The following is a 53,867-nucleotide window of genomic DNA, read 5'->3' as shown; positions in this document are numbered from 1 at the left end:
GCCCGGGCCAGCAGCGCCCCCACCGCGGCGGCGCTCGCGCCGACGATCCGCTCCAGGGTGTCGACGGAGGTGATGAGAACCAGCCACAGCAGGGCGAGGGCGGTCCACCAGGCCAGCAGCTCGGCCAGGGCGAGCAGGACGGTGCGCGGGGTGCCGCGCGGGGACGTGCGCCCGGTCATCGCCGTCTCCTCGGTCCGCTCGGCTGGGCGTTGTGCGGCGGTTCGTTCCGATACGCCGCTCGGGGCATCCAAGCACCGCCCGGCCCGCGAAGGGCGGGCGGCACGCGGGTCCGGGGGCCGGAGTGCCCCGGAGGCGTGAACGGAAACCGCCGACGCGCTCCGGCCGCCGTCCGGGCGACGGCATTCCGCGCCGGTTCAGGGGTAACCGCGCTGGGAAACGGGGACGTTGTCTATTCCAGGAGAGTGACCGAATGGCCCGGACCGCGCTACGCCTGCCCACCGCGCTGCGCACGCCCAAGAAGCGGGAGACGCCCGCCCGGACCCGCCCGGCGGCCGCACCGCACGCGCTCGCGCTTCCGCTGCGGCTGCTGGCGATGCTGGTCGCGTTCGCGTTCATGGTGGCGTTCGCGGTCGTACTGGCCCGGCTCACGCTGCAGCCGTCCCCGGCGTCGGTGTCGCTGACGCACAGCAATCTGCACCCCGGGCGGTCGCTGTCGGCCTACTTCGAGTACGCGCCGTGGCGGGACACGGTCAAGCAGATCGGCGGGAACGTGCTCCTCGGCGTGCCCTTCGGGGTGTTGGTCCCGGTCCTGGCGCCGCGCGCCCGGGGCATGCTCCAGGTGCTGGTGCTCACGGCCCTGGTGATGCTGGTGGTGGAACTGATCCAGGGCGCGCTGGTCACCGGGCGGGCCTTCGACATCGACGACGTCATCCTCAACACCACGGGCGCGCTGCTCGGTTGGCTGCTGCTGGGCCGGCGGCTCGGGCGGTCGGTGCACCGCCGGGTGAAGCCCGCGGAAACTGAGTGAGCGTCAGAAACTGGTCCGGACCAGAGTATTGACCCGTTCTTATCTCACGCCTTGAATCAAGAGGGCATCTCACCCCCCACTCCGAACGGAGAGACATGCCCTCCCCACGCCTGCTCCGCAGATGTCTGTTCGCCGTCCTGTCCGCCGCGCTGGTCGGCTCGGCCGCCGTCGGCCCGGCCCGCGCGCAGGGCGACGCCCCGGCCGGGGCGGCCGCCGCGGCCGTCTCCACCTTCTCCGACTCCTTCGACGGGGCCGCCGGCTCGGGCGTCGACTCCTCGAAGTGGACCCTGGAGACGGGTGACAACGTCAACAACCACGAGCGGCAGTACTACACCTCCGGTACCAGGAACGCGGCCCTGGACGGCCAGGGGCACCTGGTCATCACGGCCCGGAAGGAGAATCCGGCGGGCTACCAGTGCTGGTACGGCAGTTGCCAGTACACCTCGGCCCGGCTCAACACCTCGGGGAAGTTCAACGCGCAGTACGGCCATGTCGAGGCCCGGATGAAGATCCCGCGGGGGCAGGGCATGTGGCCCGCGTTCTGGATGCTCGGCACCCCGGTGAACTGGCCGGACTCGGGTGAGATCGACGTGATGGAGAACGTCGGCTTCGAGCCCTCCACCGTGCACGGCACCATCCACGGCCCCGGCTACTCCGGCTCGGGCGGCATCGGCGCCGGCTACACCCTGCCGGGCGGCCAGGCCTTCGCGGACGCCTTCCACACCTTCGCCGTCGACTGGGCGCCCGACTCGATCACCTGGTCCGTGGACGGCAACGTCTACCAGCGCCGCACGCCCGCCGACCTCGGCGGCAAGACCTGGGTGTTCAACAAGCCGTTCTTCCTGATCCTGAACCTGGCGGTCGGCGGCTACTGGCCGGGCGACCCGGACGGCTCCACCCAGTTCCCGGCGCAACTGGTGGTCGACTCGGTCTCGGTGACCACGAGCGACAGCGCCGCCGGGGTGGCGATCCGCGGCCTGGCGGGCAAGTGCGTGGACGTGGCCGCCGCGAACTCCGCCAACGGCACACCGGTCCAGCTCTACGACTGCAACGGCACGGCGGCCCAGCAGTGGACGGTGGGCGCGGACGGCACGATCCGGGCGCTCGGCAAGTGCCTCGACGTCACCAGCGGCGGCACCGCCGACGGCACGCCCGTCCAGCTCTGGGACTGCAACGGCACCGCCGCCCAGAAGTGGGCCCTCCCGGCGGCCCGCGACATCGTCAACCCGCAGGCGAACAAGTGCCTGGACGTGAGCGGGAACAACTCGGCCAACGGCACCCGGCTGCAGATCTGGACCTGCACGGGCGGCGCCAACCAGAAGTGGACCGTGGGCTGAGCACCGCGGTACCGGGGCCGTCGCGGGCACGCAAGCCCCGCGGCGGCCCGTCCGGGCCGCCGCGGGCGGTCGCCTTCAGTGGTGCAGGGTCCAGGTGTACTTGTCGCCGCCCACCCAGCGGATGGAGTCCGGGTCGTCCAGATCATGGATGGGCAGGCCGTGGGACGCGGCGGCCTCCAGTACGTCGGTGATGGTCCTGGCCTCACCGATGACCTCACCGTCGATCTCCATGATCCGGAACGGCGGCCCGCCGTGCTTGCCCGGGCACACACCGAGCACCAGGATCCGTGGGTGGGAGATGTGCGGAACTCCTTGTTCGGTCATGCAATAGAGCGTAGAACGGCTCGCGGGCCGACGGCTCATCCGTGTGCGCCGTCCAGGAGTCCGAGGACGGCCGCCTCGACGGCTCCCTGGGTGGCGGGGCGCCCGAAGTCCCCGTGCTCCCCCAGCCGGCCCAGCGCCGGGGCGATCGTCACGCCCCGCTCGAACAGCTCGAACACCTTCGGGTCGATGTAGGAGGCCCGGCATACCGCGGGCGTGTTGCCGAGGTAGTGGCTGACCTCGCGGACGGCGCGGGCCGTCTGCCGGCGCCGGGCGGCCTCGCTCCCGCGGGCGCCGCCGGCGGTGACGGCGACCGCGACGGCGGCGAGCACGGTGGCGTGCCAGGTGCGGAAGTCCTTCGCGGTCACGTCGATGCCGGAGAGCCTGCGCAGCGCCTCGTTCAGGTCGTCGCCGTGCAGGTCGTGCCAGACACCGTGGTCGCGGAAGGCGAGGAAGCGGTCCCCGCCGCCCGGCCGGCGCAGCAGCGCGCGGGCGACGGCGTGCGCCTCGTCGTCGACCAGGGCGCGGACCGTCTCGGTGCCGCCCTTGGCGGGGAAGCTGAAGGCGATCTCGCCGCGGCCGCAGCTCACGTGCTCGCGCAGCATGGTCGTCAGGCCGTAGGTCTCGCTGGTACGGGTGTGCCGGTCGCTGCCGATGCGGAAGAAGCCGAGGTCCAGCAGGCGGACGGCGCAGGCGGTGACCCGGGGCCGGCTCAGTCCGCGTCCGGCGAGGTCGGCGGAGACCCGGGCGCGCAGCTCCGGCAGGGCGCGCGCGACACCGCGTACGTGCTCGTGCTTGGCCTTGTCCTGCTGGGCCCGGAACTGCTCGTGGTACAGGTACTGGCGGCGTCCGGCGGCGTCGGTGCCCACCGCCTGGAGGTGGCCGTTGGGCCAGGGGCAGATCCACACGTCCCGCCAGGCCGGCGGGATGGCGAGGGCCCGGATCCGGGCCCGCTGGGCGGGGTCGGTCAGGGGCGCGCCGGACTCGTCCCGGTAGCGGAAGCCCCGGCCGGCGCGGATGCGGGTGAAGCCCGGCCGGTCCCAGGAACTGGTGCGCAGTCTCATGGTGCCGTCAGGGCCGTCGCCAGTCGTCGCCGGTCAGATGCGAGCCGGCCTGCGGGCCCATGCGCAGCATGCCGCCGTCGACGCTCCAGGAGGCGCCGGTGACGTAGGAGGCGTCCGGGCTCGCGAGGAACGCGATCACGGCGGCGACCTCGCGGGCGTCGCCGGGGCGTCCGAGGGGTACGCCGGGACGGCGCTCGGTGTGCACGTCGGTGTCCTCCTGTCCGGTCATCGGGGTGGCGATCTCGCCGGGCGCCACCGCGTTCACCGTGATGCCGTGCTCGGCCAGTTCCAGGGCCATCACCTGGGTGAGGAGCCCGAGCCCGCCCTTGGCCGCGCAGTACGGGGCCGCGCCCACCCGGGGCTGGTGCTCGTGGACGGAGGTGACGTTGACGATCCGGCCGCCGTCGCCCTGCGCGATCATGTGCCGGGCCGCCTTCTGCCCGCACAGGAAGGGCCCGACGAGGTCCACGTCGAGCACCCGGCGCACGTCCTCGAGGCCGAGGTCGAGGAAGGGCGTCATGGTGCCCGTGCCGGCGTTGTTGACCAGGACGTCGACGCGGCCGAGTTCGGCGCACAGCTCGTCCACGGTGTCCGCGGCGCCGGGCAGTTCGGTGAGGTCGAGCCGGGCCACGGCCGCCCGGCGGCCCCGCTCCCGGACCTCCCGCGCCGTCTCCTCGGCGCCCTTCTCGTCGCTGTGCCAGGTGATGCCGACGTCCAGCCCCGCCTCGGCCAGGCGTACGGCGGTGGCGCGGCCGATGCCGGAGTCGGAGCCCGTGATCACGGCCACTCGGGGGGTGTCGGCGGAAGCGGACATCGCAGGTCTCCTCGCAGGCGGGCACGTCGACGGGACTCCGCAGTACCCGGCGGCCGCACCGGCAAACCGCCGTAGGTCCCGGCGCCCGCGCCGCCCGGTGACGTGCGGGCGGGGCCGGTCCGGGGAACCCTGGAGGGGCTTCACCGACCTGGAGGTGCACGCATGGACCCCGTCGCGGCGCTGGACCGGATCGCCTTCCTGCTGGAGCGGTCGCTGGCTCCCACGTACCGGGTCAAGGCCTTCCGGACCGCCGCCCGGGTGCTGTCCGCGCTGCCCGGCGAGGAGGTCGCGGAGCGGGCGGCGGCCGGGACGCTGGAGGCGCTGAAGGGGGTCGGCCCGAAGACCGCGCAGGTGGTCCGGGAGGCGCTGGCCGGGGAGCAGCCCGGCTATCTGCGCAAGCTGGAGGACGAGGCCGCCGCGCCGGACGCGGGCGGCCCCGGGGCGGAGCTGCGGGCGCTGCTGCGCGGGGACTGCCACACCCACTCGGACTGGTCGGACGGCGGCAGCCCGATCGAGGAGATGGGGCTGACGGCGGCCCGGCTGGGCCACGAGTGGACGGTGCTGACCGACCACTCCCCCCGGCTGACCGTGGCCCGGGGCCTGTCGCCCGAACGGCTGCGCGAGCAGCTCGCGGTGGTGGCGGAGCTCAACGCGCGGTGGGCGCCGTTCCGGCTGCTCACCGGGATCGAGTGCGACATCCTCGAGGACGGCTCGCTCGACCAGGAGCCCGGGCTGCTGGAGCGACTGGACGTCGTGGTGGTGTCGGTGCACTCCAAACTGCGGATGGACGCCCGCTCGATGACCCGCCGGATGGTGGCCGCGGTCCGCGACCCGCACGCGGACGTGCTCGGTCACTGCACCGGGCGGCTGGTCACCGGGCGCGGCCGGCCCGAGTCGGAGTTCGACGCGGACGAGGTCTTCGCGGCCTGCGCCGAGTCCGGTACGGCCGTGGAGATCAACAGCCGGCCCGAGCGGCTGGACCCGCCCCGGCGGCTGCTGCGCCGTGCGGTGGCCGCGGGGACGCTGTTCGCGATCGACACCGACGCGCACGCCCCCGGACAGCTCGACTGGCAGATCCTCGGCTGCGCCCGCGCCGAGGAGTGCGGGGTGCCCGCCGGACGGGTGGTGAACACCTGGGCCGCCGACGAGCTGCTGGCCTGGACGCGTGAGGGCCGCGTACCGGCGCGCGTGGCGGGTCCCTGAGGTGGTACCCGGAAGGGGCCGAGAGAAAGGAACCCCCGGATGGACCGCGCCGCCGTGTTCGACGTCGACGGAACGCTCGCCGACACCAACCATCTGCATGTCGTGACCTGGTGGGAGGCTTTCCGGCAGGCGGGCCACGACGTGCCCATGCACGCCGTGCACCGGGCCGTGGGCCTCGGTTCCGACGATCTGGTCGCGCATCTGCTCGGCGACGGCCGGGACGAGGAGCAGGACGCCGCGCTGAGCGACGCGCACAAGGCCCTCTACGGCCAGTACTTCGAGCGGCTGCAGGCCCTGCCGAAGGCCGGTGAGCTGCTGCGGCGGCTGCACGCGGACGGCTGGCGGGTGGTGCTGGCCACCTCCGCGAGCGGCGCCGAGCTGGGTGCGCTGCGCCGGGCGATCGACGCGGACGAGGCCATCGTGGGCACGGCGAGCGCCGACGACGTGGCGGAAGGCAAACCGGCTCCGGAGCCGGTGGAGCGCGCGCTGGAGCTGGCCGGGGTGCCCGCGTCCGGGGCGGTGTTCGTCGGGGACACCGTGTGGGACATGCGGGCCGGCGCCAAGGCCGGGGTGCGCTGTGTGGGCCTGCTGTGCGGCGGGATCCCGCGGGCCGATCTGGAGGAGGCGGGGGCCGAGGCGGTGTACGACGATCCCGCGGACCTGCTCGCCCGGCTGGCCGACAGCCCGCTGGCCCGGATCGCGGCGGAGTGACGCAGGTCATGGTGGACCGCCGGAACACCACGGGGTGGTTGCCCGTTGAACCAGCCGTGGGTGCGGACGGGACAGTGTCCCCGGGCCTCACCTTTTGCCCACAGGGACGATCGTCCGGCTGAAGCCCTGTGGAGCGTCTCGCCGAGAGGCGACCGCCGTCCGCGCCCACCACAAGCCGCCCCGGCCGTGTCTCCCCCGTCACGGCCGGGGCTTTCTCGTGCCCCGCCGTGTGCGCGCCGGGCCGCCGGGTACCCGGCGGGTCCGCCGAAGTCTCCGCGGAAGGAGCCGAAGGTGACCAGCGCAGTGGGCAGCAGGGTCGTGGTGACGGGCGCCACCGGCAACGTCGGTACGAGCGTGGTGCGCGTCCTGTCCGACGATCCGGGGGTCAAGTCGGTCCGGGGCATCGCGCGCCGGACGCCGGCGTGGTCCCCGCCGAAGACGGAGTGGTCGGCGGTCGATCTCGCCTCCGAGACCGCCAATCTGGCCGAACGGTTCGAGGGCGCCGACGCCGTGATCCACCTGGCCTGGGCGTTCCAGCCGACGCACGATCCGGCGACCACCTGGCGGACCAACGTGCTGGGCGGCAACCGGGTGTTCGAGGCGGTCGCCGCGGCCCGGGTGCCGGTGCTGGTGCACGCCTCCTCCGTGGGGGCGTACTCGCCGGGCCCGAAGGACCACGCGGTGGACGAGTCCTGGCCGACGCACGGGTGGCCGGACGCCGCGTACTGCCGGGAGAAGGCGTACCTGGAGCGCACCCTCGACATCTTCGAGCGCGATCACCCCGAGGTGCGGGTGGTCCGGATGCGGCCGGGCTTCCTGTTCAAGCGCGAGTCGGCGAGCGAGCAGCGGCGGATCTTCGGCGGACGCTTCCTGCCGGGCCCGCTGGCCCGGCCCGAGATGCTGCCGTTCCTGCCGGACGTGCCGGGGCTGCGGATGCAGGTGCTGCACACGGACGACGCCGCCGAGGCCTACCGGCTCGCGGTGCACTCGGAGGCCGCGCGGGGCGCGTTCAACCTGGCCGCCGACCCGCCGGTGGACGCGGCCCTGCTGGGCGAGATGCTCGGCACCCGTCCGGTCCGGCTGCCCCGCACCGCCGCCCGGTCGGCGCTCGCCGCGGCCTGGGGGCTGCGGCTGGTCCCGGCCTCCCCGCACCTGTTCGACGCGGTCCTGCGGCTGCCGCTGATGGACTGCTCCCGGGCCCGCACCGAGCTGGGCTGGCGCCCCCGGCACACGGCCGAGGAGGTGCTGCGGGAGTTCCTGGACGGACTGCAGCAGGGCGGCGGCATGGAGACCGAGCCGCTGCGCGGACGGAAGGTCGGCTGAACCGCGGCCGGCGTGAGAGGGGAGGCAACCCATGACCGTACAGTCGGAGCCCGAGCCGGAGCCCGGGCGCGATGAGCATCCCGTTCCCAGGGACCCGCCCGACCAGCAGGCCGGCGCCGGCGCCGACCGGCTGGACGCCGGGCCGGAAACCCCGCCCGGCGAGGAGGGCACGGCCCCGGACGAGGGGACCCGGACGGACGACGGCATCGGGACCAGCGAGCGGCCCGAACCGGACGAGCCCGCGGACTGACGGCCTGGGCCGCGTCCGCGACGTCGCGTCGTTCGCCCGCAGGGCGGGCGTCGCGGCGTCCGGTGCGTGCTCCCGGTTCGCCGGCCGGATGCCCCCGTACCGGGTGCACTCGGGCCCTCGGCCGGTGCGGCGAGAGCGCGTGCCGGGCGTCGCGCCGCGGGCGCGTCGCGGACACGGCCTAGCGCGGCGCCCGCTCCTCCAGGGCGGCCCGCCAGGCCGGATGGCGGTCCTCCGCGACCGGTTCGGCACGGCGGCCGCCACGGGCGAAGAAGTCGGCGAGCGGCAGGATCGCGGCGCCCACGGTGACCGCGTCGGGGCCGAGCCGGCCGAGTTCGATGGTGACCTTGTCGGCCGGGTGCCGCAGGGCGTACGTCGAGGCGTGGCGGCGCACGGCGGGCAGGAAGCGGGTGCCGAGCTGCAGACCGGCCCAGCCGCCGATGAGGATCCGCTCCGGCTGGAAGAGGTTGATCAGGTCGGAGAGCCCGGCGCCCAGGTACTCGGCGGTCTCCTCCAGGACCGCGAGCGCGATCGGGTCCGGGTCGCCGCCGTCCAGCGGATAGGCGGCGGCCAGCATCGCGGTGAGCGCGGTCTCCTCGTCGGCGTCCTCGGGCGGCCGTCCGCCCTCCTCGCGCCAGCGGGCGAGCAGCGACTCGGCACCGGCGTAGGCCTCCAGGCAGCCCGGCGCCCCGCACCGGCAGCGGCGTCCGCGCACCCGTACCGTCAGATGGCCCCACTCGACGGCCCGTCCGTGCTCCACCTCCGGTGTGACCAGGCAGGCGCCGACGCCGGAGCCGAAGAGCACGACCACCGCGTTGCGGGCGCCCCGCCCGGCGCCGAACCACATCTCGGCCTGGCCGAGGGTCTTGGCCCCGTTGTCTATGAAGTAGCGGACCGCCTGCGGGAGCTGCGAGGTGGAACGCAGCAGTTCCTCCAGGGGCACCGCGTCCCAGCCGATGGTCTGCCCGTGGACGACGGCGCCCCGGTCTGCGGTGTGTTCGACGATGCCGGGCACGCCCACGCCCACGCCGAGCAGCCGCTCGGGCACGGCCTCCGGGGCCGCGAGCACCTCGGCGATGCCGTCGCGGATGTGGCCGACGATCCCGTCGACGTCGTAGCCGTCCTGGGTCAGGGGCCGTTCGGCGCGGGCGAGTTCGGTGAGCGCCAGATCGAACAGTTCGACCCGGACCCGGGTCTCGCCGACGTCGACGCCGATCATCTGGCCGCTGTGCGGAGCGACGCGCAGCAGCGTACGGGGGCGGCCGCCGTCGGAGTCGACGCTGCCGGCCTCCTCGATCAGGCCGTCGGCGACCAGGTCCGCGACCACGTTGCTGACGGAGCCGGAGCTCAGCCCGGTCGCCGGGCCCAGTTCGAAGCGGCTCAGCGGGCCGTCGAAGTACAGCCGTTGCAGCAGGGCCGTGCGGTTCCCCCGCCTGAGGTCCCGTACCGTCCGCCCGTTCCGCCCCGCCATGTGGCTCCCTCCGAACCCTGTCCCGACCTGCAACATACCTCTCGCGCCAGCCGGGACGCGACTTTCCGACAACCCTTATTTCATGTATTGAGCTAACCATCGCGGCGCCCCTAGACGCCCCTCGCCCTCCCCTCGCGGTACAGCGTACGGAAATCCGTTGGCCCGCTCCGCCGTTGGCTATCTACGCTAGCCATGAACCTAGAGGGTCTAGGTTCGCTCCTCGGCACACGGAATCCGGAAGGACCCCTCTCATGCGACCGCTCACCGAGCAGGACATCCGCGCCTCCTTCGTCAACTGCTCCAAGGGCGAGGCCAAGCGGCTGGCGGTGCCCCGGGACCTGGGCGAACGCCCCTGGGACGACCTGGACTTCCTCGGCTGGCGGGATCCGGGGGCGCCCGACCGGAGCTATCTGGTCGCCGAGCGGGAGGACGGGCTCGTCGGGGTGGCGCTGCGCTACCCGGCCGCGCGACGCGGGCTGCTGCACCGCAGCCTGTGCTCGGTGTGCCTGACGACGCACCCCGGCGGCGGGGTGTCCCTGATGACGGCGCGGAAGGCCGGTCCGGCGGGCCGGGAGGGGAACTCGGTCGGGGTGTACATGTGCACGGACCTGGCCTGCTCGCTGTACGTCCGCGGGAAGAAGGTGCCGGAGTCGGGGGGCCGGTTCGAGGAGAGCCTGACCCTGGAGGAGCAGATCGCCCGTGCCACGGGCAATCTGCACGCCTTCCTCGACAGGATCCGCGACTGACGCGCCCCGTGCGGGCGACCGGCCGGCGTCACGGATGGACGCCTCCCCGATCAGGGACGTTCGGCCCGGCCGAGGAGCGGGAACAGGCCAAGGGATGTACGACGTACGAGAGTGGACCACGGCACTGAAGCGTCTGGTGATGCGCTACCGGGAGCCGGTGGTCGTCCAGACGCTGCGGTCCGCCGCCGCGGCGACGATCGCCTACGTGATCGCGCTGCGCCTGAGTCCCGAACCGGCTCCGCTGACCTCCCCCCTGACCGCCCTGCTGGTCGTCCAGGTCACCTTCTACGCCACCCTCACCAACGGCATCCGCCGGGTGAACTCGGTGGTCGCCGGGGTGCTGGTCGCCATCGCGTTCAGCCTGCTGGTGGGCCTGACCTGGTGGAGCCTGGCACTGCTGATCGTGGCCTCGCTCGGCGTGGGACACCTGGTGCGGGTCGACGAGTACGTGGCCGAGGTGGCGATCAGCGCCATGCTGGTGCTCGGGGTCACCACCGTCGGCTTCACCGCCTGGGCCCGGATCGTGGAGACGCTGATCGGCGCGGTCGTGGGCATGGCCTGCAACCTGCTGCTGCCGCCACCGGTCTGGGTGGACAAGGCGGGCGAGTCGATCGAGGACCTGGCCCGCCGGGTGCGGCAGCTGATGCTGCGCATGGGCGAGGAGGCCGCGGGCCGCGTCTCCTGGGAAATGGCCGCCGAGCGGCTGCACGAGGCCCGCCGACTCGACCAGCACATCGCCCAGGTGGACGCCTCGCTGCGGCAGGCCGAGGACAGCCTGCGGCTCAATCCGCGCGTCAAGGAGGGCCTGCTGCACCGGGTGGTGCTGCGCACCGGCCTGGACACGCTGGAGATCTGCACGGTGGTGCTGCGGGTGCTGGCCCGTTCCTTCACGGACCTGGCCAAGGCCCGCGGCTCGGAGGACCTGTTCCCGGCGGACGCCGGCGCGACCGTGGAGCAACTGCTCTCCGAGATCGCCGACGCGATCGTCAGCTTCGCGGTCCTCGTGACCACCGATCTGAGCGAGAACGCCGAGTCGGCGGAGGCACGGCTCGCCGCCGAGCTGCACACCGCGGCCGGCACCCGTGACCGGCTGGCCGAACTGCTCCGGGACGAGGTCGGCAAGGACTGGGAGAACTGGCAGCTCATGGGGGCCGTGCTGACCGAGGTGAACCGGATCATCGCCGAGCTCGACACCGAGCACCGCACCCGCCGCCTGCTGGAGGAGCTGGACCGGGTGTCGCGGGAGCAGCGGGCGAGGCTGCCGCGGATGAGCCGGCTGCGTGAGCGCCTCGGCGTGCAGGAGGACCTGTGGCGGAACCGTACGGGGTTCGGCGAGCGTTCTCCGTGAGAGGTGCCGCGGCGGGGCCGGCACCACGAGGAGAGGGGGTCGCCGATGGCCGGCACCGAGGTGCGGATCGACGGGAACACACTGAGGCTGCCGGGCGGCGTGGCGGTGCGGTTCGTCCGCACGCTGCGGCTGCCCGAGAAGGGCACGCATCCGCTGCCGCCGGGGCTCGGCGAGTTCCCGGTGCGGCGGGTCTCCGACTTCGGCGACCGGGTTCCCGAGGAGTGGCGCCGGCGCGGTGGCGTGATGCTGCCGGTGTACCTGCGGGAGGCCATGTGGCTGAGTTTCACCGGTACGACGGAGCCGGCCGCCCTCCAGGTGGGCGTGGGCAAGGTGTGCGCCGTGTCCGGGAAGCCGTGGCGCGACCACCTGGTCCGCAGGCCGCAGAACTACGTCGTGCTCCCCCGCCAGCCCTGGCTGGACGGCATCAACTCCGGCAAGGGCACGGTCCGGCAGTTCGTCGCGGTGCCGCTCGGGCTCGGGGCGACGGTGGAGGGCCAGGTCACCGGCGAGGAGGTGTGGGGCGGCGTACAGCTCCAGGCGTTCGGGCTGAAGGAGCACGCGCTGGCCGAGTGGCGGCGCGAGGAGCGGGAGCGGCAGCAGCGGCTGCGGTCCGCCGGGCCGTTCGGGGGCTACGGCGCGCCCCCGCCGGGCGGCGGGCCCGTCCCCATGGCGGCGGCCGCTCCCGGCGCCGCCCTGCCGCCGCCCGCCGCCCCGGCCGGCGCCGCTCCCCCGCGCCGCGCGGCGGCGATGGGGCTGGGGGTCGGCGGCTCGATGCGCCAGGAGGTCTACCAGGACGACCGGCCGCTGAGGGACTGGTCCGACGCACCGGCCGGGCGGGTCTTCGTCCATCTGGTCACGCCTCCCGAGTGGCGCCGCATCACCGGCGAGGCGCCGCCGCCGTCGCCGGTGGACCGGGCGGCGTACACGCGGGCCGGACTGCCGTGGTTCGACTACTACGACGAGGACGCCGAGGATCTGGACCCCACCGGCACCCTGACGGGCGTGAAGCCGGTCGGCGACTGGCTGGGCGACGACCTGGACCCCTGGCAGCAGCCGTCCCCGTGGCAGGTGACCCCGCTGAAGGACACGCCGGGCAAGCCGGTCGAGGACGGTGAGTGGTAGGCCCCCACCCGGTTGCGAGACGCGCGACGACCGTTGCCGTTCTTGCCTTCGGCGGCCGGTCCGCGCCAAGGTGGCTGCGCCAGCGGGACGACCGACGACCTGAGGTGCGGCATGGACGAGGAGGAACGGACGGTGCGCGGCGGCTCTCCCGCGCCCGGCCGGGGCCGGGAACCGGTGGCGGGCTGGAGCAGGCGCCGGTTCGTCGGGGCCGTGGCGGGCGCCGCCGCCGTGGTGGCGGCGCCCGCCACGGCGGCCGATCCGCCCGCGCCCGCCCCGCCGGCCGCTCCGCCTCCGCGGACCGGTGAGCGCACGGCGGTCCGGCCGTCGCACGGGGCGGACCGCCCCCGCCCGCTGTACGTGGGCACCTACACCTCCGTCGAGGGCGGCGGGGCCGGCGTCGCACTGGCCGAGTACGACCCGGGGACCGGCCGGATCACCGGCACCGGGACGCTCACCGGCGTTCCCGACCCGTCGTACCTCGCGGTCCACCCGGACGGCCGCACGCTGTACGCGGTCGACGAGCGCCAGGAGGGCGCGGTCACCGCCGTCCGCCTGGCCGACCACAAGGTCCTGGGCGCACGCGCCACCGGCGGGGCCGGCCCCTGCCATCTCTCGGTCCACCCCGGCGGCCGCTGGCTGCTGAGCGCCGACTACGGGTCGGGCAGCGTCGCCGTGCACCCCGTCGGCGCCTCGGGCGCGCTCGGCGAGCGCACCGACCTGGTCACGCACACCGCCCCGCCGCCCGGCCCCGGCCAGCAGGGGCCGCACGCGCACCAGTTCGTCACCGCGCCGGACGGCGGCCATGTGCTCGCCGTCGACCTCGGCACGGACACCGTCTACAGCTACCGCCTCGACGAGAAGCGGGGCACGCTCACCGAGGTGGCCCGGGCGCGGACCAGGCCGGGCGCGGGCCCGCGCCATCTGACCTTCCACCCCGGCGGCCGCCACGCCTACCTGGCCAACGAGGTGGACGACACGGTCGCCGTCTGCGCCTACGATCCGCCCACCGGCCGCCTGACGATCGGCGACCCGCAGCCGACGGGCTCGTCCGGGGGCACCAACTACCCGGCGCAGTTCCTGGTGACCGCGGACGGCTCCTACGCGTTCCTCGCCAACCGCGGCCACAACAGCCTCGCGCGGTACGCCGTCGAGGACTCCGGGGCCCGGCTGCGGCTGCTCGGCACGGTGCCGGTGGCCGGTGACTTCCCGCGGCAGATCGCGTTCTCGCCGGACGGCCGGCTGCTGTTCGCGGCGAACCAGCGCTCCGGCACGGTCAGCGTGTTCCACGTGGACGCGTCGAGCGGCGGACTGCGCCTGGCGGGTGAGCCGTTCGCGTCACCCGTCGCCGTCTGCGCGCTGCCGCTGTAGGGCGCGGGGGCGGACGGCGGCGCTCGCCCGGGCCAGCAGTGCGTGCATCCGCTCGGCGAGCTGGGCGACGTCGTCGGCGGGGGTGTGGAACGGCAGCCGTACGTCGGCCTGGGTGCGGGCCCGTTCGACGCGCAGGGTGAGGCCGTGCCGGTCGACGGCGAGCGGCACCACGCGGATCGCGGCGTGCAGGCTCTCGGGGCGCACGAGCCGGGTGAGCCGTTCGACGGCGTCCGGGTGGGCGCCGGCGAGGTGGGTGAGCAGCCGGGCCTCCGCGCCGGCGAGCGGGTCGGGGCGGGCGGCGGCGAACTCGTCCGGGTCGACGGACACCGAACCGGACGGCTGCCACAGCACCGCACGGGTGGGCCGCAGGAGCAGCGAGTCGCCGACGGGGGTGAACCAACCGGCCAGCCGGAGGCGGGACCGGATCCGCCGGCGCACCGGCACCGGGGCCGCGTCGGCGAACTCGACGACGGCGGTCGGCTCGCCGCGCGGGGCGCACAGCGCGGCCGCGGCCAGGGCGCTGTCCTCGGGCACGTCCAGCAGCACTCCCCCGTCGGCGGTCACGCGGTGCGCGCCGACGTACTCCTCGCGGGCGCCGTCCGCCGTCACCGCGCACGACCACGCGGCCGCCGCGACCGACCGCGCCCGCTGCGCCGCGCCGGGTCCGGCCGACCGGTCCTGGATGTCACCCATTCCCTGCCTCCTTAGGTAAGCCTTGCCTAACCTATCGAAGATCCGAGCGCGCGCCAACCACGCCTCGGCAGAGGGTGCGTCAGGCGATGACTCCCAGGAGCGCCCGGGCGCACAGGTCGCGGACCTGGTCCCGGGCCGGTTCGCCGTCCCGCAGCCACTCCAGGCAGACGGCGGTGGTGAAGGCCAGCCAGCCGCGCACGGCGAGCCGCACCCCGGGGGCGCCCTCGAAGGCCGGCCCGAACTCGGGGTCCACGGCCAGGGCGGCCAGGATCTGCCGCTCCTGGGCGGCGAGGGCCCGCCGGTAGACGCGGCGCACGGCCTGGTCGCCGGCCGCGTCGGCGCGGTGGAAGGCGCGGAAACCGTGCGCGTGCGCCTGGACGTAGGCGAGATAGGTGTCGAGGCCGGCGAGGAGCTGGTCGCGCACCGGCACCCCGGGCACGGCCGCCGTCATGCGCAGCATCCGCTCGCTCTCGCGCTCCACGACCGCGGCGAAGAAGTCCCGCTTGTTCGGGAAGTAGTGGTAGAGCAGCCCGCGGGAGACCCCCGCGATCTCGGCGACCCGCTCGATCCGGACCTCGTCGTACGGGCTCTCCGAGAACAGTCTCGCGCCGACCGAGAGCAACTGCTCGCGGCGCTCCTCGGTGCTGAGTCTGCGCCGGGCGCGTTCCCCCTGGTTCGCGGGCATGCCGTCACTTTACTTGACGCCGGTTCAACAAGCGGCCCACACTGGAACCCGTTATTGAACCCACGTACAACACGCGCGGCGCAGGTTCAACCATCCGCTGGGTCAAGGGAGATCGCGTCATGGCGGAGACGACGGACGCCGGGCTGCCCAAGGGCTTCCGGGGCGCCGAGCAGGGCTGGCCCGAGCTGCACCGCATCCCCCACCCGCCGCGCCGGCTGCCCCTGCTCGGCGACGTGCTCGGCGTCGACCGGCACCGGCCGCTGCAGGACTCCATGCGCTTCGGCCGTGAGCTGGGCCCGGTCTTCCGCCGCCGGGTGTTCGGCAACGAGTTCGTGTTCCTGTGGGGATCACGGCTCGTCGCGGACCTCGCCGACGAGTCCCGGTTCGCCAAGCACGTCGGCCTCGGGGTGGCCAACCTGCGCCCGGTCGCCGGGGACGGGCTGTTCACGGCGTACAACCACGAGCCGAACTGGCAGATGGCGCACGACGTGCTGGCGCCCGGCTTCAGCCGCGAGGCCATGGCGGGCTACCACTCGATGATGCTGGCGGTGGCGGAGCGGCTGACCGGCCACTGGGACCGCGAACTGGCGGCCGGCCGCACGGTGGACGTGCCCGGCGACATGACCAAGCTGACCCTGGAGACGATCGCGCGCACCGGGTTCGGGCACGACTTCGGCTCCTTCGAACGGGACCGGCCGCATCCGTTCGTGACCGCGATGGTCGGCACGCTCAGCTACGCGCAGCGCCTGAACAGCGTGCCCGTGCCGCTGGCGCCGCTGCTGCTGCGGGGCGCCTCCCGGCGCAACGCCGCCGACATCGCCCACCTGGACCGCACGGTCGACGAGGTCGTGGCGGCCCGGCGGCGCTCGGGCGGCGGCGACGGGGACCTGCTGGACCGCATGCTGGACACCGCGCACCCGGAGACCGGGGAGCGGCTGTCCGCCGAGAACGTGCGCAAGCAGGTGATCACGTTCCTGGTCGCCGGCCACGAGACCACCTCGGGCGCGCTGTCCTTCGCCCTGTACTACCTCGCCCGGCACCCGGAGGTCGCCGCCCGGGCCCGCGCCGAGGTGGACCGCGTCTGGGGCGACACCCCGGAACCGGGCTACGAGCAGGTCGCCAAGCTGCGCTACGTGCGCCGGGTGCTGGACGAGTCGCTGCGGCTGTGGCCGACCGCGCCCGCCTACGCCCGCGAGGCCCGGCAGGACACGGTGCTGGCCGGGGAGCACCCGATGCGGCGCGGCGCGTGGGCGCTGGTCCTGCTGCCCCTGCTGCACCGCGACCCGGAGGTGTGGGGCGAGGACGCCGAGCGGTTCGATCCGGACCGCTTCGAGGCGGGCGCCGTACGGGGCCGTGCCCCGCACACCTTCAAGCCGTTCGGCACCGGCGCGCGGGCCTGCATCGGCCGCCAGTTCGCGCTGCACGAGGCGACCCTCGTCCTCGGCCTGCTGCTGCGCCGCTACGACCTGCGCGCCGACCCCGCCTACCGGCTCCGGGTCACCGAGCGCCTGACGGTGATGCCGGAGGGACTGCGCCTGCGCCTGGAACGCCGGCCCGCGCCGGCCGCGGCGACACCGGCCCCGGTCACCGTCCCCGACGACGGCCCCGGCGCGGCCGCCCGCTGCCCGGTGAGCGGCACGGGCGCCTGAACCCCGCCGGCCGGCACCGGCGCGGCCGGGTCACGAGCGGCGCCGCACCCCCGGCACGGTCGCCCGCGCCTCGGTGACGGGCCCGGCGAGCGCCCGCTGCCCGGCCGGCAGGACGAGCCGAGACCCTGATCCGCGCGGGCCGAGGTCCGGCCGGCCGGCGCCGGTGCGGTCGCGCCGCGAGCGCCGCCGCCGGCCGCCACCGGCGCCGCCCCGCTCAGTCGTCCGCCGCCCAGTGCCCGGGTCGGGTGACCGTCTCCGGAAGTCTGGTGCCCGCGTTGCCGCGGGCCGCGTTCACCTGGGGCTGGGTCAGGAAGAAGGCGCCGGTGAGGTCGGCGTCGGTCAGGTCCGCGTCGCGGAGGTCGGCGCCGATCATGTCGGCCTCCCGCAGGTCGGCGCCGGTGAGGTCGGCCGCGATCAGATAGGCGCCGCGCAGGCTGGCCCCGCGCAGGTCGGCACCGCGCAGCCGGGCCCCGATCAGGTCGGCGCCCCGGCGGTCCTTGGCCCCGCGCTTGCCGCCCTTGCCGTTCTTTCCGGCCTTCCCGCCCTTCCCGGTCTGCGCCGCCCCGCCGGTGGCGCCCGCCCGGGCCAGCTCGCCGGCGCGCAGCAGCAGGACGTTGACCTCCTGCCGGTGGGCGGCCACGTCCAGCCCGGCCAGTTCCTCCGGGGTCCCCCGGGTGAGCAGTTCGGTCCGCTCCAGGGCCTCGCGCAGTCCGGCGTGGACCGGACGGGCGGCCTCCATGCCGAGCGCCTCCGTCAGGTACCGGAGCAGTTCGTGCAGTTGGCGTACGACGGGAAACACCTCGAACATCAGGCGGGCCCGCTCCCCCGAGCCGGTACGCCAGTCCTGCCCGCCGAAGGTCAGCCGCGAGACCTTCTGCCCCGCACCGAAGCAGTCGTAGACCGTGCAGCCGGCGAAGCCCTTCTCGCGCAGGCCCGCGTGGATGCCGCAGCGATGGTCCTCCCGGAGGTTCGAGCACGGCTTCCCCGCGGGCTTGTCGGTCGCGAAGTCCGCGCCGGCGGTGAAGGGCAGGGCGACACAGCACAGCCCGAAGCACTGGGCGCAGTCGCCGCGCAGCTCGGCGAGGTCGGGTATCTGATCCGGCATGGCGTCCAGCCTACTGACCTGCGCGGTCCGCGGGACGTACGGCCCGGCCCGGCGGCCCGCGCAGGGTCCACGGCTCAGTCCGCCGGCGCCGGCAGGTCCAGCCGGGCCAGGCGCTCCGGGTCGGCGAGGATGTACAGGCCGGTGATCAGGCCGTCGGCGACCGTGAACGCCGTGACCGAGACCGGCCGCCCCCCGGGCGCGGTGACCAGGCCCACCGCTCCGTTGACCAGCACCGGACGGGCGTGCGCGGCGAGGTGGGAGAACATCGAGGCCTGCTCGGCGACCGTGCGGGCCCCGCTGACCGCCTTGGACCCGCCCACGCCCCGTACCAGGACTCCCGCGTCGGCGCGCAGCGCCGCGTCGGGGTGGAGCAGGGCGAGCAGCGCCTCGAAGTCGCCGCCGCGGGTGGCGGCCAGCCAGGCGTCGACCACCTGCCGCTGGCGGCCGAGGTCGGGGTCGGCGGAAGGGCCGGCGCCCTGCACCCGGCGGCGGGCCCGGCTGGCGAGCTGCCGGGTGGCGGCCGGGCTGCGCTCGACGATCGCGGCGATGTCGTCGAACGGCACGGCGAACATGTCGTGCAGGACGAACGCCAGCCGTTCGGCCGGTTCCAGCGTCTGGAGCACCACGAGGAGCGCCAGCCCGACCGAGTCGGCCTCCAGCACCTCCTTCTCGGGGTCCGTCGCGCCGAGGGGCCGGACCACCGGATCGGGGACGAACGTGTCGTCCATCGGCTCCTCGCGGCGCGCGGTGCGCGAGCGCAGCATGTCCAGGCAGACCCGGCCCACCACAGTGGTCAGCCAGCCGCCGAGGTTGCGGATCTCCTCCGCGTCGCCGCGGCCGAGCCGCAGCCAGGCCTCCTGGACCGCGTCCTCCGCCTCGGTGAGCGAGCCGAGCATCCGGTAGGCCACCGCGCGCAGGTGCCCCCGGTGCTCCTCGAAGCGCTCGGCGAGCAGGTCGGTGATGCCGTTCATGGGGTCCCCGTTCGTCCGGTGCCGGCGGGGCGCCCGCACCTGCTCCGCCGGGGGCGGCGGCAGCGGTCCCGGTGATCGCCGGCAAGCCCTGGCCGCAGACTATGCCGCCCGCCCGCCGCCGCGACTCCTTTTACGCCGCGCCCGGTTGGCTCACACCTCGTCGCGGGCCAGGGCGAGCAGCCGGTCCAGCACCCGCGGCGCCCCGACGCGCAGGCCGTCGTGCTCGTACTCGTCGGTCACCCAGGTCCGCAGCCCCCGCACGGCGCGGGCGGTGCGCAGGGAGTGGGCCGTGTCCACGTACATGTCGTCGTGGTAGACGGCCGCGGCGACCGGGACCTCGTTGGCGGCCAGCCGGGCGGGGTCGTACAGGGGCTGCCAGTCGGTGCGGGCGGCGAGCAGCTCGGCGGTCTCCCGCAGCGGGCGCAGCGCCGGGTCGGTCTCGAACGTCCAGGGGTGCACCGTCTCGCCGGTGAACAGCACCGGGGCGTCGCCGGCGAGTGCCTTGGCCGCGTCGAACTGCGGGAACTCGGCGCGGACCCGCTCGGCGGCCCAGGCGGTGGGGCGGGCGTCCTGGCCGTAGGTGGACTCGTGGACGAGCGCGTACAGCGGGTGCCCCGCGTACGACAGCAGGCCGCGCACCTGCTCCTGGAAGGCGTCGGACAGCTCCGGGCCGCCCGGGGTGCGGACGAACGCGTCCTCCAGGAGGAAGTGCAGCCGGTGGCTGCCGTCGCTCGTGCCGAGCATCAGGCCGAGGGACTGGAACGCCTCCACGGTGAGCCGGTGGCCGCCGGGCAGGACGACGTCGTGGGTGAGGAGGTGGTCGGCGATGCGCCGGGCCCGCTCGACGTCCTGCGGGTAACGCGCGTAGTGCGCGGCGACCTTGCGCTCGATGCGCGGGTAGGCGGCCCGGTAGACGTCGTCGGCGTGGGCGTCGAGCGAGGGCAGGCCGCCGGTGACGACGGCGGTGTCCATGCCCTCGGGGGCGAGGGAGAGGTACGACACCGTGCAGAAGCCGCCGAAGCTCTGGCCCAGCACGGTCCACGGGGCGCCGCCCGTCAGCCGGGGGCGGATGGCCTCGCAGTCGCGGACGATGGAGTCGGCGCGGAAGTGGGTGAGGTAGTCGGCCTGCTCGGCGGGGCCGCCGCGCAGCGGGAGCGTCTGCCGGGTGGCGGGCGTGGAGCTGCCGGTGCCGCGCTGGTCCAGGAGCAGGACGCGGTAGTCCTTCAGGGCGCGGTCGAGCCAGGCCTGACGTCCGGCGAAACGATTCGCCCCGAAGCCCGGGCCGCCCTGCAGATACAGCAGCCACGGCAGGTCCTGCCCCGCCTTGTCGCCGGCGACGGCCTCACGGGCGTACAGCTCGATGGTCTCGCCGCCGGGCCGGGCGTGGTCGAGAGGCACGGTGAAGCGGTGGTCGGTGAGGACGACACCGGGCTGGCGGTAGCTGGAAGTCAACGGATCTCCCGGGACGGACGGCACGGACGCGTCCCAGTTCAGCACACCGGCGGCCGGGCCGACCCACCCGGATCACGGATTCCTACTGAACCTCCGGTCAGCGGGCGGCGAGACTGGAGCGGCGCACCACCAGCTCCGGCTGGAGCACCACCCGGCGGTGCTCGTGCCGGCCGGCGCCGCCCTCGGTGCCGGCCTCGGTCTCCTCCAGCAGCAGTTCCGCGGCGAGGGCGCCCATGGTGACGGCGGGCTGCCGTACGGAGGTCAGGGGTACGGCCGCGGCCGCGGCGAACTCGATGTCGTCGTAGCCGACGATGGCCAGGTCGTCGGGGACGACCACACCGGCCGCGTACAGGGCCTGGAGCACGCCGAGGGCGAGCAGGTCGTTGGCGCAGAAGACCGCGGTGGGCCGGTCGGCGAGGCCCAGCAGCCGGGCGCCCGCGTCCCGGCCGGCCGCGACGTCCGGCCGCTCGGTGGGCAGTTCGCGCAGGGCGTCGGGACCGAGCCCGGCCTCGGCGAGCGCGTTCAGGGCGCCGGTGCGGCGGTCGCGCACCTGGTTCAGTCCGGGCGGACCGCTGACGTAGGCGATGGAGCGGTGGCCGGCGTCCACCAGGTGGCGGACGGCGAGGGCGCCGCCCGCGACGTCGTCCACGGAGACCGAGCACTCGGTGGTGCCGTCGGCGACGCGGTCGACCAGCACGAAGGGGATGCCGTGCCGGCGGAAGGCCGCGATGTTGCGGCCGGTGGCGTCGGCCGGGGTGAGCAGCACTCCGCGCACCCGCTGCTCGGCGAAGAGGAACAGGTACTCCGCCTCCTCGGCGGCGTTCCGCGCGCTGTTGCAGACCATCACGCCGAGCCCCGCGTCCCGGGCCGCCCGCTCGGCGCCGCGCGCCACGTCCACGAAGAAGGGGCTGCCCATGTCCAGCACCAGCAGGCCCATGATGCGGCTGCGGCCGGCGCGCAGCTGCCGGGCGGACTCGCTGCGGACGTAGCCGAGCCGGTCGATGGCGGACAGGACCCGGGCCCGGGTCTCGCCGGCGACGGTCTCGGGGCGGTTGATGACGTTCGAGACCGTGCCCACCGAGACTCCGGCGGCGCGGGCGACGTCCTTGATACCCACCGACTGGACCATCGGGCTTCGCCTCCAGGGGACCAGGGGTGGCGGGGGAAGGCGCTCACGGGCGCCCGGACACTCGTGCGCTCGAGGGCGCACTCGCGCGCGCAGGAGGGCGGAAGAGCCCTCACATTACCGTCATGACCGGCATCGCGGCCCGGTCCCCGCCCCGGTGCGGCCCGGTCGCCCGGCCGGGTCCGGGGCCGGCCCGGCGGCGGCGGGCGCGGGCCCGCTCGCGGCGGCGGTCACGGCAGGTGGAACACCTCCGTGAGCGGTGTCATCGCCTCGTCGGGCCGGGCGCCGTCCGGCGATTCGAAGAACGGCGCCGTCTCCGCCTGCCGGCGGGCGTCGCGGAGGCCTGCCGGACCTCGGGGCAGCCGGCGCCCGGGACCCGGGCCGAGGTGACGCGCTGCATCCTGGACTCGCCGGCCCTCGCCCACCGCCGGGCCGTCGAGGACGCGCAGCGGATGGCCGGCCGTGCGGTCGACGTCGTGTACGTCGTCGGCGGCGGCACCCGCAACGCGCTGCTGTGCCCCCAGCTCACCGCCGACGCCTGCGGGCTGCCGGTGGTGGCGGGCGCGACGGAGGCGGCGGCCCTCGGCAACGTGCTGGTGCAGGCCCGCAGGCACGGGCTGGCGGCGACCTCGCCGGCATGCGCCGGCTGCTCGCCCGCACCCAGCCGCTGACCCGCCGCACACCCCGCGGCGGCGCGGCCCGCCGGCGGGAGGCGGCGGCGCGGCCCGCCACGCGGTGAGCCGGGCCCGCCGCCCGGCGGATCGCGCCGATTACCCTGCAGACGTCCGACGACCGACACCGAGGAGCCGCGATGCGTGTCGCCCTGTTCCTGACCTGTGTCAACGACACGCTCTATCCGGACACCGGCCGGGCGGTGGTGAGACTGCTGACCCGGCTGGGGGTCGAGGTCGACTTCCCGATGGGCCAGACGTGCTGCGGGCAGGCGCACTACAACACCGGCTACCGGCACGAGGCGGAGCCGCTGGCCCGGCGCTTCGCCGAGGTCTTCGGTGAGTACGAGGCGATCGTCACCCCGTCCGGGTCCTGCGGGGCGATGGTCCGCGAGCTCTACCCGCGCATGGGCGAGCGGGCGCGGGCCGAGGGGCGGGGCGGGACGCTCGCCGCGGTGCTCGCGCCGGTCGTGCCGAAGACGTACGAACTGACGGAGTTCCTGGTCGACGTGCTCGGGGTGACGGACGTCGGCGCCCACTACCCGCACCGGGTGACGTACCACCCGACCTGCCACGGACTGCGCGCCCTCGGTCTCGGCGACCGGCCCCGGCGGCTGCTGAACGCCGTGCGCGGGCTGGAACTGGTGGAGCTGCCGGGGGCCGAGGAGTGCTGCGGGTTCGGCGGCACGTTCGCGGTGAAGAACGCCGAGGTGTCGGCGGCGATGGGCGCGGACAAGGTGCGCAACGCCGAGTCGACCGGCGCGGAGGTGCTGTGCGCGGCCGACAACTCCTGCCTGATGCACATCGGCGGCACGATGAGCAGGCTGCGGACGGACATGCGGCCGGTGCACATCGCGGAGATCCTGGCGAGCACGGAGGAGGAACCGGCCGCATGAGCGGAACGTACCTGGGTATGCCGGCCTTCCCCGAGGCCGCGCGCGAGGCCGTCGGCGACGCCACCCTGCGCGGCAACCTGCGCCACGCCACCCACACCATCCGCGCCAAGCGGGCCAGGGCGGTCGCCGAGGTGTCCGACTGGGCGGAGCTGCGGGAGGCGGGCAGGCGGATCAAGGACCACACGCTGCGCCATCTCGACCGCTACCTGGTCCAGTTGGAGGAGGCGGTGACGGCGGCGGGCGGCACGGTCCACTGGGCCGCCGACGCCGAGGAGGCCAACCGGATCGTCACCGAACTGGTCCGGGCCACCGGCGAGTCGGAGGTCGTCAAGGTCAAGTCGATGGCCACGCAGGAGACCGGCCTGAACGAGGCGCTCGAGGCCGCGGGCATCCGCGCCTACGAGACCGATCTCGCCGAGCTGATCGTGCAGTTGGGCAAGGACCGGCCCTCGCACATCCTGGTCCCGGCCATCCACCGCAACCGGCGCGAGATCCGGGACATCTTCCGCGCCGAGATGGCCGAGTGGGGCCGGCCGGCGCCCGAGGGCCTGAGCGACTCCCCCGCCGAACTCGCCGAGGCCGCCCGGCTGCACCTGCGGGAGAAGTTCCTGCGGGCCAGGGTCGGCGTCTCCGGCGCCAACTTCATGGTCGCCGAGACCGGCACGCTGGTGGTCGTGGAGTCCGAGGGCAACGGGCGGATGTGCCTGACCCTGCCCGAGACGCTGATCTCGGTCGTCGGCATCGAGAAGATCGTGCCCACCTGGCGGGACCTGGAGGTCTTCCTGCAGACGCTGCCCCGCTCCTCGACGGCCGAGCGGATGAACCCGTACACGTCGATGTGGACCGGCACCACGGACGGGGACGGCCCGGACGCCTTCCACCTCGTCCTGCTCGACAACGGACGCACCGACACCCTCGCCGACGAGGTGGGCCGGCAGGCGCTGCGCTGCATCCGCTGCTCGGCCTGCCTGAACGTGTGCCCGGTGTACGAGCGGGCCGGCGGCCACGCCTACGGTTCGGTGTACCCGGGTCCGATCGGCGCCATCCTCAGCCCCCAGCTGCGCGGCATCGGAAGCGAGATCGACGCCTCCCTGCCGTACGCGTCCTCGCTGTGCGGGGCCTGCTACGAGGTGTGCCCGGTCGCCATCGACATCCCGGAGGTGCTGGTGCACCTGCGGGAGCGGGTCGCGCAGGGCGGGCAGGCGGTCCGGGCGGGCAACAAGGTGGTGCTGAGGCCGGCCCGGGGCCACGCCGCCGAGCGGGCGGCGATGCGGGCGGCGCGCTGGGCGTTCGCGCACCCGGGCGCGCTGCGCGCCGGGCAGCGGCTCGCCTCCCGTACCCGCCGGCTGCATCCGCGCACGCTGCCGGGTCCGGGCCGGGCGTGGAGCGGCGCCCGGGACCTGCCGGCGGTGCCGGCCGAACCGTTCCGGGACTGGTGGCAGCGCACGAACGGCGGGAAGGACACGGCGAAGTGAGCAGCAGGGAAAGGATCCTGGGCCGGGTGCGGCGCGCGCTCGCCGACCTGCCCGCGGACGAGCGGCCGTACGAGGAGGCGGTGGCGCGCGACTACCTGCGCGAGCACGGCGACCGTACGGCCGGGCGGACCGTGGAGCTGCTGGCCGAGAACCTGGCGGACTACCGGGCGGTCGTGCACCGCACGGACGCGGCGGGCCTGCCGGGCCTGATCACGCGGCTGCTCGCCGCCCGCGGCTCGGAGCGGGTGCTCGTGCCGCCCGGCCTCCCGCCCGGGTGGCTGCCGGCCACCGGTCCCGCCCTGGTGGAGGACCGCGCCGGGAGTACGGCGCGTGAACTGGACCGGGTGGACAGCGTGGTCACCGGCTGCGCGGTCGCGATCGCCGAGACCGGCACGCTCGTCCTGGACGGCTCCCCCGACCAGGGCCGGCGCCGCATCACGCTGATCCCCGACCACCACGTCTGCGTGGTGCGCGTCCCGGACCAGGTGGTCGCCTCGGTCCCGCAGGCCCTCGGCCGCCTGGATCCCGCCCGCCCGCTGACCTGGATCTCCGGCCCCTCCGCGACCAGCGACATCGAACTCGACCGGGTGGAGGGGGTGCACGGGCCGCGCGCGCTGGAGGTGGTGCTGGTGAGCGGGGCGTGACCGGCGTGCCGGACGCGGTGCGGCCGGCTCCGGGCGCGCATCGCGGGCGCGGAGCCGGCGTCGGGGTCTGCGCCATGGAGACACCCCGCTGCGCATAGGGTGGGGCCGGTACGTCCGCCACCGTGAGAGGTCTGTGATGCCCGAGCTCCCCTCGGACCCCGCCGTCGCGCAGTTCGGCCCTCAGGGGCTGCGCCGCATCAGCGTGCCCGCCTCGTACGGCACCGTGCCGGCCTCGGCCCGGACGCACCTGGCGCAGGTCGGGGTGCCGCTGCACGTCGGCCCGTACTTCATCGCGGCGGACGACACCGACGGGCCGACCCTCGGGATGTTCACCGGCCACCGCGGCGTGGCGCTGCAGGGCGACTGGGCGGAGTGGGTGCGCATCGGCACCGACCGGCTGGCGAACCTGTGCGTGCGCGCCGACGGCTCCGTGCAGGCGGTCTTCCTCGGCCGTGGCGAACCCGCCCTGTTCGTCAGCTCGGACGTCGCCGCCTTCACGCACTGCGCGGCCGCTCTGGACCGCGCCCTCCCGGTGATCGCCGCCTCCGACGGACTGCAGTCCGCGGCCGAGGCGTTCGCCGCGCTGGTCCGGGAGATCCGGCAGATCGACCCGGAGGCCGTCGCCGACCGGGAGAACTGGTGGTCGCGGGTGCTCGACGACATCCGTCACACCCTCAACTTCCCGTTCTCGTCGGCCTTCGAGTACGTCGGCGAGGACGGCGCCAAGCAGATCGTCACCGCCCAGGCCGGTCCCGGCCGCCCGCACCCCGAGGAGCAGCTCTGGCAGCGGCTCTCCTCGTCCGGGGTGGAGCCCGAGCAGGTCCGCCGCGTCTACTGCGAACTCGAGCCGTGCATGATGCCGGGCCACTACTGCGCCGCCTGGCTCCAAGCCGTCCTGCCGCACGCCGAGTTCACGCACAGCTTCGACTACGGCGACACAGCGGAGTCCCGCGAGGAGGGTCTCAAGGAGCTCATCACCCACGCCGCGCGGCAGGCCCGGCAGTGACGCGCCGCCCCAACGTCGCGTGCGGGAAGGCGGGTTCATGACGGCTGACGCCTCTCCGCCCTGGTCCCGGCCCGCCGACGGGCGGGAGCCCGCCGCGGCCGCCCTGCTCTCCTGGCTCGGCGACCCCCACGCCCCCGGCCTCGCCGTGATCACCGGCGCCGAGGGCAGCGGCAAGTCGCGGCTCCTCGCCTGGTTGATCGGCCACGGCACCCGGCCCGGCACCGTCGGTGAACGCCGGGTCCACGGCTTCGTACCGCTGCCCGGCCAGACGGCGACCACGGCCGCCTGGATGCTCGGCGAACAGCTGTCGATCGCCGCGCGTTCCCCGGGGGACCTGCTGGCGGCGCTCGCCGCCGACCCGCGCCGCACCGTCATCGCGCTGCCCGAACTGCACTCCGCCGAACAGCCCGGCCCGCTCGTCGAACTGGTCCTGTCGCTGGCCTCGTTGGAGCACCTCCGGGTACTCGTGGAGGTCCGCTCGGGTACGGAGTGGGAGCGGGCGCTGACCGCCGGACCCTGCGCCCGGATGGACCTGGACGAGCCCCGGTGGACCGACGAGGCCCGACGCGCGTCCTGGGCGGCGGCCCACCCGGCCGGCCCGGAGCCGGTCGCGGGCCGGGACCCGGAACCGGAGGAACCGTTCGATCTGGACGATCCCGCCTCGGTCTGCGCCGCCGACCCCTGGAGCGTGACCACCGCGTACGAACGCTCCGAGGAGAGCCACGGCGGGCTGCGCGCCGCCTGGCTGCGGGCCGGCGCCTCCCTGACCCGCGAGCAGCCCGCCGCCGAACGCGCCCTCGTCCTGCTCGCCGCCCTCGGCGACGCCGGTGATCCGCGGCTGCCCGCCGTCCTCGGCGCCCTCGCCCGGGACGCCTCCTGGACCCTCGTCTGGCACCGGGTGCGCGGCGACGTCAACCCGCCCTGGCCCGGACCGGTCCGCTCGCTGGCGGCCGGTACCGGCCCCCTGGCGGGGCAGCTCGTCGCCGCGGACCACCAGGGCACCGTGCGCGTCCTCGACGCGGACAGCGCCCGCTCCACCGGACGCCTCCCGCACTCCGCGCCCGGCGTCCGCGCCACCGCGGAGCACGGCGACGGCACCGTCAGCGTCCTCGACGAGCACGGCCTGCTGCACACGCAGCGCGCCACCGAGTCGTCGCGGCCCAGGGGACTCGCCGCCCTCCTCGACGACGGCCCCTCCGAGCAGAGCCGGCTGCTCGACGCCGTGCGGGAGTACACACGGCGTCAGCAGGAGACGTTCACCGCGCTGACCGGCGCCGGGGACCGCGTCGTCCTCGGTGACGCCGCCGGGACGGTGCACGTGGTGGCCGCCGGCGCCGAGCCGCGTACCCGCGCGCTGCACCGGGGGCCCGTCACCGCGGTCGCCGGAACCGCCCTGCCGGTCTCCGCGGCCGGTGACACCGTCGTCCTGCTGTACACGGGCGGCGCCGACGGCACCGTGCGCGCGTGGGCTCCGCACACCGACCCCATGCCCGAACCGGTGGCCGCCCGCGGCTGCGCCGTCAACGCGGTGGCGGTGGCGACGACCGGCGCCGGGCTCGCCCTCGCGATCGCCTGGGCCGACGGCCTCGTCGAGCACCGGCTCCTGGACGACGACCGGTTGCGCACCTTCCACCCAGGCAGCCAGGCCAACGCCCTCGCCTTCACGGCGGACGGGGACCTGGTGGTGGGGACGGACGAGGCGCTCGTGCGGATGCGGGGGCGGTGACGACGGCCGGCGGTCCGCGGCCGGTTGCTGTGCGCCGCCTTGCGTTCCCCGAGCGAACGCCGTCAACTCCCTTGCCGTCATCGTCAGATGGACGTCCTGTCACATAACCGTGACGCGGCCGGTTTACTCTTGTGTACCTGACAACCTGTCCCGTTGGCTGGGACGGGACAGCCGGTACTTGACGGGGGACGGAGCACGCGGCCATGGGTCTGGTACTGCCGAGCATCATCGACGAGGCACTCGACCTCATCGGGGTCAACTGGCCCAATGTCGACGAGGACGACTACTTCGAGATGGCGACGTCCATGCGGGAGTTCGCCGAGGAGTTCGAGGGCCACGGCGGTGAGGCGCACAAGGCCGTGAGCCGCATCCTGTCCTCCTCCGAGGGCTGGGCCGTCGACTCCATGCAGAAGCACTGGTCGCATGTGAAGACCCGGCACCTGGAGAAGATTCCCGAGGTGGCGCGGCTGTTCGCGGACGCCTGTGACGGCGTCGGCCAGATCATCCGCGGCATGAAGGTCAAGGCGGGCGTCGAACTCGGTGTGCTCGCCGGCACGATCGTCGCCGAACTCGCCGCCGCTCCGGTGACCCTGGGCATCTCCGCCGCGGCCGCCGCCGGTGAGATCGCGCTGATGCGCACCATCGTGAAGCGGCTCATCGACGAGGCGGTCGACCAGATCGTCGACGCGCTCGTCGCCAAGGTCACCGAGCCCGTCACGGGCAAACTCCAGGAGCTCGTCTCCGACATGGTCCTCGACCTCGCCGAGGGAGCCTTCAACCCCGGTGACAAGCCGGGCGGTATGCAGCTCGCCTCCGCGGGCGACACCGGCGGCTCGGGCAGCGGGGGCAAGAAGACGGTCATCGACCACGTCGAGTTCGAGGACGGCGCCGGCAAGGTCTCCCGCCACGGCAGCGACATGGGCAGCCAGTCCGGGATCCACCTGGGCAAGTCGAAGCACTCCTTCCACAAGACCAAGGGCAAGGACGTCTTCACCAAGGCCTTCGACGGCATTCTCGAGGGCGCCATCGACGGCATGGAGAAGGCCGCCAAGAAGGTGACCACCCACGTCTCCGACACCATCCCGGAACGTGTGAAGGCCGCCTCCCGGCACCAGAAGCGCAAGGACCACGACGTCGGCGACGAGGCCGACAAGGTCGACGTCAAGAAGGTCAAGCGGGACGGCGACACGCCCATGTACCTGCTCAGCGACGACGGTTCGGTACGCCAACTGCACCATGACGGCACCACCAGCCCCGTCCACCACGGCGACTCCTCCGGCGTGAACCAGGTACTCGGCGACAAGGCCTGGTACCCGTGGAACCACAAGGACGAGAAGCAGCGCAAGGACAAGCCCAGCAACGGCGAGCGGGTCGACTCCAAGAAGGTCGCGCCCGGCTCCACCGAGCTGGCCCGCGCCACCCAGCTCGGCCGCTACGCCAACCGCTCCGAACGCCCCGACTCCTACGTCTCGGGCGGCAACTACGCCTCGGCGCTGTACGACGACGGCAAGGGGAACCGGTTCATCCTGGTCGGCGCCAGCGGCAAGGCGCACTCCGAACGGTCCATCGGGCACCCGCTGATAAAGAAGGGCCACGAGGGCAACGTCAGTCACCTCTACACGGAACGCGAGCCCTGCCAGAAGAATCCCAAGTGCGACAAGTATCTGGCGAGGGAGTTCCCCGACCATCTCGAGGTCAGCCACAGCGCGAAGTACGACCAGTCCGAGAAGGGGCCGGACGGCAAGGAGCTGAGCAAGTACAAGAAGGACCGGGAGCACCGCGCCTACGTCGCGTGGCTGGAGGACCAGTGGGACCAGCACGGTGCCGCCGGAGGGCGCACTGATACGGTGATGAACCTCTCGCCCTCGGACCGCAAGTTCCTTCCCTAGCAGGGCGGGACGGCCAGGAAATCCACGGCGCCCGGCGCCACCGAGTTCGGAGTACCGGAAGTGCTTTTCGACGTCACCCGCGGCGAACTCGTCGAGATCTTCGGCGAGGACCGCATCGCGACCGTGCCCGCCGCCGCCTTCCCGCCCGCCGCCGCGGACACCGAGGGCGCCCGCCTCCTGCAGACCGTCGGCGTCCCCACCCGGACGCTCCTGCTGCGTCAGCCCGACGAGGAGGACGGGCTGCTGCCCCTCGTCCGGGACGTCGTCCACGTCGAGGACTTCGAGGACGCCGAGGAGAACGCGGGCGACTGGCCCGTCATCGGCTGGCTGCTCAACGCGCACCTCGCCCTCGACCCCGTCTCGGGCAAGGTGTACGCCTTCGACCCGGACGAGGAGACGGTGCGGGAACTCCACACGGACGTCTCGTCCCTCGTCCAGGTCACCCTCCGCTTCCAGCGCCTGCTCGACGAGTTCACCTTCAGCGGCGACGAGGACGAGGAGGAGGCCGACTTCGAGCGCCTCGACGGCGAGGTCGACCGCGTCCGTGAGGAGACGAGCGACGTCGACCCGCTCCCCTTCCAGGACGACGAGACCGTCTGGTCGGTGGTGGGCGACGAGATCGCCATGGGCCAGCGCTTCAGGGGCGACAGCGCGGCGGCCCGCTCGCGCCACCGGTGACCGCCGGCGGGTGAGCGGGGCGGGAGCACGTGACAGGAGCGCTGAACAAGCGCTTAGATAGTGACGGACGCCGTTCCCCGAACCCGCCGGAGGCCCCGTTGTTCACGTCCGTCGACGACGTCTCCGCCCGCCTCGCCGAGACCGGGTACCTCGCCTCGCCCGCCGTCGCCACGACCGCCTTCCTCGCCGCCCGGCTGGGCAAGCCGCTGCTGGTGGAGGGGCCCGCCGGGGTCGGCAAGACCGAGCTGGCCAAGGCCGTCGCCGAGGTCGCCGCAGCCCGGCTGGTCCGGCTGCAGTGCTACGAGGGCGTCGACGAGTCCCGGGCCCTGTACGAGTGGAACCACGCCAAGCAGCTGCTGCGGATCAGCGCGGGCCGCGGCGAGAGCTGGGACGAGGCCCGTACCGACATCTTCAGCGAGGAGTTCCTGCTGCCCCGCCCGCTGCTCACCGCGATCCGCGGCGAGGAGCCGACGGTCCTGCTGATCGACGAGATCGACAAGGCCGACGTCGAGATGGAGGGCCTGCTGCTGGAGGTGCTCAGCGACTTCCAGGTGACGGTCCCCGAACTGGGCACGGTCACCGCGACCCGCCGTCCCTTCGTCGTGCTCACCTCCAACGCGGGCCGCGAGCTGTCCGAGGCGCTGCGCCGCCGCTGCCTCTTCCTGCACATCGGGTTCCCGGAGGAGGAACTGGAGCGGCGGATCGTGGCCCTGAAGGTGCCGGGGCTGGACGCGGCGCTGGCCGGGTCGGTGGTCCGGGTGGCCGGGGCGCTGCGGGCGATGGACCTGCGCAAGGCGCCGTCCGTCGCGGAGACCGTCGACTGGGCGCGGACCCTGCTGGCCCTGGGCGCGGACACGCTGGACGAGACGGTCGTACGGGACACCCTGGGCGTGCTCCTCAAGCACCAGGACGACGTGCTGAAGGCGGCCGCCAAGCTGGACCTGGAAGCACTGTGACCGGTGCCGGGGACCGGATCACCGGGCTGGTCGGCGCGCTGCGCGCGCACGGCGTGCGGATCGGCACCGGGGAGACGGTCGACGCGGCCCTCGCCGTCGAGGCCCTCGGTTTCGGCGACCGGGAGCTGCTGCGGGAGGGACTGGCCGCGACCCTGCTGCACGGCCCGGCCCAGCGGGCCGTGTTCGACCCGGTCTTCGACCTGTACTTCCCGCGCGGTGTGGGCGGCCCGGAGCGGGCGCCGGCGGACCGGGAGGAGCTGCGCGACCGCCTCGCACGGGCGCTGGCGGCGGGCGATCCGGCGCTGCTGGCCCGGCTGGCGGCGGAGGCGGTCGACGGCTTCGGCGGATACGGCGGCTCAGCGGGATCGGACGGCTGGTCGGCGCACCAGACGCTCGACCGGCTCCGGCCGCAGACCCTGCTGGCCCGGGTACGGGCCGACGTACGGGCGCGGGACGGCGGCACGGGCTTCGCGGACCGGCTGCTGGACGACGAGATCAGGCGCCGCATCGAGGAGTTCCGCCGGCTGGTCGGGGCGGAGGCCCGGCGCCGGGTCGCCGAGCGGCGCGGCCGGGACGAGATCGCCCGGCGGGCCGTGGCGCCGACCGCGGACCGGGTGGACTTCCTGTACGCCCACCGCGACCAGCTCGCCGAGCTGCGCAGGGTGGTGTGGCCGCTGGCGCGGAAGCTGGCCACCCGGCTGGCCGCGCGCCGCCGCCGTGCCGCGCGCGGCACGGTCGATCTGCGGCGCACGCTGCGCTCCTCGCTGTCCACGGGCGGGGTGCCGATGCGGCCGGTGCTGCGCCGGCGCCGTCCGGTACGGCCCGAACTGGTCCTGCTGTGCGACGTGTCGGGCTCGGTGTCGGGGTTCTCGGACTTCACGATGCTGCTGGTGCAGGCGCTGCACGACCAGTTCAGCAAGATCCGCGTGTTCGCCTTCGTCAACCGGCTCGACGAGGTGACCGGGCTGCTCGCCCACGGCCGGGCGGACCCGGACGGGCTCGGCGCCCGGATCCGCGCGGAGGCCACGCTGACCGGCTGGCACGGCAGCAGCGACTACGGCGTCGCGCTCGGCGAGTTCACCGAGCGGTACGGCGCGGCGGTCGGCCCCCGGACGACGGTGTTCGTGCTCGGGGACGCCCGGACGAACATGAGCGACCCGAACCTGCCCGCCGTCCGGGAACTCGCCCGCCGCGCCCGCGGCGTGCACTGGCTGAACCCCGAGCCGCGCGCCCAGTGGGGCACCGGCGACTCGGCGGCGCCCGCCTACGCCGCTCTCGTGGAGATGCACGAGTGCCGTACGGCCCGGCAGCTCGGCGCGCTGATCGCCAGGCTGCTTCCGGTGTGACGCGGGGCCGCACGCCGAGGGCCACGGGGTGTGCCCCGTGGCCCTCGGCGTGCTCCGCTCAGCCCCTGGCGTACTCGTTCGCCATCGTCCCGGCGAAGTCGAACACCACGACCTGCTCGTCACCCACCACCCAGGCGTCGTGGCCGGGCGGGCAGACGAAGACGTCCCCGGGGCCGACCTCGCTCTCGCCGCCGTCGTCCATCCGCAGGTGCATCCGTCCCTGGACCACATAGCCGTTGTGGTGGACCATGCAGCTCGCGGTGCCCGCGATCGGTCCCACGGACTCCGACCACCGCCAGCCCGGTTCGAAGGTGCCCACCGCGAAGTCGAGCCCGGTCAGATGCAGGGCTTCGAGGTGGCCGCGGGGGAAGTCACGCCGCTCGTCGGGTTTGTCGACCGTCTTCACTTCCAGCATGACGGTGTCCTCCCTTCCGGCCGCTCACCACGGCCGGGGCCGGCCCCCGTCCCCGGCGGCCACGGACGGCACCGGCAGCACATTGGCGGCGGCCGCACCCCTCGCCCCCCATCGTCGGCCCGCCCCGCGGGGGCCGTCAATCGACGGTCCCACTCCGCGGCGGGCCCGCGCCGAGCCGCCGGACTGGCTGTGCCGGCGCACCCGGGGGGCGAGCGGAGAATTGCCCGGCCGCAGGGTGCAACCTCGTCCGGGGTCGGACGTCTGTCCGGGTGGAGGCCTCCACTTCGAGCCACGTCCGACCCGAGCGACCGAAGGAACCCATGTCCACAGAGCAATCCCCCCGCCCCGGCCGCAAGCGCGGGCTGCGCACCGTCCTGGGGGTCTCCGCCGTCGGCGCGGCCCTCGCCGTGGGCGGCGCCGTCACCGCCCAGGCGGTGCAGGGCGACGCCCGGCCCGCCGCCCGCTCCGGCGCCACCACCGCGCCGGCGCCGGCGGGCGGCCACGCGACGCCCACGCCCGTGCCGTCCCCGACCCGGCCGCCGACGCCGAAGCCCGTCCCGACGCCGTCGCACCCGCCCACGTCCGCCCCGACCCCGGTGCCGTCCAGCCCGCACACGCCGGCCCCCGTGCCGTCGGCGCCGGGCGCGAAGGCCCCGACCCCCGTGCCCTCCCCCACGCGTCCGGGCACCCCGAAGCCGGTCCCGGCGCCGCACCACGGCCACCGGACGGCGTCGCCGAGTCCGGTTCCGGCGAGCCGGCTCGCCACGCCCGCGCCGGTTCCACCGCACCACTGAGGCAGCGCCGGTGTGCGGGGAGCCGCTTAGGCGGGCTCCCCGCACACCGGCCGGGAGATCCATGACCACAGCCACACCTCCGGCGGGACCCCTCGTCCGGGGCCCGTTCCGCATTCCGGCGCGCGGGCGGAGCCGCCCGGCGTCCCGGCTCGCGCCGCTGCGCGCCCGTCTGCTGGCCCGCGTCCGCGCCGGGGGCCCGGCAGCCCCGGCGCCGCCCGGCCGCGGCGCCGGCATCGGCGCACCGGGGCGGGCCGCCGCCGAGGTCCCGCCGGGCATCGAGGAGTTGTACCACCACCGCCGGCTCTCCCTGGTGCGCCTGGCGGTGCTGCTGGTCGACGACCTGCCCACGGCCGAGGACGTCGTCCAGGACGCCTTCACCGCGCTGTTCCGCCGCCACGGCCACCGCCTCGGCTCCCTCGACGACCCGGAGGCCTACCTGCGCACGAGCGTCGTCAACGGCGCCCGCTCGGTGCTGCGGCGGCGCAGGACCGTGCGGGCGCACGTCCCCGAACCCGAGGGGCACGCGCCGCCGCCGGAGGAGGACGTCCTGCTGCACGAGGACCACCGGGAGGTGCTGGCGGCCCTGCGGACGCTGACCCCGCGGCAGCGCGAGGTGCTGGTGCTGCGCTACTGGTCGTACCTGACCGAGGCCCAGATCGCGGCGACGCTGGGTCTGTCGCGGGGCGCCGTGAAGTCCACGGCCAGCAGGGCCCTGGACGCCCTCGGCCGACGCCTGGAGGGTCTGCGATGAACGACTCCCCCGCCGGGACGGGAACCGCGCCGGCGCGGGTCGAGGAACGGCTGCGGGCCGCCCTCGCCGCGCGCGCCGAGTCCGTCGGCCCGGCCCACCTACGGGCACCGCGCCCGCCGTCCGCGACGCACGCCCGGCGGCTGCCGGTACGCCGTGTCGTCGCGGGCCTGCTCGCGCTGGCCGCGGTGGCCGCCCTGGTGTTCCTCACCGTCCGGGACGACCGGCCCCGCCCGGCCGAGCCGGCCCGCTCCCCCAGGCCCGCGACCGGCACCCCGGCACCCGTGCCCACCACCGTCCCCCCGTCACCGGCCCGGCCGTCCCCGAGCAGCCCGGGCAGCGCCACGCCGTAGCGCCCGGCAGCCCCACCGGGTGCCGGGGCACGGGTCTGTCTGCGTCCCGGCTCCGGGGCGGCTAGGTTGTGCCGCATGAGCAATCTTGACCGTGCGCCGGTACCGAGTGTGTGCGGCGGCCGCGGATTCGTCGTCGCCGAGCCCGTCCGCGAACTGCTGAGCCCTCGCCGAGTGAAGCTGGGCGAGTCCACCGAGGTGCGCCGGCTGCTGCCCAACCTGGGCCGGCGCATGATCGGCGCCTGGGCCTTCGTCGACCACTACGGCCCCGACGACATCGCCGACGAGCCCGGTATGCAGGTGCCGCCGCACCCGCACATCGGGCTGCAGACGGTGAGCTGGCTGCACGAGGGCGAGGTGCTGCACCGCGACTCCACCGGCAGCCTGCAGACCATCGGTCCCCGGCAGCTCGGCCTGATGACCTCGGGCCGGGCGATCAGCCACTCCGAGGAGAGCCCCCGGTCGCACGCCCGCTTCCTGCACGGAGCGCAGCTCTGGGTCGCGCTCCCCGACGAACACCGCCACACGGAGCCGAGGTTCGAGTACCACGCCGAGCTGCCCCAGGTCACCGCGCCCGGTCTCACCGCCACCGTGATCCTCGGCGAGCTCGACGGAGCGTCCTCCCCCGGCACGGCGTTCACCCCGATCGTCGGCGCCGACCTGGGCCTCACCCGGGGCGCCGACGTACGCCTGCCTCTGAACCCCGACTTCGAGTACGGCGTGCTGGCCATGTCCGGCGAGGTGAACGTGGACGGCGTGCCGGTCCTGCCGGGCTCGATGCTCTACCTCGGCTGCGGCCGCGCCGAACTCCCCCTGCGCGCCGAGTCGGACGCCGGGATCATGCTGCTGGGCGGCGAGCCGTTCGCCGAGGAGCTGATCATGTGGTGGAACTTCGTCGCGCGCACCCAGGCGGAGATCGAACAGGCCCGCGAGGACTGGACGAACGGCACCCGCTTCGGCGAGGTGACGGGTTACGACGGGCGCCCGCTGTCCGCGCCGGAGCTGCCCCCGGTGCCGCTGAAGCCGCGCGGACGGGTGCGCTGACCGGGGCGGTGGCTCATGAGCCCGCCGCGCGAGTCGACGGGCGCCGCGCCGGTCGCGCAGCAGGCGTGAGCCGTCCCGTGCGCGTCGGGCGCGCGGGACATCCGCGTCTCCGCACCGCGCGGCCACCGACCCCCTTGCCCCCTCCACCCGACCCTGCCTGTGCCGATCAGTGGTGCGCCGTTACAATGCCGTTGGCTCGCCATGCTGTTGGGGCGGGTGGTGTGCCGGGAAGCCTGGTCGGCGACGTCTTCGTCGCGCCTTGAAGGTTTCCATGTCTCTCAGGTCCCCGCGCCGTCCCCGCCGTTCCGCCGGCCCGCTCGGCCGTGGCGGTGCCCCGGTGTCATGGCGGCGCGTGCGTGCCCCTCGCCGAAGCCGGGGGAACGGCGGGTTCCGAGGGCCGTCGGTGTACACGTGGTGAAGACGCGCGGGAGCGGGGGCCGTTGGCATGGATAGGACGCCGGGGGAACAGAGCCGGCGGTCGCCGGGCAGGCGGCCGTTGGCGGTCGCCGCCGCCTTCGGGAGCGATGCGCAGATCGCGGAGGCTCGCGCTCTGGCCCGTTCCTTCCTGGCCGACCTCACCGCCGTGCACGGCGTCGCGGTGTCCGAACGCGTGCTGCACGTGGTGCAGCTGGTGGTGAGTGAGCTGGTGACCAACGCCCGCAAGTACGCTCCGGGACCGTGTCTGCTGACGATCCAGGCCCGTGCGGGTGCCGTCGAGGTGATCGTGCGGGACAGCGGCTCTTCGCTTCCGACGGTGCGGGAACCGGATCCGGGCCGGGTCGGTCAGCACGGGCTGGAGATCGTCATGGCGGCGTGCCGGAGCTTCGAGATGCGCCGGGAGCCCCAGGGCAAGCTGGTCAGGGCCGCCGTCGCCCTCGACGACGCGGAACCCCGACGGGCGAGGTGATCAGGCGGCCGATACCGGTCGGGTGAGGGTCCCCACCGGCCGGCGGGCATCCGCGGGCTCGGCTCCCCACGTCTCGGGTGAGCCGCGTCCGCCCGCCTCTGGGCGGGGCGGCCGCCCCCACTCCGGCGCGCTCGCCGCCCCGCTTACCGCTCCATCCCGGTCCGGGCACGGCGCCAGGCGCCGTCGGCGAGCAGTCGCAGGCCGTTGAGACCCACGATGACGGTGGAGCCCTCGTGACCCGCTACGCCCAGCGGCAGCGGAAGGGTCCCGGCCAGGTCCCAGACGACCAGGCCGGTGATGAACACCGAGGCGATGACCAGGTTCTGCACCACGAGGCGGCGCGCCCGGCGGGACAGGCGGACGACCGCGGGGACGGTGGCCAGTTCGTCACGGACCACGACCGCGTCGGCGGTCTCCAGGGCGAGGTCGGAACCGGCGCGGCCCATGGCGATGCCGGTGTGGGCGGCGGCCAGCGCGGGGGCGTCGTTGACGCCGTCGCCGACCACCAGCACCTTCCGCCCGGCCCGTTCCAGCTCCCGTACCGCCGTCACCTTGTCCTGCGGCAGCAGCCCGGCGCGGACGTCGGTGATGCCGACCTCGGCGGCGAGCCGGGCCGCCGCGCGCGGGTTGTCGCCGGTGACGAGGACCGGGGAGGTCCCCGTCAGCCCGCCCAGGGCCGTGACGGTGGCGGCGGCTTCGTCGCGCAGCCGGTCGGCGACGCCCAGGACCCCCGCCGGCTCGCCGTCGAGGGTGACGAGCACGGCCGTACGGCCCTCCCGCTCCCACTCGGCCGCCACGGCCATGGCGGGCTGGTCCGTGCGGCCGCCCGACAGGCGGGCCGGGCTGCCGACCGCGACGGTCCTGCCTTCGACGGTGGCGCTCACGCCGGTGCCGGGCGCCGAGCCGAAGTCCTCCGCCGGGGGGATGTACAGACCGCGGTCGCGGGCGGCGTCGACGACCGCCCGGGCCAGCGGGTGCTCGCTGGGGTGTTCGGCCGCCGCGGCGAACCGCAGCACCTCGTCCTCCGTCAGGCCGGCGGCGGCCAGGGGACGTACGCCGGTCACCTGCGGGGCGCCCTCGGTCAGGGTGCCCGTCTTGTCGAGCGCGACCGCGTCGACCTGGCCGAGGCGTTCCATGACCACGGCCGACTTGACCAGCACGCCGTGCCGGCCGGCGTTGGCGATGGCGGACAGCAGCGGCGGCATGGTGGCCAGCACCACCGCGCAGGGCGATGCGACGATCATGAAGGTCATGGCCCGCAGCAACGTGGGCTGGAGCGCGGCTCCGAAGACGAGCGGGAGCACGAAGAGCGCCAGGGTGGCGGCCACCATGCCGATGGAGTAGCGCTGTTCGACCTTCTCGATGAAGAGCTGGGTCGGGGCCTTGGTCTCCGAGGCCTCCTCGACCATGGCCACGATCCGGGCGATCACCGAGTCGGACGGGTCCCGCTCGACCTTCACCCGCAGGGCGCCGGTGCCGTTGAGGGTGCCGGCGAACACCTCGTCGCCCGCTTCCTTCGCCACCGGAAGCGGCTCGCCGGTGATGGTGGCCTGGTCGACCTCGCTGGCCCCGTCCAGCACGCGGCCGTCGGCGCCGACACGCTCACCGGGCCGCACCAGGATGATCTCGCCCACCGCGAGCCGCCCGGTGGGGACCGCCTCCTCGGCGCCGTCGTCGGCGATCCGGGTGGCCGTGGCGGGCGCGAGGTCGAGCAGGCCGCGCACCGAGTCGGCGGTGCGGGCCGTGGCGACCGCCTCCAGCGCTCCCGAGGTGGCGAAGATGACGATGAGCAGCGCGCCGTCCAGCACCTGCCCGATCGCCGCCGCGCCGAGCGCGGCGACCACCATCAGCAGGTCCACGTCCAGGGTCTTCTCCCGCAGCGCCCGGAGCCCGGCCCAGCCCGGTTCCCAGCCGCCGGCCGCGTACACGGCCGCGAAGAGCGCGCCCCAGGTCCAGGCCGGCGCCCCGGAGAGGTAAAGCGGGAGCGCGACCAGGAAGAGCACCAGCGCGACGGCCGCCCAGCGGGCCTCGGGCAGGGCGAGGATCCGGGTGCGGCGCCGGGGCGCGTCGGCGTCGCGGGCGGTACCGGGCGGCGCCGGGCGGGTGAGGGTGGATGACATCGGCGCGGGTCCTTCACGGTGGGCGGGGTCCGACGTCACCACCGTAACAAGAATAAATGAAGACTCATTCATGTGTTCATTCGTGGTGCCGTTACCATGAGCGCATGGGTCACGGAGCCGCACAGTCATCGGGACACGTCCCGCGCAGGAGCCTGGACGCGGCCGGCGCCGCCAAGGTGGCCACCACCCTCCAGGCGCTGGCGACCCCCTCGCGGCTGCTGATCCTCTCCCGCCTGCGCGAAGGCCCGCTGCCCGCGACCGAGCTGGCCGCCGAGGTCGGCATGGAGCAGTCCGCCTGCTCCCACCAGCTGCGCCTGTTGCGCAACCTCGGCCTCGTCGTCGGCACCCGCAAGGGCCGCTCGATCGTGTACTCGCTGTACGACAACCACGTCGCGGAACTCATCGACCAGGCCATCCACCACGTGGAGCACCTCCGCCTCGGCCTGGCCGACGCCACCGCACGCACCGAGCCGGAACCGGAGGGCGCGGGCCTGACGGGCGGCTGACCGGCGGCACGGCCGGACCCCCGCCGCCGGTGTGCGCGCGGCGGACGGGCGCTCCACACTGGTGCTGAGCGGTGGGGCCGGGCCGGCCTGAGAGAGGGAACGCCATGCTGGAAAGAGCCCAGGACGCGCCTCCCGGAGTCGACGCGGTCAAGGCGATCGGCACGGTGACGAAGGACGACTACGAAGCCGTGATCAAGCCGCTCCTCGACGAGGCGCGCCGCGAGGGCCGGCGTATCCGGCTGCTGTGGGAGTGCGGCCCGGAGTTCCGGTCGTACAAGCCGGCCGCCGCCTGGGACGACCTCAAGGCGGGCTTCGGCTCCATGCGCCTGTTCGAGGGCTGCGCGGTCGTCAGCGACGTCCGCTGGATCAGGGAGTCGACCCGCCTCACGAGCTTCCTGATGCCCTGTCCGGTACGCGTCTACGGCTGCGCGGACCGCGAGGAGGCGCTGCGCTGGCTCACCTCCCTGCCCGAAGGCCCCGGTGTGTCCCACCAGCTCCGGTCGGAGGACAGGGTGGTCGTGGTCGAGGTCGATCAGCCGCTGCGCGTCCAGGACTTCGACGCGCTGGCGAAGACCGTCGACAACTGGCTCGACACCCATGACGCGCTGGAGGGCGTCGTGGTGCACGCGCTCGCCTTCCCCGGCTGGGAGAACGTCAGGAGCCTGCTGCGGCACGTTCGTTTCGTCCGCGACCACCACCGCAGGGTCAGGCGGATCGCGCTGGCGGCCGACAGCAGGTTCGCCGAGTTCGTACCCCACCTCGCGAACCACTTCGTCCGGGCCGAGGTGCGGCGCTTCGAGTACACCGAACTCGAGGAGGCCGTCGCCTGGGCCTCGGGCCCCGCCGGCCGCGGCCCCGCCGCCCCGGCCCCGGACGTCTCCGCCGCGGACTGACCGCGGGGGCCGCCCGGTCCGGTTCCGGGTGCGGGCGGCGGGTTCCGGAGGACGGCCCGGCGGCTTCGCCGGCCGAAGGCGCCCCACGGCCTCACGGCCGGCGGCTCAGCCGTGCGCGACGACCGCGACGGGCGCGGCGACGTGGTGCAGGGCGGAGTGCGTGACATGGCCGATGTGAGGGCCGAGCGAGCCGGTGCGGATGCGCCGGCCCACGACCACCAGGGAGGCGTCACGGGAATCGGCCACGAGGGCCTGCGCGGCGCTTGCGCACCGGCTCGCCTCGATCACCTCGACGTCCGGGAACTTGTGCCGCCAGGGGCGGAGCACCTTGTGCAGCAGGGCGGCCTGCGCGCGCTCGGACGAGTCGTGGAGTTCGGCGTCACCCGCGAAGCGGGGGAAGGCGGGCGGCGGTTCGGGCCAGGCGTGCACGGCGCGCAGCGCGGCGCCGCGGCGGGCGGCGGCGTCGAAGGCGAACTCCAGCGGCGCGTCGTCCGGACGCTCGATGTCGAGGCCCAGCACAACAGGCCGGAAGGGCGCCGCGCCGGACGGCACGCCGGCCGCGTCCGGCCGGTGCTCGTCGGCGGCCTGCTCCCCGGCGCGCACCAGCACCACGGGACGCTCGGCGCGGGCCACGACACCGAGGCTCGCCGAGCCGACCAGGAAGCCGCCCAGCGCGCCGAGGCCCCGCGAGCCCAGGACCAGCAGCTCGGCGAACCCCGCGGCCTCGCACAGGACGTCGGCCACGGTCCCCGTGAGCTGCTCGGTGACCACCTCGAGGCCCGGATGGCGAAACCGGATGCCGTCCGCGGTCTCCCGCGCCCACCGCTCGGCCCACCGCTGCCGGCTCTCGAACTCCGGCAGCGGGATCCGGGCCACGTGTCCGGGGGCCTCCTCCTGGACGTGCACGATCTTCAGGGGCAGGCCGCGCAGCACCGCCTCGCGCGCCGCCCACTCGGCCGCGGCCCGGCTCTCGGGCGCATCGTCGAGTCCTGCGGTGACGGTCCGGGACATCGGCTCCACCTCCCGTTGTCGGAGAGATCCGTTACCAGGGTGCCGCCGTGGCGCCGGGACGGAGCAGGGGCCACACGGCCCCATCGGGCGCCGGCCGGCCCGTGGCCCGCCCGCGCTCGGGACCAATGGCCCTGGCAGGCGCGTCACGCCGGGGATTGCATGGAAACGGCGCTCGGGCGTCCCGTTCGGGTGGGCCGCCGGCCAGGCACCGGGCAGCCGCCCTGACCGGATCCGCCGGAGAGCGAGGAGCCGCCGTATGAAGGTCGCCGAGATCATGACCGCTCCCCCGGTGTGCGTCGCCCCGCACGTATGCCTGGCGGAGGTGGTCCGGCGGATGACGGGGTCGGCCGTCGGTTCCGTCCTCGTGACCGAGGACGGGGCACTGCGGGGGATCGTCACCGACCGCGACCTCGCCCTGCGCGGCATGGGCGGTGGCCTGGGCGTGGACGCCCGGGCGGACCAGGTGATGTCGCGGGACGTCGTCACGGTCGAGGCCGGTGACGACCTGCAGTCGGCCTACCGCGCGTTCCGCCGCACCGGGGTCCGCCGGCTTCCGGTGCTGGACGGGGGCCGGGCGGTGGGCGTGCTGACGATCGACGACCTGTTCCTCGACGTGTTCCGGCGGCTCGCCGATCTGCTGGGCCCGGTCGCGTGGAGCGTGCTGCGGGAGCCGCCGGGGCCTCCCTCGCAGACCGGGGCGTGAGCACACGTCCCGCCCGGCAGGGGACGGCCCTCGACCGCACGGGCGGACCGGGGACCCGCTACTTCGACACCCACTGGTTCATGACCTACGGCGTGTCATGACCTGGATACGCGCACTCGGCCGGTGGTTCACCTGTGCTTCGCCGGCGCCTGGTGATCTGGTCCCCGTCGGACCGCTTCCGATCACCTGACGCCCCAAGGAGCCATTCCATGCACAGAGCCACCCGCCGTCGCCTCACGGTCGCGACCGCGCTGGTCACCGCCACCACCGCCGCCGTGGCCGTCACCAGCGCCGCCGGCGCGTCCAGCGGCAAGGAGCAGGCGCGGAACGCGATCCAGGACGGGAAGGCGAAGAACGTCATCCTGCTGATCGGCGACGGCATGGGCGACTCCGAGATCACCCTCGCCCGTGACTACACCGTGGGCGCCGACGGGCGCCTGAACATGGACAGGTTCCCGCTCACCGGCGCCTACACCACCTACGCCGTGCACGCCGACGGCACCCCGGACTACGTCACCGACTCCGCCGCCAGCGGCACCGGCTGGGCGACCGGTGTGAAGACGGTGAACGGCCGGATCTCCAAGACCCCCGGCACGGACAGGCCGGTGAAGACGCTGCTGGAGCTGGCGCGAAAGAACGGCTACGCCACCGGCGACGTCACCACCGCCGAACTCACCGACGCCACCCCGGCCGTGCTCGCCGCCCACGCCACCGACCGCTCCTGCCAGGGGCCGGCCGACATGGCCAAGTGCCCCGGCGACACGGTCGCCGCCGGCGGTCCGGGCTCGATCGCCGAGCAGGAGGTCAACCACAAGGTCGACGTCCTCCTCGGCGGCGGCAAGCAGCGCTTCGACCAGACCGTCACCAACGGCAGGTACAAGGGCCTGACGGTCACCGAGCAGGCGAAGAAGCTGGGCTACCAGGTCGTCACGGACCACGCGTCCATGAAGGCGGCCAAGTCGGGCAAGCCGGTGCTCGGCCTGTTCGCCCCGGGCAACGTGCCCACCGAGTGGACCGGAAAGGCGGTGGCGGTCGGCGGCACGGACCCGCAGCGGTGCGTCACGTCCAACCCGAACCGCCCGGCCGCCACCCCCAGCCTCGCCGACTCCGCCACGAAGGCGATCCAGCTGCTGGAGGCCAAGCAGAAGACGAACCACTCCAAGCAGGGGTTCTTCCTGCAGATCGAGGGCGCCTCGATCGACAAGCAGGACCACGCCGCCGACCCGTGCGGCCAGATCGGTGAGACCGCCGCCTTCGACAAGGCCGTGAAGGTCGCCCGCGCCTACGCGGCCAAGCACCCCGACACCCTGGTCGTCACCACCGCCGACCACGGCCACACCAGCCAGATCGTGCCGCTGGAGGCCACCCCGCCCGGCCTGTCCTCCACCCTGGTCACCGACGAGGGCCAGCAGCTCAAGGTCAACTACTCCACCAACACCCCGGGCCAGTCCCAGGAGCACACCGGCACCGAGGTCCGGATCGCCGCCCAGGGCCCGATGGCCTACCGGGTCCTCGGCGTCACCGACCAGACCGACCTGTTCACCACGGTCCGCGAGGCGCTGCGCCTGCGCTGACCCCGCACGGCGACGGAGCGCGTCAACTCCCCCGCCGGGCAACCTACATGAGGGCGTGCCGTCCGGCGGGGCGGCACGCCCTTCCGGCGCCCGGGGCCGCATGCGGCGAACGCGGACCGCCATGCAAACATTTGATCTATCCATAGGAAAGTCATTAAGGTCATGATCCAGCCCCCGCTCAGGCGATCACTCAAGCGGAGTGACGGCGGAGGGGCCCGCCCACCGACGTGCCCGGCAGGCGGCTGAGGAGCAAGGAGACCGTCCCTCGTGGCGTCCCACCGTCGACCCAAGCAGCCCAGCCGCACGCGTGTCACCGTGCTGACCACCGCGGCCGCCGCCGCCGTCGCGCTGAGCGCGAACGCCGCCAACGCCGCTCCGAGCGAGAAGCTCGGCAAGGACGAGGTCAAGGCGAAGGTCGACAAGCTCTACGAGCAGGCGGAGCAGGCCACCGAGAAGTACAACGGGGCCAAGGAGAAGCAGCAGAAGCTGCAGAAGGAAATCTCCACCATCCAGGACAACGTGGCCCGCGGCCAGGAGGAGCTCAACAAGCTCCGCGACGGCCTGGGTTCGCTGGCCACCGCGCAGTACCGCTCCGGCGGCATCGACCCCTCGGTCCAGCTCTTCCTGTCCGCCGACCCGGACGACTACCTCGACAAGGCCTCCACGCTCGACCAGTTGAGCGCCCAGCAGGTCGAGGCACTGGGGAAGATCCAGGACAAGCAGCGCGAACTCGCCCAGCAGCGCGCCGAGGCCACCGAGAAGCTCAAGGACCTGGCCTCCACCCGTACCGAGCTGGGCAACAAGAAGCAGGAAGTCCAGGGCAAGCTCGCCGAGGCGCAGAAGCTGCTCAACACCCTGACGGCCAAGGAGAAGGCGGCCCTCGCCGCCGAGCAGCAGCGCGCCGACCGCTCCTCCAGCTCCCGCGTGGACCTCGGCAACGACTCCTCCGCCTCCGGCCGGGCCGCCGCGGCCTTCTCCGCCGCGCAGAGCAAGATCGGCTCGCCGTACGTCTACGGCGCCACCGGCCCCTCGTCCTACGACTGCTCGGGCCTGACCTCCTGGGCCTACGCCCAGGCCGGCGTCTCCATACCGCGCACCTCCGAGGCCCAGGCGAACATCGGCACCCGTCTCACCCGCAGCCAGCTCCAGGTCGGCGACCTGGTGTTCTTCTTCAACGACCTGCACCACGTCGGCCTCTACGCCGGCAACGGCCAGGTGCTGCACGCCCCGCGCACGGGCACGGTGGTGCGGTACGAGTCGATGGACACCATCGGCGGGCCGTTCATGTTCGGCGTCCGGGTCTGACCCGTCCCATCCGTCGACCGGCGGCAGCCTGACGGCCGGCCGCCGGCTCAGCGGTGCGGCACGACGGCCACGGGGCATCCTGCGTGGCGTATCGCGGCATGGGTGACGGGGCCCGTACGCACCAGCGCCGGACGGCCGGTGAGGTGGCGGCCCACGACGCCAACACGACCCTGCGCGCCCGCGCGGGGCGGTAAGCGGCCTGCCGTGGCCCTGCGCCGCTCCTCAGCCGGTGGCCGGTGACGCCGACGGCCCCTGCCGGGCGCGCAGGCGGGAGTCGTCCAGCCGGTAGGCGAGCCGGTCGACCACGGCCACCACGCCCTCGATCCGGCGGGCCGTCGACACGGCGGTCTCCGTGTCGCTCCTGCGCTCCATCCGGCCGGCGAGGGTCACCACGCCCTCCACCACGAGGACGTCGACGCCCCGCGGCGGCAGCCACGGCGCGCGCCGCAGGACCTCCTCGATCACCTCGTCACGGATGCCGTGGTCGGGCCTGAGGAAGACCTGGAGCAGGTCGCGCCGGCCGACGATGCCGACCAGCCGGCCCTCCTCGTCCACGACGGGCAGCCGTTCCACACCCCTCTCGGTCATGGTCCGGGCGGCCTCGGCGGCGGTGGCCCGGGCACGCACGGTGACGGGCGGCACGGTCACCGCCCCGACCACCGGCGAGGCCACCCCACCTCCGCACGGGCCGCGCCGGACCATCGAACCGGACCGCGACGAGGCCCTGCGGCTGCTGGGCGGCGTCCCCTTCGGCCGGATCGTCTTCGCCCGGCACGCGCTGCCGACGGTACGCCCGGTGAACCGCGTCCTGGGCGGCGGCGACATCGTCATCCGCACCCACGACGGCGCCGCCCTACAGCGCGGCCCGATGCGCGGGAGGGGTGGACGGGGCGGCGCGGCCGGGGGCGGATCATTGCTAATTTCCATGTCATACCAGTAGATTTCGGGCACTCGCTTCGAGATGTCACCGGCAGACGGGGCCCAGGGATGAGCACGGACGACCGCGTCGCGGTGACCACCGGGATCGCACGGCTGCACGCGGCGCCCGCGCTCGCCGGGCCGGGCCGGCTCGGACTGGTGACCAACCACACCGGCGTCCTGCCGGATCTGCGTCCCGCCGCGCCCGCCCTGCTGGAGTCGGGCGTGCGGCTGACCGCCCTGTTCGGTCCCGAGCACGGGCTGCACGGCACCGGTCAGGCCGGCGAGGGCGAGGCCGCGGGCAAGGACCCCGACACCGGGCTGCCGGTCCACGACACCTACCGGTGCTCCGGGGAGCGTCTCGACGAACTGCTGCGCGACAGCCGCGTGGACGTCCTGGTGTACGACCTGCAGGACATCGGGGCCAGGTTCTACACCTATGTGTGGACCATGTTCGACCTCATGGTCTCGGCGGCCCGTACGGGCGTGCGGTTCGTGGTCGCCGACCGGCCCAACCCCCTGGGCGGAACCGTCAGCGAGGGGCCGCTGCTCGATCCGGCGTGGGCCAGTTTCGTCGGGCGCGCGGCGGTGCCCGTACGGCACGGCCTGACCTGCGGTGAACTGGCCCGGTTCCTCAACGCCTCGGCCGTGCCCCGGGCGGCGGGCGAGGCGGCCGCCCTGACGGTGATCGAGGCGGCGGGCTGGCGGCGTGCCATGGGCGCGGAGGGCACCGGGCTGCCGTGGATCGCGCCGTCGCCGAACATCCCGGCGCCCCGCACCGCCGTCTGCTATCCCGGCACCTGCCTGTTCGAGGGCACGAACCTGTCGGAGGGCCGGGGCACCACGCAGCCGTTCGAGATCGTCGGGGCCCCCTACATCGACGCGCGGTTCGCGCCCGCGCTAGCCGAACTCGCCCTGCCCGGCGTGCGCTTCCGGGATCTGCGGTTCGTGCCGGCCTTCCACAAGCACGCCGGAAGGACCGTGCGCGGCGTGCAGCTGCACCTGACCGACCCCGTGGCGTTCGCCCCGGTGCGCACCGCCGTCGCGATGCTCGCCACGCTGCGCCGGCTGTACCCGGACGACTTCGCCTGGCGCGATCCGGACGGCGGCGCGCCGGGGGCCGGCCGCCGTCCCTTCATCGACCTGCTGTGGGGGTCCGACCGGCTGCGGCGCACCGTCGACGCGGGCGAGGACCCGCTGCCGCTGTGCGATCCGCCGACGGAGCCGGGCCGGTGGGCCGGCGACGACGTGCTGCTCTACCCCTGACACCGGCAACCACCCCGACACCGGGAAGGACGACCCCGTCGATGACCGATCTCGCGACGACCCCACGGACCGCCACCCGGGGCTTCCGCGCCGGCGACGGACCGCCGCTGGTGGAGGCCTGGCGTCGCAGCGCCCCCGCCGACGCCGTCACCGCGGACCGCTTCCGCTCCCTGGTGCTGCTGGACCCCAACTTCGACCCGGAGGGGCTCCGGGTCGCCGTCGACGGCCGCCGTCTCGTGGGCGCCGCCTACGCGGTGCGCCGGCTGACGCCGCTGGCCGGCACCGATCTGGAGCCGGAGCAGGGCTGGATCCCGTTCTTCTTCGTCGCCCCGGAGGCCCGCGGGCGCGGCCTGGGCCGCCGGCTGCTGACCGAGGCCCTTGACTGGCTGCACGGCCACGGCCGCACCCGGGTGGACTTCTCCTCGTACACCCCCGACTACGTCCTGCCCGGCCTGGACGCCGAGGCCTATCCGCGGGCCGCCGCGCTGCTCGGCTCGCTGGGCTTCCGCACGCTGTACGAGGCGACGGCCATGCACCGCGGCCTGGTCGGCTACCGCGTCCCCGACGAGGTCGCGCGCCGGCTGGGCGAACTGACCGCCCTCGGCCACCGGTTCGCCACTCCGTCCGACGACGACCTGGTGGACCTCCTCGCGCTCGCCGGCGGCCACTTCGGCCCGGACTGGGCGTGCACGATCCGGGCGTGTCTGACCGCGGGCACACCGCTCGACCGGATCGTCGTCGCCCGGGATCCCGCCGGGCGCATGTCCGGCTGGGCGATGCACGGGGCGTTCGACGGGGTCGACGAGCGGTTCGGCCCGATCGGGGTCCGGGAGGAGATGCGCGGCACCGGGCTCGGCGAGGTGCTGCTGCACCTGGTGCTGGAGCGGATGCGGGCGCGCCGCGCGCACTCCGCGTGGTTCCTGTGGACCGGCGCCCGGTCCCCCGCCGGCCACATGTACCGCAAGGCCGGCTTCGACAGCACCCGGGTGTTCCACGTGCTGCGCCGGGAGGCCGCCCGATGACGACCGCCCGCCGCCCCGGGGCAGCGGGCGGGCTGAGCCGCCGTCACTTCGCCCTCGCGCTGCCCTCGGCGCTGCTCGCCTCCGGGTGCGCCGCACCGCACCGGGGCACCGGCCGGCCCGGGGACCCGGTCGAGCTGACCCTGCTCTCCCACTACGCGAGCGGGGAGCTGAAGCAGGCCCTCCAGGGCCCGGTCGACGAGTGGAACGCCACACACGACCGGGTCAAGGTGCGCACGAAAGCGGTGGAGTTCACGGACCTGCTGACCACGTTCATGGTCCGGCAGGCCGCGGGCCAGGGCGCCGACATCCTCCACCCGTACTGCCTGTGGAACGGCCAGCTCGTACGGGCCGGCGTCCTGCGGCCCGCGCCGCCCGGGCACGCCGAGGAGATCGGTCGCGGCTACGGCGAGGCGGCGGTGCGCGCCGCCTCGGTGGAGGGCCGGGTCTACGGCTACCCCACCGAGGCGCAGACCTACGCGCTCTACTACAACAAGCGGCTGCTGCGCGCGGCCGGCCTCGACGGACCGCCGCGCACCTGGCGGGAGCTGGAGGAGGCGGCCCGCCGCACCGCCCGGCGGGACGCCTACGGCAACACGCTGGTCCAGGGGTTCGGCCTGTCGACCTACGACGACTCCACCACCGTCGGCCAGACCCTCGCCCTGCTCAACGCCGCCGGGGGCAGGTTCGTCTCCGCGGACGGCCGGCGCACCGCCATCGACTCGGCGGCCGGCCGGGCCGTCTTCGACCTGGAGCACCGGCTCGTCGCGACGGGCGCCAGCGCGCCGGGCGTCAACGTCTACAAGGCGTTCCCGTCCGGGCAGGTGGCCATGGTGATCAGCGCCGGCTGGTGGACGGCGAACCTGAAGGAGCTGATGGGCGCCGGTTACCGGGACGTCGGTGTGGCGCCGGTGCCGGTGCCCGAGGCCGGCGGCAGGCGCGCCACCCTCTCCACCGGCTTCATGCTGGGCGTCAACGCGGCCAGCGCACACCCGCGCGAGGCCTGGGAGTTCCTGCGCTGGCTCAACACCGAGAAGGTGGCCGTGAAGGGCGCCGGGCGGGGTGCGACGGCAACCCGGATGAGCGTCCTCCAGACGTCGGTGGGCTCCCTGACCGGCCGCGCCGACGACATGCGGACCCTGCTGGGCGGGGGCGGCGATCCCAATCTGCGCCCGTTCCTGGACGCGCTGGCGTACGCGGTGCCCGAGCCGAACGTGCCGGGCGCGCAGCAGGCCAAGTCACTGCTGCGCAAGAACGTCGAGGCGCTGTGGACCGGTCAGCGGTCGGTGGACGAGGCGCTGCGCGTCACCCGGCGTCAGGTCGACCAGGAGGTGTCGCGCGCATGGTGAACACACTGGCGCCGGAGACGGCCGGGCGGGCGGACCGGGGCGCCCGGTCCGCCGCGCCTGCCGCCGCCGGCCGCCCCGACCGGGCCCGGCGCCGGCAGACCGCCGTCGCCTACCTCTTCCTGGCGCCGACGCTGCTGTTCTTCGCGGTCTTCCTGTTCCTGCCGCTCGGTTTCGCCCTGCTGCTGTCGATGTCCCACTGGACCGGGTTCGACCTCGGCGACATCGACCCGGCCGGGCTCGACAACTTCGCCGGCCTCCTCGCGGACGGATCGACGTTCCTGACGCCGGTCCTCACCAACACGCTGCTGTACGCGCTGGGCACGGTGGCGCTCTCCCTCACGGGTTCGGTGCTGGTCGCCACCTGCATCGACAAGCTGCGCTTCCAGGGGCTGTGGCGCACCCTGTACTTCCTGCCGATCGTCACGACGGTCGTCGCCGTCGGCAACGTGTGGAAGTACATGTACGAGCCGGGCGGCCTGGTCAACGGCGTGCTCAACGCCCTCGGGATCGGCTCGGTGGCGTTCCTGCAGGACCCCGGCACCGCGCTGCCGTCGGTCGTGGTCGTGCAGGCCTGGGCCTCGGTGGGCACCGCGATCCTCGTGCTGACCGCCGGGCTGAAGTCCATCCCCGGGTCGTACTACGAGGCCGCCGCGCTCGACGGCGCCGGGCCCGTGACCGTCTTCCTCCGGATCACCCTGCCGCTGCTGCGGCCGTCCCTGCTGTTCGTGTGCGTGACCCAGTTCCTGACCGGGCTGCAGTCGTTCGCGCTGATCATCGTGATGACGAGGGGCGGTCCGGGCGACGCGACGGCCGTCGCCGCGCTGGAGATGTACCGCCAGGCCTTCAGCTACGGCGACTGGGGCACCGCGAGCGCCGCCGCCTTCGTGCTGTTCCTGGTGGTCCTCGCGGTCACCCTGCTGCAGTTGCTGCTGTTCCGGCGCAAGGGGGAGGACGCGTGACCGGCCGCCGTTTCCCGTGGTTGTCGTACCTGCTGGTGGTCAGCGGCGCCGTGCTCACCATGGTGCCGTTCCTGGACATGGTGATGACGTCGTTCAAGGGACCGGGCGAGTCCGGCACCCTGCCGTACCGGTTCCTGCCCAAGGCGTTCGACCTGTCCAACTACCGGGCGGCCGTCGAGCAGCTCGACCTTCCGGTGCTCTTCCGCAACAGCGTCGTCGCCACCGCGGTGATCACCGGATCGGTGCTGCTGACGTCGTCGCTGGCCGGCTACGCGCTGGCCAAACTCCGCTTCCCGGGCCGGGACTTCGTCTTCCGCCTGGTGCTGTCGACGATGATGTTCCCGCCGTTCCTCTTCTTCATCCCGCACTTCCTGATCCTGGTGCACTGGCCGCTGGCGGGCGGCAACGACCTGCTCGGGCGCGGCGGCGCGGGCCTGACCGTCAGCATCGTGGCCCTCACCATGCCGTTCCTGGTCAACGGCTTCGGGATCTTCCTGATGCGCCAGTTCATGGTCGCGATCCCGGACGAGGTGCTGGAGGCCGCGCGCATCGACGGGGCCGGCGAGTTCGCGGTGTGGTGGCGGATCGTGGTGCCGCAGACCCGGCCGGTCGTGGTGACGCTCGGGCTGCTGACCTTCGTCGACGCCTGGAACGAGTACATCTGGGCGCTGCTGGTCTCGACCGCCGACCCGGACGTGATGACCCTGCCGGTCGGCATCCAGCTCCTGCAGGACTACGTCGACCCGTCCCGCACGATGCCCATCGTCATGGCCGGCCTGGTGCTGAGCATCCTGCCGGTGCTGATCGTCTTCCTGCTGCTGCAGAAGCACTACATCCGCGGGGTCATGCTCAGCGGCCTCAAGTGACCGGGCTCCCGACAGGCCGTCCGCCGGGTGTGGGCACACACTGGATCCGTGCGGAGGCGGGCCGCCGGAGGCAGAGCCGCGCCCGCGTTCACGAGGGAGGCCGGAACCATGGTCCAGACATCTTGGACGACGCAGGGCGTCTTCACCGGGCCGGGAGGCGTCCGTACCGACGAGGCCGGGATCGTCACCGGCGACCTGACCGTGCACACCACCTGGGACGCCAGGCAGGCCGTCGTGCAGGTCCAGTACACCGGGACCTCCCTGTGGTACACGCTGACCGGCAGTCCGGTGCCGTGCTCCTCGCAGCCCGAGAGCCGGGACCTGCACCAGGCGGTGGTCGAGGCCGTCCGGGCCGGCGGCGGCGCCACGGTCCCGCGCTACGACCGGCAGTGGGCGCGCCCCTGAGCGGCGGGCACCGCGCCGCCCGCGCGGGTGCCCGCGCCGCTGAAGGGGCCCGGTGACCTCCGGTCCGGTGGTGGTCGGCGCCGACGGGTCGGCCTCCAGCCTCGCCGCCGTGGAGACCGCGGCGCGCGAGGCGCGGCTGCGCGGAGCCGGGCTGCGGGTGGTGCACGCCTTCCTGTGGCCCGCGATGCACGTACCCCTGGGTCCGTCGCCGCTGGGGCCGTCGGAGGGCGGGGTGCGCAGGATGGTCGACCGCCTGGTGGCCGAGGCGGTGGAGCACGCACGGGCGGCGGCGCCCGAGGTCGTCGTCGACCATGTCGTGGTGACCGGTGAACCGCTGACGGTGCTGGAGGCGCAGTCGCGGCACGCGGAGCTGGTGGTCGTCGGGTCCCGGGGCATGGGCGGGTTCGTCGGCCTGCTGATCGGTTCGACGGCGGTGCACCTGGCGGCGCACGGCCACTGCCCGGTGCTGGTGGTACGCGAGCAGCAGGGCGGCGACGGCCCCGTCGTGCTCGGGGTGGACGGTTCGGCTGCGGGCGTGGCGGCGGTGGACTTCGCCTTCGCCGAGGCGGAGCTGCGGGGCTGCGAGCTGGTGGCCCTGCACGCCTGGACCACGTGGAACGCGCCGCTGCCCGCGCCGCAGGACGCGTCGGCGCCCTACGCGAATCCGCCCGGCGCGCTAGCCGGGGAGGAGGACCGGCTGCTCGCCGAGGCACTGGCCGGCCACCGGGAACGCCATCCGGACGTGCCGGTGCGGCACCGGCTGGTGCACGGCGGCACGCGCGAGGCGCTGATCGATGCCAGCCGCTCCGCCCGGTTGCTGGTGGTGGGCGCGCGAGGCCGGGGCGGGTTCACGGGCCTGCTGCTGGGCTCGGTCAGCCAGGCCCTGCTGCACCACGCGCACTGTCCGGTGGCGGTGGTACGGGCGGCGGGGGCGCGTCCCTGACGAGCGCGCGCCGCGACCTCCAGGTAGTGGAATATTCAACAACGTGCTCCCGTTGAGGCCCCCGAGGAGGTCAACAGTGGAGACGCGAGTGGAGACCACGTACTACGACCACGGCACCCCGGCCGAGCGCTGGGACCGGGCGCGGCTGTTCTTCGACGCCCAGGACTACGCCGGCGCGGCCCGGGTGCTGGCGGGACTGGTCGAGGAGGTGCCGGAGCAGACCGGACCCCGGCTGCTGCTGGCCCGCGCCTACTACCACTCGGCCCAGCTGCGCCGCGCGGAGGCCGAGCTTCGGATCATCGTGGAGCGGGACCCGGTGGAGCACTACGCCCGGCTGATGCTGGGCCGTACGCTCCAGCGGCAGGCCCGGCACGACGAGGCGGCCCCGCACCTGCGGATCGCCGGAGCGCTCGCGGGCGACTTCCCCGAGGAGTGAGCGGCGCAGCCCACGGGCCCGGTTCGATGGGGAACCGGGCCCGTCGCGCTGTCCCCCGCCGGGCGCTCCGGCGCGTACGCCGCCCACGCCGGTGCGCACAACGCCGAGGACCGTCCCCGGCTAGGTCGTGTCCGCAAAGTCGCGTCGTTCGCCCGCAGGGCGGGCGTCGCGGCGTCCGGTGCGTGCTCTGGGGGTCCCCCCGGCCGAAGGCTGGGGGAGTGCCGGCCGGATGCCCTCGTACTGGGTGTACTCGGGCTTTCGGCCGGTGCGGCGAGAGTGCGTGCCGGGCGTCGCGACGCAGACGC

General features: G+C 74.4%; 52 protein-coding genes and 4 pseudogenes (1 of these 56 cut by a window edge). 40 read left to right on the top strand and 16 right to left on the bottom strand.

Going from position 1 to position 53,867, the window contains the following annotated elements:
* A protein-coding gene (locus ACFYU0_RS16900) for a hypothetical protein (RefSeq protein WP_351671309.1) crosses the window boundary here: on the bottom strand, positions 1-179 show its 5' portion. The gene continues 28 nt to the left of window position 1, outside the view; only the first 179 of its 207 coding nucleotides appear in the window; it begins with the start codon at positions 177-179; its stop codon lies beyond the left edge, outside the window.
* A 251-nt stretch (positions 180-430) separates the two neighbouring features.
* Between ACFYU0_RS16900 and ACFYU0_RS16895 the strand changes: the two genes are divergently transcribed.
* Positions 431-988, top strand: a complete 558-nt coding sequence (locus ACFYU0_RS16895) for a VanZ family protein (protein ID WP_351671306.1) — start codon at positions 431-433, stop codon at positions 986-988.
* Positions 989-1,083: 95 nt separating this feature from the next.
* Positions 1,084-2,325, top strand: coding sequence for a ricin-type beta-trefoil lectin domain protein (locus tag ACFYU0_RS16890; RefSeq protein WP_389301711.1), 1,242 nt, complete (start codon positions 1,084-1,086; stop codon positions 2,323-2,325).
* Positions 2,326-2,400: 75 nt separating this feature from the next.
* On the opposite strand, the gene ACFYU0_RS16885 is transcribed toward ACFYU0_RS16890, so the two are convergent.
* Genes ACFYU0_RS16885 through ACFYU0_RS16875 form a run of 3 tightly spaced genes read right to left on the bottom strand, consistent with a single transcriptional unit; the run spans position 2,401 to position 4,524 of the window.
* Positions 2,401-2,649 (bottom strand): hypothetical protein, encoded by a 249-nt coding sequence (locus ACFYU0_RS16885; RefSeq protein ID WP_351671300.1) that lies wholly within the window; start codon positions 2,647-2,649, stop codon positions 2,401-2,403.
* A 35-nt stretch (positions 2,650-2,684) separates the two neighbouring features.
* Positions 2,685-3,710, bottom strand: a complete 1,026-nt coding sequence (locus ACFYU0_RS16880) for a DNA topoisomerase IB (protein WP_389301707.1) — start codon at positions 3,708-3,710, stop codon at positions 2,685-2,687.
* A 7-nt stretch (positions 3,711-3,717) separates the two neighbouring features.
* Positions 3,718-4,524, bottom strand: coding sequence for an SDR family oxidoreductase (locus tag ACFYU0_RS16875; protein WP_389301704.1), 807 nt, complete (start codon positions 4,522-4,524; stop codon positions 3,718-3,720).
* A 162-nt stretch (positions 4,525-4,686) separates the two neighbouring features.
* Here ACFYU0_RS16875 and ACFYU0_RS16870 point away from each other — a divergent pair, with 162 nt between their 5' ends.
* From ACFYU0_RS16870 to ACFYU0_RS16855, 4 genes are all read left to right on the top strand, one after another.
* Entirely contained in the window at positions 4,687-5,727 is a 1,041-nt protein-coding gene (locus ACFYU0_RS16870) for a PHP domain-containing protein (protein ID WP_389301702.1), read from the top strand.
* Between the two features lie 39 nt (positions 5,728-5,766).
* Positions 5,767-6,438: an HAD family hydrolase gene (locus tag ACFYU0_RS16865; RefSeq protein ID WP_389301700.1), complete on the top strand. Its 672-nt coding sequence runs from the start codon at positions 5,767-5,769 to the stop codon at positions 6,436-6,438.
* A 291-nt stretch (positions 6,439-6,729) separates the two neighbouring features.
* Complete coding sequence (locus ACFYU0_RS16860) at positions 6,730-7,761, top strand: SDR family oxidoreductase (protein ID WP_389301697.1); 1,032 nt, start codon at positions 6,730-6,732, stop codon at positions 7,759-7,761.
* Between the two features lie 31 nt (positions 7,762-7,792).
* The gene (locus tag ACFYU0_RS16855; protein WP_389301696.1) at positions 7,793-8,011 is read left to right on the top strand and encodes a hypothetical protein; all 219 of its coding nucleotides are present in this window, start codon (positions 7,793-7,795) and stop codon (positions 8,009-8,011) included.
* Positions 8,012-8,189: 178 nt separating this feature from the next.
* Here the strand turns inward: ACFYU0_RS16855 and ACFYU0_RS16850 are convergent, their stop codons facing one another.
* Positions 8,190-9,479: an ROK family protein gene (locus ACFYU0_RS16850; protein WP_389301692.1), complete on the bottom strand. Its 1,290-nt coding sequence runs from the start codon at positions 9,477-9,479 to the stop codon at positions 8,190-8,192.
* Between the two features lie 251 nt (positions 9,480-9,730).
* Between ACFYU0_RS16850 and ACFYU0_RS16845 the strand changes: the two genes are divergently transcribed.
* From ACFYU0_RS16845 to ACFYU0_RS16830, 4 genes are all read left to right on the top strand, one after another.
* Entirely contained in the window at positions 9,731-10,225 is a 495-nt protein-coding gene (locus ACFYU0_RS16845) for an FBP domain-containing protein (RefSeq protein ID WP_389301689.1), read from the top strand.
* A gap of 94 nt (positions 10,226-10,319) precedes the next feature.
* Positions 10,320-11,573 carry an aromatic acid exporter family protein gene (locus ACFYU0_RS16840; RefSeq protein WP_351671273.1) on the top strand — a complete coding sequence of 418 codons (1,254 nt, stop codon included), beginning with the start codon at positions 10,320-10,322 and terminating at the stop codon, positions 11,571-11,573.
* 45 nt (positions 11,574-11,618) lie between these two features.
* The gene (locus ACFYU0_RS16835) at positions 11,619-12,695 is read left to right on the top strand and encodes a hypothetical protein (protein WP_389301686.1); all 1,077 of its coding nucleotides are present in this window, start codon (positions 11,619-11,621) and stop codon (positions 12,693-12,695) included.
* A gap of 210 nt (positions 12,696-12,905) precedes the next feature.
* Positions 12,906-14,063, top strand: a complete 1,158-nt coding sequence (locus tag ACFYU0_RS16830; protein WP_389301931.1) for a lactonase family protein — start codon at positions 12,906-12,908, stop codon at positions 14,061-14,063.
* On the opposite strand, the gene ACFYU0_RS16825 is transcribed toward ACFYU0_RS16830, so the two are convergent.
* Positions 14,031-14,756, bottom strand: coding sequence for a DUF2470 domain-containing protein (locus ACFYU0_RS16825; protein WP_351671267.1), 726 nt, complete (start codon positions 14,754-14,756; stop codon positions 14,031-14,033). The two genes, ACFYU0_RS16830 and ACFYU0_RS16825, sit on opposite strands and share 33 nt — an antisense overlap.
* A 79-nt stretch (positions 14,757-14,835) precedes the next feature.
* Positions 14,836-15,441 (bottom strand): TetR/AcrR family transcriptional regulator, encoded by a 606-nt coding sequence (locus tag ACFYU0_RS16820; protein ID WP_351671264.1) that lies wholly within the window; start codon positions 15,439-15,441, stop codon positions 14,836-14,838.
* Positions 15,442-15,560: 119 nt separating this feature from the next.
* On the opposite strand from ACFYU0_RS16820, the gene ACFYU0_RS16815 reads away from it, so the two are divergent.
* Positions 15,561-17,090, top strand: coding sequence for a cytochrome P450 (locus tag ACFYU0_RS16815; RefSeq protein ID WP_389301683.1), 1,530 nt, complete (start codon positions 15,561-15,563; stop codon positions 17,088-17,090).
* Positions 17,091-17,304: 214 nt separating this feature from the next.
* Here the strand turns inward: ACFYU0_RS16815 and ACFYU0_RS16810 are convergent, their stop codons facing one another.
* From ACFYU0_RS16810 to ACFYU0_RS16790, 5 genes and pseudogenes are all read right to left on the bottom strand, one after another.
* Positions 17,305-18,195, bottom strand: a complete 891-nt coding sequence (locus ACFYU0_RS16810; RefSeq protein ID WP_389301680.1) for a pentapeptide repeat-containing protein — start codon at positions 18,193-18,195, stop codon at positions 17,305-17,307.
* Positions 18,196-18,269: 74 nt separating this feature from the next.
* A complete protein-coding gene (gene sigJ, locus ACFYU0_RS16805) occupies positions 18,270-19,166 on the bottom strand; it encodes an RNA polymerase sigma factor SigJ (RefSeq protein ID WP_389301677.1) in 897 nt (298 codons plus the stop codon).
* Positions 19,167-19,316: 150 nt separating this feature from the next.
* A complete protein-coding gene (locus ACFYU0_RS16800; protein ID WP_389301675.1) occupies positions 19,317-20,618 on the bottom strand; it encodes an alpha/beta fold hydrolase in 1,302 nt (433 codons plus the stop codon).
* A gap of 97 nt (positions 20,619-20,715) precedes the next feature.
* A complete protein-coding gene (locus tag ACFYU0_RS16795; protein WP_389301672.1) occupies positions 20,716-21,747 on the bottom strand; it encodes a LacI family DNA-binding transcriptional regulator in 1,032 nt (343 codons plus the stop codon).
* 227 nt (positions 21,748-21,974) lie between these two features.
* Positions 21,975-22,079 (bottom strand): annotated as a pseudogene (locus tag ACFYU0_RS16790) (L-rhamnose mutarotase); the annotation flags it as partial.
* Here ACFYU0_RS16790 and ACFYU0_RS16785 point away from each other — a divergent pair.
* From ACFYU0_RS16785 to ACFYU0_RS16740, 10 genes and pseudogenes are all read left to right on the top strand, one after another.
* Positions 22,062-22,483: pseudogene (locus ACFYU0_RS16785) on the top strand (FGGY-family carbohydrate kinase); the annotation flags it as partial. The pseudogenes ACFYU0_RS16790 and ACFYU0_RS16785 overlap by 18 nt on opposite strands.
* Positions 22,484-22,555: 72 nt before the next feature.
* A complete protein-coding gene (locus ACFYU0_RS16780; protein ID WP_351671246.1) occupies positions 22,556-23,311 on the top strand; it encodes a (Fe-S)-binding protein in 756 nt (251 codons plus the stop codon).
* The gene (locus ACFYU0_RS16775) at positions 23,308-24,786 is read left to right on the top strand and encodes a LutB/LldF family L-lactate oxidation iron-sulfur protein (RefSeq protein WP_389301669.1); all 1,479 of its coding nucleotides are present in this window, start codon (positions 23,308-23,310) and stop codon (positions 24,784-24,786) included. Before ACFYU0_RS16780 ends, ACFYU0_RS16775 begins: the two co-directional genes overlap by 4 nt.
* A complete protein-coding gene (locus ACFYU0_RS16770; protein WP_351671240.1) occupies positions 24,783-25,430 on the top strand; it encodes an LUD domain-containing protein in 648 nt (215 codons plus the stop codon). Before ACFYU0_RS16775 ends, ACFYU0_RS16770 begins: the two co-directional genes overlap by 4 nt.
* A gap of 136 nt (positions 25,431-25,566) precedes the next feature.
* Positions 25,567-26,436, top strand: a complete 870-nt coding sequence (locus ACFYU0_RS16765; protein ID WP_389301668.1) for a nucleic acid/nucleotide deaminase domain-containing protein — start codon at positions 25,567-25,569, stop codon at positions 26,434-26,436.
* A 37-nt stretch (positions 26,437-26,473) separates the two neighbouring features.
* Positions 26,474-28,162 carry a hypothetical protein gene (locus ACFYU0_RS16760; protein ID WP_389301666.1) on the top strand — a complete coding sequence of 563 codons (1,689 nt, stop codon included), beginning with the start codon at positions 26,474-26,476 and terminating at the stop codon, positions 28,160-28,162.
* 203 nt (positions 28,163-28,365) lie between these two features.
* Positions 28,366-30,051: a nucleic acid/nucleotide deaminase domain-containing protein gene (locus ACFYU0_RS16755; RefSeq protein WP_389301663.1), complete on the top strand. Its 1,686-nt coding sequence runs from the start codon at positions 28,366-28,368 to the stop codon at positions 30,049-30,051.
* A gap of 60 nt (positions 30,052-30,111) precedes the next feature.
* Positions 30,112-30,729 (top strand): SUKH-4 family immunity protein, encoded by a 618-nt coding sequence (locus ACFYU0_RS16750; protein WP_351671228.1) that lies wholly within the window; start codon positions 30,112-30,114, stop codon positions 30,727-30,729.
* Positions 30,730-30,827: 98 nt separating this feature from the next.
* On the top strand, positions 30,828-31,685 hold the full coding sequence (locus tag ACFYU0_RS16745) for a MoxR family ATPase (protein ID WP_351671225.1): 858 nt from the start codon (positions 30,828-30,830) through the stop codon (positions 31,683-31,685).
* Positions 31,682-33,031 carry a VWA domain-containing protein gene (locus tag ACFYU0_RS16740; protein ID WP_389301659.1) on the top strand — a complete coding sequence of 450 codons (1,350 nt, stop codon included), beginning with the start codon at positions 31,682-31,684 and terminating at the stop codon, positions 33,029-33,031. The genes ACFYU0_RS16745 and ACFYU0_RS16740 overlap by 4 nt, the downstream gene beginning before the upstream one ends.
* A gap of 58 nt (positions 33,032-33,089) precedes the next feature.
* On the opposite strand, the gene ACFYU0_RS16735 is transcribed toward ACFYU0_RS16740, so the two are convergent.
* On the bottom strand, positions 33,090-33,446 hold the full coding sequence (locus tag ACFYU0_RS16735; RefSeq protein ID WP_351671219.1) for a cupin domain-containing protein: 357 nt from the start codon (positions 33,444-33,446) through the stop codon (positions 33,090-33,092).
* A gap of 320 nt (positions 33,447-33,766) precedes the next feature.
* Between ACFYU0_RS16735 and ACFYU0_RS16730 the strand changes: the two genes are divergently transcribed.
* From ACFYU0_RS16730 to ACFYU0_RS16710, 5 genes are all read left to right on the top strand, one after another.
* The gene (locus tag ACFYU0_RS16730; RefSeq protein WP_389301656.1) at positions 33,767-34,240 is read left to right on the top strand and encodes a hypothetical protein; all 474 of its coding nucleotides are present in this window, start codon (positions 33,767-33,769) and stop codon (positions 34,238-34,240) included.
* Between the two features lie 61 nt (positions 34,241-34,301).
* Positions 34,302-34,991, top strand: a complete 690-nt coding sequence (locus ACFYU0_RS16725) for an RNA polymerase sigma factor (protein ID WP_389301653.1) — start codon at positions 34,302-34,304, stop codon at positions 34,989-34,991.
* A complete protein-coding gene (locus tag ACFYU0_RS16720) occupies positions 34,988-35,341 on the top strand; it encodes a hypothetical protein (RefSeq protein WP_389301650.1) in 354 nt (117 codons plus the stop codon). Before ACFYU0_RS16725 ends, ACFYU0_RS16720 begins: the two co-directional genes overlap by 4 nt.
* A gap of 75 nt (positions 35,342-35,416) precedes the next feature.
* On the top strand, positions 35,417-36,382 hold the full coding sequence (locus tag ACFYU0_RS16715) for a pirin family protein (RefSeq protein ID WP_351671208.1): 966 nt from the start codon (positions 35,417-35,419) through the stop codon (positions 36,380-36,382).
* A gap of 445 nt (positions 36,383-36,827) precedes the next feature.
* Complete coding sequence (locus ACFYU0_RS16710; RefSeq protein WP_389301647.1) at positions 36,828-37,289, top strand: ATP-binding protein; 462 nt, start codon at positions 36,828-36,830, stop codon at positions 37,287-37,289.
* Between the two features lie 143 nt (positions 37,290-37,432).
* Here the strand turns inward: ACFYU0_RS16710 and ACFYU0_RS16705 are convergent, their stop codons facing one another.
* Positions 37,433-39,409, bottom strand: coding sequence for a heavy metal translocating P-type ATPase (locus ACFYU0_RS16705; protein WP_389301644.1), 1,977 nt, complete (start codon positions 39,407-39,409; stop codon positions 37,433-37,435).
* Between the two features lie 104 nt (positions 39,410-39,513).
* Between ACFYU0_RS16705 and ACFYU0_RS16700 the strand changes: the two genes are divergently transcribed.
* Together ACFYU0_RS16700 and ACFYU0_RS16695 are read left to right on the top strand one after the other, a co-directional pair.
* Complete coding sequence (locus tag ACFYU0_RS16700; protein WP_351671197.1) at positions 39,514-39,915, top strand: metalloregulator ArsR/SmtB family transcription factor; 402 nt, start codon at positions 39,514-39,516, stop codon at positions 39,913-39,915.
* Between the two features lie 104 nt (positions 39,916-40,019).
* Complete coding sequence (locus ACFYU0_RS16695; protein ID WP_389301640.1) at positions 40,020-40,808, top strand: STAS/SEC14 domain-containing protein; 789 nt, start codon at positions 40,020-40,022, stop codon at positions 40,806-40,808.
* 105 nt (positions 40,809-40,913) lie between these two features.
* Here ACFYU0_RS16695 and ACFYU0_RS16690 read toward each other — a convergent pair whose 3' ends face one another.
* Positions 40,914-41,819 (bottom strand): universal stress protein, encoded by a 906-nt coding sequence (locus ACFYU0_RS16690; protein ID WP_389301638.1) that lies wholly within the window; start codon positions 41,817-41,819, stop codon positions 40,914-40,916.
* A 256-nt stretch (positions 41,820-42,075) separates the two neighbouring features.
* On the opposite strand from ACFYU0_RS16690, the gene ACFYU0_RS16685 reads away from it, so the two are divergent.
* The 3 genes from ACFYU0_RS16685 to ACFYU0_RS16675 all read left to right on the top strand — a co-directional run bounded on the left by ACFYU0_RS16685 (position 42,076) and on the right by ACFYU0_RS16675 (position 45,401).
* Positions 42,076-42,522, top strand: a complete 447-nt coding sequence (locus ACFYU0_RS16685; RefSeq protein ID WP_389301635.1) for a cyclic nucleotide-binding/CBS domain-containing protein — start codon at positions 42,076-42,078, stop codon at positions 42,520-42,522.
* A gap of 209 nt (positions 42,523-42,731) precedes the next feature.
* Positions 42,732-44,096, top strand: a complete 1,365-nt coding sequence (locus ACFYU0_RS16680) for an alkaline phosphatase (protein WP_389301632.1) — start codon at positions 42,732-42,734, stop codon at positions 44,094-44,096.
* Positions 44,097-44,363: 267 nt separating this feature from the next.
* On the top strand, positions 44,364-45,401 hold the full coding sequence (locus ACFYU0_RS16675; RefSeq protein ID WP_389301629.1) for an NlpC/P60 family protein: 1,038 nt from the start codon (positions 44,364-44,366) through the stop codon (positions 45,399-45,401).
* Between the two features lie 222 nt (positions 45,402-45,623).
* Here the strand turns inward: ACFYU0_RS16675 and ACFYU0_RS16670 are convergent.
* Positions 45,624-46,049, bottom strand: a pseudogene (locus ACFYU0_RS16670) (CBS domain-containing protein); the annotation flags it as partial.
* Here ACFYU0_RS16670 and ACFYU0_RS16665 point away from each other — a divergent pair.
* The 9 genes and pseudogenes from ACFYU0_RS16665 to ACFYU0_RS16625 all read left to right on the top strand — a co-directional run.
* Positions 46,030-46,257 (top strand): annotated as a pseudogene (locus tag ACFYU0_RS16665) (pyridoxamine 5'-phosphate oxidase family protein); the annotation flags it as partial. The pseudogenes ACFYU0_RS16670 and ACFYU0_RS16665 overlap by 20 nt on opposite strands.
* A gap of 131 nt (positions 46,258-46,388) precedes the next feature.
* The gene (locus ACFYU0_RS16660; protein ID WP_389301626.1) at positions 46,389-47,585 is read left to right on the top strand and encodes an exo-beta-N-acetylmuramidase NamZ domain-containing protein; all 1,197 of its coding nucleotides are present in this window, start codon (positions 46,389-46,391) and stop codon (positions 47,583-47,585) included.
* A 41-nt stretch (positions 47,586-47,626) separates the two neighbouring features.
* The gene (locus tag ACFYU0_RS16655; RefSeq protein ID WP_389301624.1) at positions 47,627-48,607 is read left to right on the top strand and encodes a GNAT family N-acetyltransferase; all 981 of its coding nucleotides are present in this window, start codon (positions 47,627-47,629) and stop codon (positions 48,605-48,607) included.
* Positions 48,604-49,953, top strand: a complete 1,350-nt coding sequence (locus tag ACFYU0_RS16650) for an ABC transporter substrate-binding protein (protein WP_351673619.1) — start codon at positions 48,604-48,606, stop codon at positions 49,951-49,953. The genes ACFYU0_RS16655 and ACFYU0_RS16650 overlap by 4 nt, the downstream gene beginning before the upstream one ends.
* Complete coding sequence (locus ACFYU0_RS16645) at positions 49,947-50,912, top strand: carbohydrate ABC transporter permease (RefSeq protein ID WP_389301621.1); 966 nt, start codon at positions 49,947-49,949, stop codon at positions 50,910-50,912. The genes ACFYU0_RS16650 and ACFYU0_RS16645 overlap by 7 nt, the downstream gene beginning before the upstream one ends.
* Positions 50,909-51,778: a carbohydrate ABC transporter permease gene (locus ACFYU0_RS16640; RefSeq protein WP_389301618.1), complete on the top strand. Its 870-nt coding sequence runs from the start codon at positions 50,909-50,911 to the stop codon at positions 51,776-51,778. The genes ACFYU0_RS16645 and ACFYU0_RS16640 overlap by 4 nt, the downstream gene beginning before the upstream one ends.
* 108 nt (positions 51,779-51,886) lie before the next feature.
* Positions 51,887-52,183, top strand: a complete 297-nt coding sequence (locus ACFYU0_RS16635; protein ID WP_143634692.1) for a hypothetical protein — start codon at positions 51,887-51,889, stop codon at positions 52,181-52,183.
* A 52-nt stretch (positions 52,184-52,235) separates the two neighbouring features.
* Complete coding sequence (locus tag ACFYU0_RS16630) at positions 52,236-53,126, top strand: universal stress protein (protein ID WP_389301615.1); 891 nt, start codon at positions 52,236-52,238, stop codon at positions 53,124-53,126.
* An 88-nt stretch (positions 53,127-53,214) separates the two neighbouring features.
* Positions 53,215-53,562 carry a tetratricopeptide repeat protein gene (locus ACFYU0_RS16625; protein WP_351673628.1) on the top strand — a complete coding sequence of 116 codons (348 nt, stop codon included), beginning with the start codon at positions 53,215-53,217 and terminating at the stop codon, positions 53,560-53,562.
* The last annotated feature ends 305 nt before the right edge of the window (positions 53,563-53,867 follow it).

Source organism: Streptomyces sp. NPDC003720 (genome assembly GCF_042875075.1).
Classification (GTDB): domain Bacteria; phylum Actinomycetota; class Actinomycetes; order Streptomycetales; family Streptomycetaceae; genus Streptomyces.
Note: the sequence above shows the minus strand (reverse complement) of the source record. Positions and strands in the feature narration are given on the sequence as shown.

Excerpts from the sequence above, each read along its gene's own strand:
- ACFYU0_RS16865 (WP_389301700.1), top strand. The coding sequence starts at position 5,767 with ATGGACCGCGCCGCCGTGTTCGACGTCGACGGAACGCTCGCCGACACC.
- ACFYU0_RS16815 (WP_389301683.1), top strand. The coding sequence starts at position 15,561 with ATGGCGGAGACGACGGACGCCGGGCTGCCCAAGGGCTTCCGGGGCGCC.
- ACFYU0_RS16875 (WP_389301704.1), bottom strand. The coding sequence starts at position 4,524 with ATGTCCGCTTCCGCCGACACCCCCCGAGTGGCCGTGATCACGGGCTCC.
- ACFYU0_RS16735 (WP_351671219.1), bottom strand. The coding sequence starts at position 33,446 with ATGCTGGAAGTGAAGACGGTCGACAAACCCGACGAGCGGCGTGACTTC.
- ACFYU0_RS16700 (WP_351671197.1), top strand. The coding sequence starts at position 39,514 with ATGGGTCACGGAGCCGCACAGTCATCGGGACACGTCCCGCGCAGGAGC.
- ACFYU0_RS16880 (WP_389301707.1), bottom strand. The coding sequence starts at position 3,710 with ATGAGACTGCGCACCAGTTCCTGGGACCGGCCGGGCTTCACCCGCATC.
- ACFYU0_RS16645 (WP_389301621.1), top strand. The coding sequence starts at position 49,947 with ATGGTGAACACACTGGCGCCGGAGACGGCCGGGCGGGCGGACCGGGGC.
- ACFYU0_RS16635 (WP_143634692.1), top strand. The coding sequence starts at position 51,887 with ATGGTCCAGACATCTTGGACGACGCAGGGCGTCTTCACCGGGCCGGGA.
- ACFYU0_RS16780 (WP_351671246.1), top strand. The coding sequence starts at position 22,556 with ATGCGTGTCGCCCTGTTCCTGACCTGTGTCAACGACACGCTCTATCCG.
- ACFYU0_RS16695 (WP_389301640.1), top strand. The coding sequence starts at position 40,020 with ATGCTGGAAAGAGCCCAGGACGCGCCTCCCGGAGTCGACGCGGTCAAG.
- sigJ (WP_389301677.1), bottom strand. The coding sequence starts at position 19,166 with ATGAACGGCATCACCGACCTGCTCGCCGAGCGCTTCGAGGAGCACCGG.
- ACFYU0_RS16840 (WP_351671273.1), top strand. The coding sequence starts at position 10,320 with ATGTACGACGTACGAGAGTGGACCACGGCACTGAAGCGTCTGGTGATG.
- ACFYU0_RS16755 (WP_389301663.1), top strand. The coding sequence starts at position 28,366 with ATGGGTCTGGTACTGCCGAGCATCATCGACGAGGCACTCGACCTCATC.
- ACFYU0_RS16855 (WP_389301696.1), top strand. The coding sequence starts at position 7,793 with ATGACCGTACAGTCGGAGCCCGAGCCGGAGCCCGGGCGCGATGAGCAT.
- ACFYU0_RS16685 (WP_389301635.1), top strand. The coding sequence starts at position 42,076 with ATGAAGGTCGCCGAGATCATGACCGCTCCCCCGGTGTGCGTCGCCCCG.
- ACFYU0_RS16775 (WP_389301669.1), top strand. The coding sequence starts at position 23,308 with ATGAGCGGAACGTACCTGGGTATGCCGGCCTTCCCCGAGGCCGCGCGC.
- ACFYU0_RS16715 (WP_351671208.1), top strand. The coding sequence starts at position 35,417 with ATGAGCAATCTTGACCGTGCGCCGGTACCGAGTGTGTGCGGCGGCCGC.
- ACFYU0_RS16725 (WP_389301653.1), top strand. The coding sequence starts at position 34,302 with ATGACCACAGCCACACCTCCGGCGGGACCCCTCGTCCGGGGCCCGTTC.
- ACFYU0_RS16730 (WP_389301656.1), top strand. The coding sequence starts at position 33,767 with ATGTCCACAGAGCAATCCCCCCGCCCCGGCCGCAAGCGCGGGCTGCGC.
- ACFYU0_RS16655 (WP_389301624.1), top strand. The coding sequence starts at position 47,627 with ATGACCGATCTCGCGACGACCCCACGGACCGCCACCCGGGGCTTCCGC.
- ACFYU0_RS16810 (WP_389301680.1), bottom strand. The coding sequence starts at position 18,195 with ATGCCGGATCAGATACCCGACCTCGCCGAGCTGCGCGGCGACTGCGCC.
- ACFYU0_RS16795 (WP_389301672.1), bottom strand. The coding sequence starts at position 21,747 with ATGGTCCAGTCGGTGGGTATCAAGGACGTCGCCCGCGCCGCCGGAGTC.
- ACFYU0_RS16890 (WP_389301711.1), top strand. The coding sequence starts at position 1,084 with ATGCCCTCCCCACGCCTGCTCCGCAGATGTCTGTTCGCCGTCCTGTCC.
- ACFYU0_RS16680 (WP_389301632.1), top strand. The coding sequence starts at position 42,732 with ATGCACAGAGCCACCCGCCGTCGCCTCACGGTCGCGACCGCGCTGGTC.
- ACFYU0_RS16760 (WP_389301666.1), top strand. The coding sequence starts at position 26,474 with ATGACGGCTGACGCCTCTCCGCCCTGGTCCCGGCCCGCCGACGGGCGG.
- ACFYU0_RS16870 (WP_389301702.1), top strand. The coding sequence starts at position 4,687 with ATGGACCCCGTCGCGGCGCTGGACCGGATCGCCTTCCTGCTGGAGCGG.
- ACFYU0_RS16850 (WP_389301692.1), bottom strand. The coding sequence starts at position 9,479 with ATGGCGGGGCGGAACGGGCGGACGGTACGGGACCTCAGGCGGGGGAAC.
- ACFYU0_RS16895 (WP_351671306.1), top strand. The coding sequence starts at position 431 with ATGGCCCGGACCGCGCTACGCCTGCCCACCGCGCTGCGCACGCCCAAG.
- ACFYU0_RS16885 (WP_351671300.1), bottom strand. The coding sequence starts at position 2,649 with ATGACCGAACAAGGAGTTCCGCACATCTCCCACCCACGGATCCTGGTG.
- ACFYU0_RS16820 (WP_351671264.1), bottom strand. The coding sequence starts at position 15,441 with ATGCCCGCGAACCAGGGGGAACGCGCCCGGCGCAGACTCAGCACCGAG.
- ACFYU0_RS16705 (WP_389301644.1), bottom strand. The coding sequence starts at position 39,409 with ATGTCATCCACCCTCACCCGCCCGGCGCCGCCCGGTACCGCCCGCGAC.
- ACFYU0_RS16835 (WP_389301686.1), top strand. The coding sequence starts at position 11,619 with ATGGCCGGCACCGAGGTGCGGATCGACGGGAACACACTGAGGCTGCCG.
- ACFYU0_RS16720 (WP_389301650.1), top strand. The coding sequence starts at position 34,988 with ATGAACGACTCCCCCGCCGGGACGGGAACCGCGCCGGCGCGGGTCGAG.
- ACFYU0_RS16710 (WP_389301647.1), top strand. The coding sequence starts at position 36,828 with ATGGATAGGACGCCGGGGGAACAGAGCCGGCGGTCGCCGGGCAGGCGG.
- ACFYU0_RS16825 (WP_351671267.1), bottom strand. The coding sequence starts at position 14,756 with ATGGGTGACATCCAGGACCGGTCGGCCGGACCCGGCGCGGCGCAGCGG.
- ACFYU0_RS16765 (WP_389301668.1), top strand. The coding sequence starts at position 25,567 with ATGCCCGAGCTCCCCTCGGACCCCGCCGTCGCGCAGTTCGGCCCTCAG.
- ACFYU0_RS16650 (WP_351673619.1), top strand. The coding sequence starts at position 48,604 with ATGACGACCGCCCGCCGCCCCGGGGCAGCGGGCGGGCTGAGCCGCCGT.
- ACFYU0_RS16660 (WP_389301626.1), top strand. The coding sequence starts at position 46,389 with ATGAGCACGGACGACCGCGTCGCGGTGACCACCGGGATCGCACGGCTG.
- ACFYU0_RS16690 (WP_389301638.1), bottom strand. The coding sequence starts at position 41,819 with ATGTCCCGGACCGTCACCGCAGGACTCGACGATGCGCCCGAGAGCCGG.
- ACFYU0_RS16845 (WP_389301689.1), top strand. The coding sequence starts at position 9,731 with ATGCGACCGCTCACCGAGCAGGACATCCGCGCCTCCTTCGTCAACTGC.